The 57339-nt window shown below is 69.3% G+C and carries 47 protein-coding genes (2 of these 47 cut by a window edge); 30 read left to right on the forward strand and 17 right to left on the reverse strand.

What is annotated here, in order from left to right:
- Window positions 1-1536: the 5' portion of a GMC family oxidoreductase gene (locus AC07OH_RS02130; RefSeq protein WP_495299404.1), read on the reverse strand. The gene continues 126 nt to the left of window position 1, outside the view; only the first 1536 of its 1662 coding nucleotides appear in the window; it begins with the start codon at window positions 1534-1536; its stop codon lies beyond the left edge, outside the window.
- Window positions 1537-1765: 229 nt separating this feature from the next.
- Here AC07OH_RS02130 and AC07OH_RS02135 point away from each other — a divergent pair, with 229 nt between their 5' ends.
- Both AC07OH_RS02135 and AC07OH_RS02140 read left to right on the forward strand, forming a co-directional pair.
- Window positions 1766-2266, forward strand: coding sequence for a hypothetical protein (locus AC07OH_RS02135; protein ID WP_495299405.1), 501 nt, complete (start codon window positions 1766-1768; stop codon window positions 2264-2266).
- A gap of 78 nt (window positions 2267-2344) precedes the next feature.
- Window positions 2345-2992, forward strand: coding sequence for a response regulator (locus AC07OH_RS02140; protein ID WP_495299406.1), 648 nt, complete (start codon window positions 2345-2347; stop codon window positions 2990-2992).
- A 10-nt stretch (window positions 2993-3002) separates the two neighbouring features.
- On the opposite strand, the gene AC07OH_RS02145 is transcribed toward AC07OH_RS02140, so the two are convergent.
- The 3 genes from AC07OH_RS02145 to AC07OH_RS02155 form a co-directional block, all read right to left on the reverse strand.
- A complete protein-coding gene (locus AC07OH_RS02145) occupies window positions 3003-4100 on the reverse strand; it encodes an agmatine deiminase family protein (RefSeq protein WP_495299407.1) in 1098 nt (365 codons plus the stop codon).
- 34 nt (window positions 4101-4134) lie between these two features.
- Window positions 4135-5181 (reverse strand): agmatine deiminase family protein, encoded by a 1047-nt coding sequence (locus AC07OH_RS02150; RefSeq protein WP_495299408.1) that lies wholly within the window; start codon window positions 5179-5181, stop codon window positions 4135-4137.
- 182 nt (window positions 5182-5363) lie between these two features.
- Window positions 5364-6275 (reverse strand): LysR family transcriptional regulator, encoded by a 912-nt coding sequence (locus AC07OH_RS02155; protein WP_495299409.1) that lies wholly within the window; start codon window positions 6273-6275, stop codon window positions 5364-5366.
- Window positions 6276-6373: 98 nt separating this feature from the next.
- Between AC07OH_RS02155 and AC07OH_RS02160 the strand changes: the two genes are divergently transcribed.
- A complete protein-coding gene (locus AC07OH_RS02160) occupies window positions 6374-7441 on the forward strand; it encodes an agmatine deiminase family protein (protein WP_495299410.1) in 1068 nt (355 codons plus the stop codon).
- On the opposite strand, the gene AC07OH_RS02165 is transcribed toward AC07OH_RS02160, so the two are convergent.
- Window positions 7438-9183 (reverse strand): ATP-binding response regulator, encoded by a 1746-nt coding sequence (locus AC07OH_RS02165; protein ID WP_495299411.1) that lies wholly within the window; start codon window positions 9181-9183, stop codon window positions 7438-7440. The genes AC07OH_RS02160 and AC07OH_RS02165 overlap by 4 nt on opposite strands.
- A gap of 160 nt (window positions 9184-9343) precedes the next feature.
- On the opposite strand from AC07OH_RS02165, the gene AC07OH_RS02170 reads away from it, so the two are divergent.
- On the forward strand, window positions 9344-10180 hold the full coding sequence (locus tag AC07OH_RS02170) for a MurR/RpiR family transcriptional regulator (RefSeq protein WP_062480494.1): 837 nt from the start codon (window positions 9344-9346) through the stop codon (window positions 10178-10180).
- A 27-nt stretch (window positions 10181-10207) separates the two neighbouring features.
- Here the strand turns inward: AC07OH_RS02170 and AC07OH_RS02175 are convergent, their stop codons facing one another.
- Together AC07OH_RS02175 and AC07OH_RS02180 are read right to left on the reverse strand one after the other, a co-directional pair.
- Entirely contained in the window at window positions 10208-11473 is a 1266-nt protein-coding gene (locus AC07OH_RS02175; protein WP_495299412.1) for an OmpA family protein, read from the reverse strand.
- An 11-nt stretch (window positions 11474-11484) separates the two neighbouring features.
- Window positions 11485-12249: an IclR family transcriptional regulator gene (locus AC07OH_RS02180; RefSeq protein WP_070059492.1), complete on the reverse strand. Its 765-nt coding sequence runs from the start codon at window positions 12247-12249 to the stop codon at window positions 11485-11487.
- Window positions 12250-12339: 90 nt separating this feature from the next.
- Here AC07OH_RS02180 and AC07OH_RS02185 point away from each other — a divergent pair, with 90 nt between their 5' ends.
- The 10 genes from AC07OH_RS02185 (at window position 12340) to AC07OH_RS02230 (ending at window position 24883) form a co-directional block, all read left to right on the forward strand.
- The gene (locus AC07OH_RS02185) at window positions 12340-13137 is read left to right on the forward strand and encodes an enoyl-CoA hydratase (RefSeq protein ID WP_070059491.1); all 798 of its coding nucleotides are present in this window, start codon (window positions 12340-12342) and stop codon (window positions 13135-13137) included.
- A 3-nt stretch (window positions 13138-13140) separates the two neighbouring features.
- Entirely contained in the window at window positions 13141-15228 is a 2088-nt protein-coding gene (locus tag AC07OH_RS02190) for an acetate--CoA ligase family protein (RefSeq protein ID WP_495299413.1), read from the forward strand.
- A 39-nt stretch (window positions 15229-15267) separates the two neighbouring features.
- Window positions 15268-16236, forward strand: a complete 969-nt coding sequence (locus AC07OH_RS02195) for a tripartite tricarboxylate transporter substrate binding protein (RefSeq protein WP_495299414.1) — start codon at window positions 15268-15270, stop codon at window positions 16234-16236.
- A gap of 40 nt (window positions 16237-16276) precedes the next feature.
- A complete protein-coding gene (locus AC07OH_RS02200) occupies window positions 16277-17467 on the forward strand; it encodes an acyl-CoA dehydrogenase family protein (RefSeq protein WP_495299415.1) in 1191 nt (396 codons plus the stop codon).
- Between the two features lie 19 nt (window positions 17468-17486).
- Window positions 17487-18518, forward strand: a complete 1032-nt coding sequence (locus AC07OH_RS02205) for an acyl-CoA dehydrogenase family protein (protein ID WP_495299416.1) — start codon at window positions 17487-17489, stop codon at window positions 18516-18518.
- 268 nt (window positions 18519-18786) lie between these two features.
- The gene (locus AC07OH_RS02210; RefSeq protein ID WP_495299417.1) at window positions 18787-20241 is read left to right on the forward strand and encodes an MFS transporter; all 1455 of its coding nucleotides are present in this window, start codon (window positions 18787-18789) and stop codon (window positions 20239-20241) included.
- Between the two features lie 40 nt (window positions 20242-20281).
- Window positions 20282-20941, forward strand: coding sequence for an aspartate/glutamate racemase family protein (locus AC07OH_RS02215; RefSeq protein WP_495299418.1), 660 nt, complete (start codon window positions 20282-20284; stop codon window positions 20939-20941).
- Window positions 20942-21210: 269 nt separating this feature from the next.
- Window positions 21211-21963 (forward strand): hypothetical protein, encoded by a 753-nt coding sequence (locus AC07OH_RS02220; RefSeq protein WP_495299419.1) that lies wholly within the window; start codon window positions 21211-21213, stop codon window positions 21961-21963.
- Window positions 21960-22964: a hypothetical protein gene (locus tag AC07OH_RS02225; RefSeq protein WP_495299420.1), complete on the forward strand. Its 1005-nt coding sequence runs from the start codon at window positions 21960-21962 to the stop codon at window positions 22962-22964. Before AC07OH_RS02220 ends, AC07OH_RS02225 begins: the two co-directional genes overlap by 4 nt.
- 164 nt (window positions 22965-23128) lie before the next feature.
- Window positions 23129-24883: a carboxylesterase/lipase family protein gene (locus tag AC07OH_RS02230; protein WP_495299421.1), complete on the forward strand. Its 1755-nt coding sequence runs from the start codon at window positions 23129-23131 to the stop codon at window positions 24881-24883.
- A gap of 17 nt (window positions 24884-24900) precedes the next feature.
- Here the strand turns inward: AC07OH_RS02230 and AC07OH_RS02235 are convergent, their stop codons facing one another.
- Together AC07OH_RS02235 and AC07OH_RS02240 are read right to left on the reverse strand one after the other, a co-directional pair.
- Window positions 24901-25533, reverse strand: a complete 633-nt coding sequence (locus AC07OH_RS02235; protein ID WP_495299422.1) for a response regulator — start codon at window positions 25531-25533, stop codon at window positions 24901-24903.
- Window positions 25530-26591: a PAS domain-containing sensor histidine kinase gene (locus AC07OH_RS02240; RefSeq protein ID WP_495299423.1), complete on the reverse strand. Its 1062-nt coding sequence runs from the start codon at window positions 26589-26591 to the stop codon at window positions 25530-25532. The genes AC07OH_RS02235 and AC07OH_RS02240 overlap by 4 nt, the downstream gene beginning before the upstream one ends.
- Window positions 26592-26791: 200 nt before the next feature.
- Here AC07OH_RS02240 and AC07OH_RS02245 point away from each other — a divergent pair, with 200 nt between their 5' ends.
- Entirely contained in the window at window positions 26792-27910 is a 1119-nt protein-coding gene (locus AC07OH_RS02245; RefSeq protein ID WP_495299424.1) for an ABC transporter substrate-binding protein, read from the forward strand.
- Between the two features lie 22 nt (window positions 27911-27932).
- Here the strand turns inward: AC07OH_RS02245 and AC07OH_RS02250 are convergent, their stop codons facing one another.
- From AC07OH_RS02250 to AC07OH_RS02265, 4 genes are read right to left on the reverse strand one after another with little or no spacing between them, the layout of a single operon-like run.
- Window positions 27933-28391: a RidA family protein gene (locus AC07OH_RS02250; RefSeq protein ID WP_062476784.1), complete on the reverse strand. Its 459-nt coding sequence runs from the start codon at window positions 28389-28391 to the stop codon at window positions 27933-27935.
- Window positions 28388-29380, reverse strand: coding sequence for a transglutaminase family protein (locus AC07OH_RS02255; RefSeq protein ID WP_492678066.1), 993 nt, complete (start codon window positions 29378-29380; stop codon window positions 28388-28390). Before AC07OH_RS02255 ends, AC07OH_RS02250 begins: the two co-directional genes overlap by 4 nt.
- A 15-nt stretch (window positions 29381-29395) precedes the next feature.
- Complete coding sequence (locus AC07OH_RS02260; RefSeq protein WP_495299425.1) at window positions 29396-30217, reverse strand: basic amino acid ABC transporter substrate-binding protein; 822 nt, start codon at window positions 30215-30217, stop codon at window positions 29396-29398.
- A gap of 42 nt (window positions 30218-30259) precedes the next feature.
- Window positions 30260-33004, reverse strand: a complete 2745-nt coding sequence (locus tag AC07OH_RS02265) for a circularly permuted type 2 ATP-grasp protein (RefSeq protein ID WP_495299426.1) — start codon at window positions 33002-33004, stop codon at window positions 30260-30262.
- Between the two features lie 130 nt (window positions 33005-33134).
- Between AC07OH_RS02265 and AC07OH_RS02270 the strand changes: the two genes are divergently transcribed.
- Entirely contained in the window at window positions 33135-33734 is a 600-nt protein-coding gene (locus AC07OH_RS02270) for an ORF6N domain-containing protein (protein ID WP_495299427.1), read from the forward strand.
- Window positions 33735-33766: 32 nt separating this feature from the next.
- On the opposite strand, the gene AC07OH_RS02275 is transcribed toward AC07OH_RS02270, so the two are convergent.
- On the reverse strand, window positions 33767-37264 hold the full coding sequence (locus tag AC07OH_RS02275) for a transglutaminase family protein (RefSeq protein ID WP_495299428.1): 3498 nt from the start codon (window positions 37262-37264) through the stop codon (window positions 33767-33769).
- A gap of 121 nt (window positions 37265-37385) precedes the next feature.
- Between AC07OH_RS02275 and AC07OH_RS02280 the strand changes: the two genes are divergently transcribed.
- The 4 genes from AC07OH_RS02280 to AC07OH_RS02295 all read left to right on the forward strand — a co-directional run bounded on the left by AC07OH_RS02280 (window position 37386) and on the right by AC07OH_RS02295 (window position 43131).
- Window positions 37386-39854 (forward strand): DNA internalization-related competence protein ComEC/Rec2, encoded by a 2469-nt coding sequence (locus tag AC07OH_RS02280; protein ID WP_495299429.1) that lies wholly within the window; start codon window positions 37386-37388, stop codon window positions 39852-39854.
- Between the two features lie 98 nt (window positions 39855-39952).
- A complete protein-coding gene (locus AC07OH_RS02285; RefSeq protein ID WP_489057311.1) occupies window positions 39953-41449 on the forward strand; it encodes a circularly permuted type 2 ATP-grasp protein in 1497 nt (498 codons plus the stop codon).
- 11 nt (window positions 41450-41460) lie between these two features.
- Window positions 41461-42417 carry an alpha-E domain-containing protein gene (locus AC07OH_RS02290; RefSeq protein ID WP_369632271.1) on the forward strand — a complete coding sequence of 319 codons (957 nt, stop codon included), beginning with the start codon at window positions 41461-41463 and terminating at the stop codon, window positions 42415-42417.
- Between the two features lie 105 nt (window positions 42418-42522).
- Complete coding sequence (locus AC07OH_RS02295) at window positions 42523-43131, forward strand: Lcl C-terminal domain-containing protein (protein ID WP_495299430.1); 609 nt, start codon at window positions 42523-42525, stop codon at window positions 43129-43131.
- A 7-nt stretch (window positions 43132-43138) separates the two neighbouring features.
- Here the strand turns inward: AC07OH_RS02295 and AC07OH_RS02300 are convergent, their stop codons facing one another.
- Entirely contained in the window at window positions 43139-44800 is a 1662-nt protein-coding gene (locus AC07OH_RS02300; RefSeq protein WP_495299431.1) for a phosphoethanolamine transferase, read from the reverse strand.
- A gap of 202 nt (window positions 44801-45002) precedes the next feature.
- Here AC07OH_RS02300 and AC07OH_RS02305 point away from each other — a divergent pair, with 202 nt between their 5' ends.
- Window positions 45003-45467 carry an SH3 domain-containing protein gene (locus AC07OH_RS02305; protein WP_495299432.1) on the forward strand — a complete coding sequence of 155 codons (465 nt, stop codon included), beginning with the start codon at window positions 45003-45005 and terminating at the stop codon, window positions 45465-45467.
- 13 nt (window positions 45468-45480) lie between these two features.
- Here the strand turns inward: AC07OH_RS02305 and glpK are convergent, their stop codons facing one another.
- Both glpK and AC07OH_RS02315 read right to left on the reverse strand, forming a co-directional pair.
- Window positions 45481-46977, reverse strand: a complete 1497-nt coding sequence (glpK, locus tag AC07OH_RS02310; protein ID WP_487849156.1) for a glycerol kinase GlpK — start codon at window positions 46975-46977, stop codon at window positions 45481-45483.
- Window positions 46978-46996: 19 nt separating this feature from the next.
- Complete coding sequence (locus AC07OH_RS02315; protein WP_062476748.1) at window positions 46997-47767, reverse strand: DeoR/GlpR family DNA-binding transcription regulator; 771 nt, start codon at window positions 47765-47767, stop codon at window positions 46997-46999.
- 122 nt (window positions 47768-47889) lie between these two features.
- Between AC07OH_RS02315 and glpD the strand changes: the two genes are divergently transcribed.
- From glpD to AC07OH_RS02360, 9 genes are all read left to right on the forward strand, one after another.
- Complete coding sequence (gene glpD, locus AC07OH_RS02320) at window positions 47890-49566, forward strand: glycerol-3-phosphate dehydrogenase (protein WP_495299433.1); 1677 nt, start codon at window positions 47890-47892, stop codon at window positions 49564-49566.
- Complete coding sequence (locus tag AC07OH_RS02325; RefSeq protein WP_495299434.1) at window positions 49566-50639, forward strand: ABC transporter ATP-binding protein; 1074 nt, start codon at window positions 49566-49568, stop codon at window positions 50637-50639. The genes glpD and AC07OH_RS02325 overlap by 1 nt, the downstream gene beginning before the upstream one ends.
- Before the next feature lies 1 nt (window position 50640).
- Window positions 50641-51711, forward strand: a complete 1071-nt coding sequence (locus AC07OH_RS02330; protein WP_489057303.1) for an ABC transporter ATP-binding protein — start codon at window positions 50641-50643, stop codon at window positions 51709-51711.
- The gene (locus tag AC07OH_RS02335; protein ID WP_062476737.1) at window positions 51708-52598 is read left to right on the forward strand and encodes a carbohydrate ABC transporter permease; all 891 of its coding nucleotides are present in this window, start codon (window positions 51708-51710) and stop codon (window positions 52596-52598) included. The genes AC07OH_RS02330 and AC07OH_RS02335 overlap by 4 nt, the downstream gene beginning before the upstream one ends.
- Window positions 52595-53407: a carbohydrate ABC transporter permease gene (locus AC07OH_RS02340; RefSeq protein WP_062476734.1), complete on the forward strand. Its 813-nt coding sequence runs from the start codon at window positions 52595-52597 to the stop codon at window positions 53405-53407. The genes AC07OH_RS02335 and AC07OH_RS02340 overlap by 4 nt, the downstream gene beginning before the upstream one ends.
- A gap of 12 nt (window positions 53408-53419) precedes the next feature.
- Entirely contained in the window at window positions 53420-53728 is a 309-nt protein-coding gene (locus AC07OH_RS02345; RefSeq protein ID WP_495299435.1) for a DUF2160 domain-containing protein, read from the forward strand.
- 88 nt (window positions 53729-53816) lie between these two features.
- Window positions 53817-55547 carry an ABC transporter substrate-binding protein gene (locus tag AC07OH_RS02350; RefSeq protein ID WP_062476729.1) on the forward strand — a complete coding sequence of 577 codons (1731 nt, stop codon included), beginning with the start codon at window positions 53817-53819 and terminating at the stop codon, window positions 55545-55547.
- A 168-nt stretch (window positions 55548-55715) separates the two neighbouring features.
- Entirely contained in the window at window positions 55716-56720 is a 1005-nt protein-coding gene (locus AC07OH_RS02355; RefSeq protein WP_495299436.1) for a dialkylresorcinol condensing enzyme, read from the forward strand.
- Window positions 56710-57339, forward strand: partial view of a beta-ketoacyl-ACP synthase III gene (locus AC07OH_RS02360; RefSeq protein ID WP_495299437.1) — the 5' portion only. Its footprint extends 507 nt past the window's final position; only the first 630 of its 1137 coding nucleotides appear in the window; the start codon lies at window positions 56710-56712; its stop codon lies off the right edge, out of view. The genes AC07OH_RS02355 and AC07OH_RS02360 overlap by 11 nt, the downstream gene beginning before the upstream one ends.

Consider the following 57339-nt stretch of genomic DNA (forward strand, 5'->3'; position numbering starts at 1 on the left):
CGTCGGCATCACCGAGGCATCGACCACGCGCAGGCCCGCGATGCCGTGCACGCGCAATTGCGGGTCGACCACCGCCATCGCATCCACGCCCATCTTGCAGGTGCCCACGGGGTGGTAGATGGTGTCGGCGCGCGCGCGGATGTGCTCTTCGAGCTGCGCGTCGGTGTGGGCGTCGGCGGTGTAGACCTCGCGGTGGCGGTATTTTTCGAGCGCGGGCGCGCGCATGATCTCGCGCGTCTTCTTCACGCCCTGCAGCAGCAGCGCCATGTCTTCCGGGTCGGCCAGGAAGCGCGGGTCGAGGCGCGGCGCCGAGTCGGGGCTGGCGTCGTTCAGCCGCACGTCGCCCCGGCCCTTGGGGCGCAGCACGCACACATGGCACGAGAAGCCGAAGCCCGCGTGCAGCTTGCGCGCATGGTCGTCGGTGATCGCGATCACGAAGTGCAGCTGCAGGTCGGGCCGGCGCAATTCGGGCGACGACTTGATGAAGGCGCCGCCTTCCGCGAACGGCGTGGCGACCAGGCCCGTGCCGTCGCGGCGCCACTGGTTGATGGCCTTCAGCAGGTGCAGCACGCCGACCGGGCCGATGCCGAACATGTCGGTCTGCTTGGACTTGTAGGCGACGATGAAGTCGCAGTGGTCCTGCAGGTTCTGCCCCACGCCACGCAGCGCGTGCCGCACTTCGATGCCGTGGCGCGCGAGTTCGTCGGGGTCGCCGATGCCCGAGAGCATCAGCAGCTGTGGCGAGTTGAAGGCGCCGCCGCACAGCGCCACCTCGCGGCGCGCGCGAATGGTTTCGACGTTGCCGCCGCGCCGCACCTCGACGCCGACCGCGCGCCGGTCTTCGAGCACCACGCGCAGGGCCTGCGTGCCGGTCATCACGGAGAGGTTGGGGCGCTGGTCCATCACCGGGTGCAGGTAGGCCGCGGCGGCCGAGCAGCGCTCGCCGTTCTTCGCGCCGCCGTGGAACTGCGTCACCTGGTAGAGCCCCGCGCCTTCCTGCTCGGGACCGTTGAAGTCGTCGTTGCGCGCAATGCCGCACTCGGCGGCGGCGCGCACGAAGGCCTCGCTGATGGCGCGCGGGCTTTGCTGCTCCGACACCTGCAGCGGGCCGTCGGCGCCGTGCAGCGCGCTGGCGCCGCGCTGGTTGCCTTCGGCGCGCAGGAAGTGGGGCAGCACCTCGTCGAAACTCCAGCCAGCGCAACCTGAACGTGCCCAGTCGTCGTAGTCCTCGCGGTGGCCGCGCACGTAGAGCATGGCGTTGATCGCGCTGGAGCCGCCCAGGCAGCGCCCGCGCGGCTGGTAGCCGCGCCGCCCGTTGAGGCCGGGCTGCGGCACGGTCTGGTAGGCGTAGTTGTTGATGCGCGGACGGCCCGGCAGCATCGCCACCACGGCGGCCGGCGCCCGCACGAGGATGCCGCGTCCGTCGCCGCCGGCCTCGATGAGGCAGACCGTCACCGACGGGTCCTCGCTCAGGCGCGAGGCCAGTGTGGCGCCGCCCGAGCCGCCGCCCACGATCACGTAGTCGAATTCCGCCATGGCATCTGGTCCTTCTTGTCGTTGGATGTTGGGGGGCGCGGAAGCGCCGATGCGCGCACCGGCATTGTGGCCAGCGTCCCCGGGGTCGGGCCCAGCGGGTTTCCCCTGCCGTGAGCGCACCCCGGGGCTTTACTGCGGCTTCACCCAGCGGACAAATTGCAACGCGCCGCCCGTGGCCCAATGCGCCTTCGGAGCGGCCGACCCGCCGCCCGCCCTCAACGCTCTGCCCATGCATCTGCTTTCAGACGCGACGATATTCACCGAGGTCCGCTTCTGGGCGCTGGTGCTGTGCTCGCTGGTGCTGCCCGCCGCGATCTTCGTCACGCTGTTCGTGCGGCGCGAGTTCTCCAAGACCACCGTGCTGGCCTTCGGCCTGCTGCTGATCGCGCTGGCGGGCGCGGACATCTTCCTGCTGCGCGCACTGGCGCGGCTGGCGCAGGCCACGCCCTCGCTGGCGGACGACGTCGTCTTCTCGTCGGAGCTGTCGATCGCGCTGTACATCTTTCCGGCGGCGTTCGGCACCATCGGGCTCAACATGGTGTCGCACGTGCTCATGCACTACCTGAAGCAGAAGGAAGCGCGCTTCGAGGCCCACCGGCAGACACCGCCGTCGGCACTGCAAGGGCGCCGAGGGTCGCGCGTGCTGCGCCACCGTCGCGCGGCATCGCGCATGTCGCCCCGGCCGGGCTCGCGCACGGCGGCGGCGCGCCGTCCGCCTGCCGACCGCTGAGGGCGATACCCGGCGGGTTTTCTCCGGCACCCACGGGGAACCATGGGGTTCGACGTCGGTTGCCGCCAGAATCGAAGGATGCCCGCCACCATCCTGTTGATCGACGACCACGCGATGTTTCGCGAAGGCCTGTTCCTCGCGCTGCGCGAAGCCGAGCCGACGATGACCGTCGCCACGGCCCGCAACGGCGCCGAAGCGCTCGAGGCGCTCGCCACCTTGCCCCGGCTCGACGCGGTGATGACCGACTACTACCTGCCCGACCTCGGCGGCGCGGCGCTGCTGGCCGAGCTGCACCGGCGGCGCGGCGGCCTGCGCATCCTGGTGCTGTCGGCCTCCGAAGACCCGCAGGACATCGACACCGCGCTCGACGCCGGCGCGCAGGGCTTCGTGCACAAGTCCGCCGACAGCCAGCAGCTCATGGACGCGCTGCGCCGCGTCATGGCGGGCGAGCAGAACGTGGTGCAGGCCTCGCCGGCGGGCGGTGCGTCGCTGCCCGTGCTGTCGACGCCCACCGACGTGCTGAGCACGCTCACGGCGCGGCAGGCCGAGGTGCTGCAGCTGCTGTGCGAAGGGCTGCGCAACGCCGAGATCGCGCTGCGCCTGACCACCAGCGAGAAGACGATCAAGGCGCACATCTCGGCGATCTTCGGCGCGCTCGGCGTGACCAGCCGCACGCAAGCCGTGATCGCGGCGCGGCGCGCGGGGATGCTCGGTCGCCCGCGCTAGGGCCAACGCATCAGCGCGGCTGCTGCTGCGTCGTGCAGTGGATGCCGCCGCCGCCCGCGGCAATCGCGTCGATGTCGAGCTGCACCACCTCCCGCCTGGGGAACAGCTCGCGCAGCAGCGCACGGGCGTTGCCGTCGGCGCGCGCATCGCCGAACTGCGGCGCAATGACGGCGCCGTTGCAGACGTAGAAGTTGATGTAGCCCGCCGCGAACTCGTCCGACTCGTAGGTGCTGCGCACCGTCTCCGGGCCGCGCAGCACTTCCACGCGCAGGCGCTGCCCGCGTGCATCGGTGGCCTGGCGCAGGATCTCCAGGTGGCGCCGGGTCACGGCGTGGTCGTAGGAATCGGGGTCGTCGTCCAGGCCCGCGACCACCACGCCCGGCGCGGCAAAGCGCGCATAGAAATCGGTGTGGCCGTCGGTGATGTCGCGGCCCGCGATGCCGGGCAGCCAGATGATCTTGCGCAGGCCCAGCAGGCGCTTCAACTCGGCTTCGCAGGCCTCCTTGCGCAGGCCCGGGTTGCGGTTGGCGTTGAGCACGCAGCTCTCGGTGATGATGGCCGTGCCCGCGCCGTCGACCTCGATGCCGCCGCCTTCGAGCACGAGCCGCGTGCGCAGGCGCTGCACTTCGGCGGCGTCGGTCACGTACTCGGCCACCTCGGCATCGCGCGCATGCGATTGCTTGTTGCCCCAGCCGTTGAAGTTGAAATCGACGCCGGCCCATTCGCCCGCGCCGTTGCGCACGAACACGGGGCCGGTGTCGCGCATCCAGAGGTCGTCCACCGGCTGCACCTCGAGCGTCACGCGGTTGCCGCACAGGCGCGCCGCCAGCTCGTGCTCCTGTTCGCGCACCAGCAGGTGCACGGGCTCGAAGGCGGCGATGGTGCGGGCGATCTGCGCCAGGTGTTCGCGCGCCGGCTTCAGCAGGCGCCGCCCCCAGACGCGTTCGCTAGGGCCGAAGGACATCCAGGTGGCGCGGTGGGCATCGCCCTCGTCGGGCATGTGCCAGGTGTCGGGCGCCGCGGCGGTGGCGAGGGACGACGTGGCCCAGGCCAGCGGGGCCAGGCCCATGCCGTGCAGCAGGCGGCGGCGGGTCAGGGGAAGGTGCATGTCGGTCTCCGGAATCAGGGGAGGGGGCGCGGCATCACGCCGGTTCCTGTTGTGTCGTGCAGTGGATGCCGCCGCCGCCCGCGGCGATGGCGTCGATGTCCAGCTGCACGATCTGGTGGCTGGGCAGGTGCGCGGCCAGCGCCGCGCGGGCCGCGCTGTCGGCCACGGCGTCGCCGAACTCGGGCATGAACACCGCCTTGTCGGTGAGGAAGAAGTTGACGTAGCCGGCCGCGAATTCCTTGCGCGCAAAGGTGGGGCGCACCTGGCTGGGCGTCTTCAGCGTGACGATCTGCAGGGGGCGCCCGCGCGCGTCGGTGGCGCCGGTCAGCAGTTCCAGGTGGCGGTGTGTCACGGCGTGGTCGTACGATTTCGGGTCGGTGTCCAGCGCCGCCACGACCACGCCGGGCTTGAGAAAGCGCGCATAGAAATCGGTGTGGCCGTCGGTGATGTCGCGGCCCGCGATGCCCGGCAGCCAGATGATCTTGTCCAGCCCCAGCATGCGCTTGAGTTCGGCCTCCGCGTCGGCCTTGCTGACGCCCGGGTTGCGGTTCTTGTTGAGCACGCAGCTCTCCGTGATGATCGCCGTGCCCTGGCCGTCGACCTCGATGCCGCCGCCTTCCATCACGAGGCTGCTGCGCAGCAGCGGCACGCCCGTGAGTTCGGCCATGCGCGCGGCCACCGTGGCGTCGCGTGCATGGGCCTGCTGGTTGCCCCAGCCGTTGAAGTTGAAGCTCACGGCGGCGCGCTCGCCACGGGCGTTGCGCACGAAGACGCAGCCGGTGTCGCGCATCCAGAGGTCGTCGATGGCGTGTTCGATCAGGTGCACGTTGGAGCCGCACAGTTGGCGGGCCGTGGAAACATCCGCGGGGTTCACCAGCATCTTGACCGGTTCGTAGACGCTGATGGCATTGGCGATGCGCGCCAGCGCCTGGAACACCGGCTGGCGCATCTCGGCCGTCCAGATGGATTCGCGCGCGGCGAAGGCCATCCACACGGCGCGGTGGGCGTCGCCTTCGTCGGGCATGCGCCAGCCGGACGCGGGCGCCGGGGCGGGTGCGGGAGACGGCGAAGGGGTCGGCATGGGCACGGGGAAGGGCGGCAGCATGCCGCTGCCCCCCCCACCGCCGCCGCCGCCGCAAGCGGTCACGAGTCCACCGAAAAGGCCCAGGCCGCCCAGGCTCAGGAGAGTGCGTCGCGTTGTCATTGGAATCAGGGTTACTACTAAGTTCTAGGAAGCCCCGGATTCTGTCGACGCCTATCTATCTACACAATTGATGTCTTTTCAATGGATTGATCGATCTGGCTCATATCGCCAGCGTCTTCCTGCGCAAACAGCCGCAGGCTGTCGAACACCTCCCGCACCAGCGGCAGGCGTGAGGGGCCTTCGGCGCACGCGATCCAGAGGGTGCCCAGCGGCAGACTCGGGCTGTCCGGCAACCGCCGCAATTGCCCGGTGCGCAAGGCGTCGTCGGCCAGCAGCCGCGACACCAGCGCGATGCCCCGGCCGCGCAGCGCCGCGTCGAGCACCAGGCGCGGGTCGTCGTAGATCGCGGCCTTGCGCAGGCCGCCGAAATGCGCGCGGATGAAGGGGCCGATGCGGTCGCTCGTGAGGTCTTCTTCGAGGCACAGCAGGCCCAGGTTGGCGTCTTCGTTCTGAGCGGGCGGGCCGACGGCCACGAGTTCGTCGGTGAGCAGCGGCACCTCGAACACACCCTCTTGCCGCAGCGGCGCGCGGGTGATGGCGATGTCCACGTCGAGCTCGTCGATGAAGCGCGCGCTCTCGTCGACCGAGATGATCGGGCACAGGTCGGGATGCGCCTGCAGCAGCCGGTCGACCCGCGGCTGCAGCCAGCCGCTGGCCACGGGCGCGGGACACACCAGCGTGACGAGCCGGTCGTCCATGTAGGTCTCGATGCGGGCCAGCCCGTTGCGGATGTGCTCGAGCGACTTGCCCACGCTGTCCAGCAGCAGGCTGCCCGCCACCGTCAACTCCACGCCGCGCCCCTTGCGCCGGAACAGCGGCTGGCCGACCTGCTGCTCCAGCTGCGAGATCTGGTGGCTCACGGCGGACTGCGAGACGAACAGCTCTTCTGCCGCGCGCGAGTAGTTGCCCAGGCGCGCCGCCGCCTCGAAGCCGATGAGGAACTTGAAAGAGGGCAGCCGGGTGTTGGACATATGAATGGGGTCGATGAATTCAGCCAAGAAATGTCGCTTTTTCATCGAAGGAATTCAAGTCAGAGTGAGCGTCCCTGCAATTTCTTCTGAAGGACCCTTTGATTTCCAACGATTTCGACGCTCGCCGCGCCGGCCTGCGCATGCCCGCCGAATGGGAGCCGATGGCCGCCACCTGGCTGGGCTGGCCGGTGCTCGACCACCGCGAAGCCCTGTGGGGCGCGCACTACGACGCGGTCTGCCGCGCGTTCGGCCTGCTGGCGCGCACCATCGCGCGCTACCAGCGCTGCATCGTGGCCGCGCACGCACCGCTGGCCGACGCGGCTCGCGCGGCCTGCGGCCCGCAGGTGCGCGTGGTGCCCATCGCGGCCGAAGACAACTGGCTGCGCGACTGCGGCCCGATCTTCCTCGTCGACGAGCACCACGTGAGCCAGACCGCGGTGGGCTTCCGCTTCAACGCATGGGGCGAGAAGTACCACCCGCATGACGGCTGCCAGCGCGCCGCCGCGGACATCGCCGCGCTGGCCGGCGTGCCGTTGGTGCGTTCGGACATGGTGCTCGAAGGCGGCGCCTTCTACGTGGACGGGCAGGGCACGCTGCTCACCACCGAGAGCTGCCTGCTGCACCCGAACCGCAACCCGGGCCTGCGCAAGCCGCAGATCGAGGCCGAGCTGCGGCGCATGCTGGGCGTGCACAAGATCGTCTGGCTGCCGGGTCATGCGGCCGAGGTGGAGACCGATGGCCACATCGACGGCATCGCGTCGTTCATTGCGCCGGCCCGCATTCTTTTCAATGCGGCCGACCCCGACCAGGGCGACTACTTTCGCGCGATGCAGGAGAACCGCCGCGCGCTCGAACTGGCGACCGATGCGCGGGGCCGTCGCTTCGAGATCCTCGATCTGCCCGTGCCGCGCGACGTGCACACCTACGGCAGCGCGCGCTTCTGCGACCTCTATTCGAACTACATCCTCGTCAACGGCGCGGTGATCTCGACCGCCTTCGGCGTGCCGCGCGATGCGCAGGCGCGCGAGGTGTTCGCGCGTGCGTTCCCGGGCCGCCGCGTCGAGCTGCTGCCCATCGACGCGATCTCGCTGGGCGGCGGCGCCGTGCACTGCTCCACGCAGCAGCAGCCGATGCAGGGGAATCGCCTGGCCGCGCGCGGCTTCTAGGGCGCGATCAGCTGCGACACCGTCGCCTGCAGCTGTGCCGGGTCCACCGGCTTGTGCAGCATCTGCCAGCCGCGCGCCGCCACGTCGCTCAGGCGGCGCGGATCGGTGTCGCCGCTCACGATCAGCGCGGGAATGGTGTCGTCGTTGTATTCCTCGTGCAGGCGGTCGACCACGTCGATGCCGGTCTCGCCCGCGCGCAGGCGGTAGTCGCTGACGATGAGCGCCGGCTTGCCGGGCTGGCGCGCGGCGAGCGCCAGCAGCTCGTCGCCGCCTTCGGCCGCGATCACGCGCAGGCCCCAGCTTTCGAGCAGCAGCTGCAGGCCCAGGCGGCTTTCGCCGTCGTCCTCGGCCACGAGCACGAGGCGGCCGGTGTCGGCCGGCAGCGGCGCGGGCGCCGCCTCGGGCGCGGGCAGCGCCTGGTGCGCCAGCGGCACCGTCACCGAGAACACCGTGCCCCGGCCGACGCGCGAGCGCAGCGCCAGCGGATGGCCCAGCAGCGCGGCCGTGCGGCGCACGATGGCCAGGCCCAGCCCCAGCCCCTTGGTGCGGTCGCGCTCGGGGTTGCCGAGCTGGTGGAACTCCCAGAACACCTGCTCCTGTTCGGTGGGCGGAATGCCGGGGCCGGTGTCCCACACCTCGATGCGCAGCGCGTCGGCGCCCGCGCGGCGGCAGCCGATGAGCACGCCGCCGCGCGCCGTGTAGCGGATCGCGTTCTCCACCAGGTTGCGCAGCACACGGTCGAGCAGCGCGGGGTCGGAGTGCACCACGGCATCGCCCGCGCGCAAGCGCAGCGACAGCGCCTTGCCCGCCGCCTGCGGCGCGAACTCCAGCTGGATCTGGTCGAGCAGGTGCGCCAGCGCGAACGGCCGCGCCTTCACGCGCACCACGCCCGCGTCGAGCCGCGAGACATTGAGCAGGCCTTCGAACAGCAGCCCCATCGCCGCGGCGGCGCGGCCGATGCTGTCGACCAGGTGCCGGCTCGCCGCCGGCAGCGCCTGCCCGCGCAGCACGCCCACGAACAGGCTCAACGCATGCACCGGCTGGCGCAGGTCGTGGCTGGCCGCGGCAAGGAAGCGCGACTTGGCGAGGTCGCTGCGCTCGGCCGCGTCTTTCTCCAGGCGCAGCTGGCGCAGCAGGTAGAGGTTTTCGAAACGCAGCTCGAGCGAATCGACCTGCGTGCGGTACATGCGCTGCGCAAAAGCCAGCGTGACGAACAGGTAGAGCACGCCGGCCGCCGACATCACGCGCAGCAGCACGTCGTCGAGCGTGCCCATCGCGAGGATCGCGGGCGCGAAGTACGTCACCTGGAAACCGTAGAGCAGCCCCAGGTCGATGCAGTAGGCATAGATCGCGCCCGTGCCCATGGTGAGCATCGCCACCACGATGAACATCTGCTGCGGCAGCGACACCTGCAGCATCCACCCCGCCAGCGGCAGCCCCCACAGCAAGCCGCCGAGCACCGCGCCGACCATCGCGCCGCGCCGCCAGCGCCGCAGCGCGCCCGGGTCGTGCTCGGCCTGCCGGTAGCGCGCCACCTGCCAGGCGCGCGCCGCCGTCAGCACCGCGTTGGCGGCTACCCAGGCCAGCAACTGCTCGTGCGGCACCGCGCCCCACAGCGCCGCGACCACCAGCCCCGCCGTGAGCATCACGCCGAGCAGCGAGAACGGAAAGTTGCGTCGCAAGGCGGCCATGCGCGCGGCAAAGACGGGGTCGGCGGGCGTCGTGGGTGGGGTGGCGCTCATCGGTGTGTGGACGGTGGGGGAGGTGGGATCGCCGAAGGTGGCGATTCCAAGGTAACGCGTGGCGTGGGGGGCGTCATGGGACTTTAGTCCAATGCCTGCGCTTGCCCGAGGCCGCGCAGGCGGCATGGCATCATCGTGCGCCGCCTCCCTCCGCCCACCCATGTCCGCCGATTCCTTCGTCCGCCGCGTTCGCAGCCAGCTTGACCAGTTGTCCGCGACCGAGCGCCAGCTTGCCGATTTCGTCCTGGAGTTTCCCGGCGAGCTGGCCAGCTATGCGGGCAACGAACTCGCGGAGCTGGCGGGCGTGTCGCCCTCCACGGTGAGCCGCTTCATCCGGCGCATCGGCTACGAGAACTACGAAGAGGCGCGGCGGCAGGTGCGCGAAGAAAAGCAGACCGGCTCGCCGCTGTTCCAGAACGCGACCGAGGCCTCCAAGCGCGGGCATCTCGTGGCCACGCACTTCCAGCAGTCGCAGGCCAACCTGGCGAGCACCTTCGAGCGCCTGAGCGACAAGCAGATGGCCGAGATCGTGAAGGCGATCATCGGCGCGGGGCAGGTGCTGATCTTCGGCACGCGCAGCAGCCACGCGTTCGCGCTGTACCTGCGCTGGCAGATCATCCAGGTGGTGCCGCGCGTCACCGCCATTCCGGGCCCCGGCGAGACGCTGGCCGAGCACCTGGCGGGGCTGGGCGAGCGCGACTGCGTGATCGTGTTCGGCACGCGCCGCCAGACGCGCCAGCTCGACACGCTGTTGGCGGGCGCGCAGCGCGTCGGCGCGAAGATCGTCTACATCAGCGACCGCGCCTCGCCCGATTTCGCGGGCGCCACCTGGTCGCTGCAATGCGACTGCCGCGGCCCGGGGCTGCTCGACAACCACGCGGCCGTGATGGGCGTGTGCGACCTGATCGCCACGATGGTGATCGAGGCCGCGGGCTCGGCCGGGCGCAAGCGGCTGGCGGCGATCGAGCTGGGGCACGAGGAAAACGGCGAGCTCTGAGGGGGCGCCTTCGCGCGCCTGCGTGCGCTACTTCGGCTCGAGGATGGGGAGCGTGCCCTGCTTGTCCGCGATCGAGGTGCTTGCGCCCGAGGCAAGCAGTGCGTCCCAGAGCGCGCGTTTCGTTTCCAAGGTCGTGAAGGTCATGGGGCCGAGGCTTGCTGAAGGCACCAGATGCAGCGGCGTCTTCCCATCGGCGTCCGCTGGGTTCGGGTTGGCCCCCGCGGCCAGCAGCGCCCGCACCGCGCTCGGATCGGACCAGAGAACCGCCGCATGCAGCGCCGTTCGGCCGTGGCGGCCCGGGGCATCGAGTGCCAGGCGGTGCGACATCAGGAACCGCAGGTCCTCCGCCGACACCTCCGGCCTGCCGCGCCGGGCAGCGCACACGACCCACTCTTGCTGGGCTGCGGGTGACAGGTCGGCGAGCATCTGCGAAATCCGGATGCGCTGCATGGCGGCCCGATCGATGAGCGGCTTCCATTCAAAAGGGGCACCGCACCACAAGGTGCGCACGAAATCGCGCGACGCGGGCGTGCGGACATCGACGCGCGGCAGTGCCGCAGCCAGCGAGGCCTGCGCGTAGGGTGTACCGAGGGCTGCGGCCATGAGTGCGGGGGACAGCACGTCGGGCATCGCGTCCGGTGAGGCCAGGGCCTGCAGTTGCCTGAGCAGGCCGTCGTCCTGCCGGTAGATGGCGAGCAACTGGTACTTCTGCAGGAACCGCGCGCGCAGGGCGCCGTCCTTGATGAGCGGCAGGAATTGCAGCGGCGTCATTGCGTCCCATGCGTCCTGCGCCTGCGTGTCTCGCAGCGCGGCGCGCGAAGCGCTGTCCAGCCAGGTGTCGAGCAGGCGAAAGCCGCGGGTGCCCGGGGTCCGGTCGTAGACGCCGCGGTATTCGACCTCCGCGCGGCGGTGCAGTGCCGCAGCCTCTCCCGTGAGCGGTCGGGTGGCCCCTTTGGCTTCCGTGTAGATCAGCCGGGGCGCAACCCCGAGCTGGATCATGTGGAAGCGCGCCGCCGTCGCGCGGCGCTCGCTCAGCGCGACCGGATCGGGCTCCGAGGCTTCTGCATGGCCCACCACGACCATGACCTCGATCTGGCCCTGTTGATCGGCCTCTTCTGCCAGCTGCAGGAGCTTCTCTTGGCTGGCGGGCGTGATCGCGGCACTGCCCGGCTCGAACAGGGCATCGGCCCCTCCGACGATCGTGTTGCTCCAGCCCAGGGCCTGACCGCCACCCATGCAGGCGACGGCAACGAGAGCGCACTTCAAGATGGACAGGAGGTCGGGCTTTTTCATCAGGGCGCAGCCTACCGGGCGTTTGTGTCACCCGAAGGCAACTGCGCCTTCAACAACAACGCCATCTCCTTCTTGCGCGCCGGCGGCAGCCGCGGCGTGATGGCGCCGAAGCTGATCGCCGCCAACGTCGTGGCCGATGCCGCAAACGTGCGCCCCACGCCCGACACCCCTTCGGTGAGCGTGTCCACGATGTCCGCATGGCCCGCCGCGCGCGTGCGCTTCACGGCCTGCTTCATGCGCTCGCGGGTGAAGCCGGCCTGCGCGTACTCGGCGGTGTGGCGCTCGAGGATGCGGTCGATCTCGGCATCGGTGAGCGCGGCCATCAGCGCCAGCCCGCCCGCGCCCAGGCCCAGCAGGCGGCGCCCGCCGACGTCGGTGGTGAACACCTTCACCGGAAAGTGCCCCTCTTCGCGGTGCAGGCACACGCAGTAGTCGCCCTGGCGGATCACGAGGAACACGGTGTCGCCCGACATGCGCGCGAGCTTTTGCATGAGCGCGCGGCACGAGTCCACCAGCGGCACGCGGCGCATCGAGGCAAAGCCCAGCTGCATGGCGTCGATGCCCAGGCGGTAGGCCTTGCCGTCGGGGTCGCGTTCGGCGAACTGCTCCTCGGCCAGGCACGACAGCAGGCGGTGCACGGTGGAGCGCTCCAGCCCCGAGGCGGCGATCACCTCGGTGAGCTTGATGCCTTCCTCGTGGTGCTCGGCCAGCAGGCGCAGCAGCTGCAAGGCGCGCCGCAGGCTCTGGGCGCCGGCGGTCTCTCTGGGTTCGTCCATATAGTGGGAAAAATTGGAATTAGTGTTTGGGATGCAGGAATTTCGAAGTCTAAACTGACCCCGCCCCAGACACCGACCCGGAGACACACGATGGCCTACGACACCCTCGAAATCGAACACCACGGCGCCGTGCGCCGCATCCTGCTGGCCCGCGACGCCCAGCGCAACGCCCAGAGCCAGCAGATGCTGGACGAGCTCATGGCCGCCTTCGACGACGCCGCGCGCGACGACACGGTGAACGCCGTGGTGCTCGGCGGCAAGGGCGCGCACTTCTCGGCCGGCCATGACCTCAAGCAGGCGCAGGCCGAGCGTGCGAACTTCACCGTGGAAGAGCGCTGGGCCTACGAAGAGCTGCGCTACTTCGACTACTCGATGCGCATCTGGGACTTTCCCAAGCCCACCATCGCGCAGGTGCAGGGCGCCTGCGTGGCGGGCGGCTTCATGATCGCCAACATGTGCGACCTGGTGGTCGCGGGCGAGTCGGCCTTCTTCAGCGACCCCGTGGGCCACACGCTGGGCGCGGCGGCCACCGAGGTGCTGATCCACCCCTGGGTGATGGGCGCGCGCAAGGCCAAGGAAATGCTCTACACCGGCGGCAAGCTGTCGGCGCAGGAGGCGCATGCCATCGGCATGGTGAACCGCGTCGTGCCCGATGCCGAACTGGCCGACGCCGCACTGGCGCTCGCGCAGCAGATCGCCAAGGCGCCGCCGTTCGGGCTGCGGCTGATCAAGCGCTCGATCAACCGCACGCTCGACGCGCAGGGCCTGCGCACCGCATTGGCCGCGCACTTCGACACGCACCAGCTCTCGCACCTGAGCGAGGGCTTTCTCACGGCCCGCGACCGTGGCCTGGCCTCGGCCATCCAGAAGAACCCCGCCTCCGCCTGAACGATGACCTTGCACCGCCTCGAACCCCTGCTGAACCCGGCCTCCATCGCCGTGGTCGGCGCCAGCGGCAATGCCGCGCGCATCGGCGGCATGCCGCTCGCACACCTCACGAAATTCGGCTACACCGGTGCGATCTACCCGATCAACCCGAAGTACGAAGAAGTCTTCGGCCTGCGCTGCTGGCCCGACCTCGAAGCGCTGCCCGCCGCGCCCGACCTGGTGGTGCTCGCACTGGCCGCGACCGAGGTCACGCCGATGCTCAAACGCTGCCAGGCGCGCGGCGTGCGCGCCGTCATCGTCTATGCCGCGGGCTTCGCCGAAGCCGGTGACGCGGGCGCCGCGCTGCAGGCCGAGCTGGAGGCCTTCGTGGCCACCACCGACATGGTGGTCGCGGGCCCGAACGCCATGGGCTTCGCCAACCTCAACACGCAGGCGCACACCAACTTCGCGTCGGTGTTCAACACCGCGCCGATGCAGCAGGGCCCGGGCCGCGTGAGCCTGCTCACGCAAAGCGGCAACGTCTGCGCCGCGGTGTACGCCATTGCGCGGCGGCTGGGCGTGGACTTCAGCCACTTCATCAACACCGGCAACGAAGCCTGCGTGGACTTCGCGCAGTACCTCGAGTACCTGGCGCAGGACGACGCGACCGAAGTGGGCATCGGCTACATCGAGGAGCTGCGCGACGGCCCGCGCTTCATGGAGGCCGCGGCCGAGTTCGTGCGGCGCGACAAGCTGCTCATCCTCTACAAGGCCGGCGAGACCGAGAAGGGCTCCGAGGCCGTGCGCTCGCACACCTCGGCGCTGGCGGGCGACCAGCAGATCTACCAGGCGGCGTTTCGCCAGCTCAACATCATCCAGAGCCACGACTTCGCGCAGATGGCGCAGCTCGCGCACCTGGCGGGCTACCGGCATCGCAGCGCGGGCAAGCGCGTGGCGATCATCACGATCTCGGGCGCGCTGGGCGCGATCCTGGCCGACAAGTTCATCGGGCAGGGGCTCGACGTGCCCACGCTGCCGCAGCCGCTGCAGGACCAGCTGCGCGCCGGCATTCCCGACTACGGCATGGTCTCCAACCCGGTCGACGTGACGGGCAACGTGGTGAACGACCCCGGTTTCGTGCGCACGGCGATGGACGCGCTGGCCGTGTCCGACGCCATCGACGCCATCGTGGTCTACGCGCCGGGCTACATGCTCGACCGCATGGCCGACGACCTGTGCGCCGTGGCCGAAAAACACCCGCGCCTGATCGTCGCCATCGACACCGGTGCGGCCAAGACGCGCGACCAACTGCGCGCGGGCGGCGTGCCGGTGTTCGAGGACATCGGCGTGGCCGTGTCGGCGCTGTCGCCCTTCCTGCTGTGGCAGGAGCGGCGCAAGCACAACCCGTGGCTGCAGGTGCGCAGCCAGCCCGCGCCCGCGCGCGCCGCGCTGGCGGGCCGGGCCGACGAGCACACCACCAAGCGCTACCTCGCCGAGTTCGGCGTGCAGCCGGTCGACGAGGCCGTGGCGCGCACGGCCGACGAAGCCGCAGCGGTGGCCGAACGACTGGGCTTCCCGGTCGTGCTGAAGGTGCTCAGCGCCGACATCGCGCACAAGACCGAGGCCGGCGGCGTGCGCCTGCGCCTGGGCAATGCGCAGGAGGTGCGCAAGGCCTTCGACGAGGTGATGGCCTCGGCGCGCGCCTACGCGCCCACGGCGCAGATCGACGGCGCGCTGCTGCAGAAGATGGAATCAGGGCAGGCCGAACTCATCCTCGGCGCCACGCGCGATCCGGTGTTCGGCATGACGCTCACCGTGGGCCTGGGCGGCGTGCTCACCGAGCTGTACAAGGACGTGAGTCACCGCGTGCTGCCGGTCGACGAGGCCATGGCGCGCGACATGCTGGGCGAGCTGAAGGCCTTTCCGCTGCTCACGGGGTATCGCGGCCGGCCGCTGGGCGACGTCGAGGCCGCGTGCCGCGCCATCGCCGGATTTTCACGCGCCGTGCTGGCGCTGCAGGAACAGGCAGACGAGGTCGAGGTCAACCCGCTGCTCGTGAAGGAACCGGGCCAGGGCGTGCGCGCGCTCGACGCGCTGGTCCTGGCTTCGTAAGACACAACCACAACCATCGACAGAGACAGGAGACATCCGATGTTCAAGAAAGCACTGGCCTGCGTGGCCCTGGCCGCCGCCGCTCTGGCGGGCGGCCCCGCCGTGGCGCAGACCTACCCGACCAAGCCGGTCACGCTCGTCGTGCCGTTCTCGCCCGGCGGCGCGGCCGACATCATGTCGCGCCTGCTGGCCGAGCGGCTGCACAAGCGCCTGGGCCAGCCCGTGCTGGTGGAGAACAAGCCCGGCGCCGGCACCATGATCGCGTCGGAGTACGTGGCCAAGGCCGCGCCCGACGGCCACACGCTGCTGCTCGCGGCTTCGTCGCTGGGCATCGCGCCCAGCCTGTACAGCAAGGTCAACTACGACCCGGTGAAAGACTTCGCGCCGGTCTCGCAGGTGGCCTCGGTGGTGCACGTGCTGGTGGTGCATCCGAGCATTCCGGCGAAGAACGTGGGCGAGCTGGTGAGCTGGCTCAAGGCGAACCCCAACAAGGCCAACTACGGTTCGGTGGGCGCGGGCACGTCCACGCACCTGGAGGCAGAACTCTTCAACAGCGTGGCCGGCGTGAAGATGCAGCACATCCCCTACAAGGGCAGCGCGCCCGCGCTCACCGACATGATCGGCGGCCAGCTGCAGGTGATGTTCGACGCGTATGCGTCTTCGGGCCCCTTCATCAAGGACGGCAAGGTGCGCCTGCTGGCCGTGACCACGGCGCAGCGTTCGCAGTCGCTGCCCGACACGCCCACCGTCGCCGAGTCGGGCCTGCCCGGCTACGAAGCCATGCCGTGGCTGGGCGTGGTCGCACCGGCGAAGACGCCCGCAGCGGTCGTGAACAAGCTGCACGATGAACTGCAGGAAGTGCTCAAGGACCCCGAGGTGAAGGACAAGTTCCGCAGCCTGGGCCTGGACATCATCGGCAACAAGCCCGAGGAGTTCGCTGCGTTCCTGCGCAAGGACATCGTGAAGTGGGCCAAGGTCATCAAAGACTCCGGCGCAAAGGCCGACTGACACCCGCGATCCATCAGCAAGAACGAGAAAGCAGACAAGCATGCAAGTGGGTTACTCGGCGCAAGACGAAGCCTTCCGCCTCACGTTGCGCGACTGGTTCGAGGCGCACTATCCGCGCTTCGTCGCGGCCTGGCCCGGGGGCACGCCCGACGCCAACGAGCTGACCTGGCGCCGCGCCTGGGAAGACCACGTGTGCCAGGCCGGCTGGTCGGGCCTGGGCTGGCCCGAGGCCCACGGGGGCAAGGCCTGGCCGCTCACGCGGCAGGCCATCTTCCACGAGGAGCAGGCCCGCATCGGCGCGCCGCTGGGCGTGAACATCATCGGCCACGGCATCCTGGCGCCCACGCTGATCCACTTCGCGAGCGAGGCGCAGAAGGCCCGCTACCTGCCCGGCATCTTGAGCAACCGCGAGATCTGGTGCCAGGGCTATTCCGAGCCCGGCGCGGGCTCCGACCTCGCGGCGCTGTCCACGCGGGCCGAGCGGCGCGGCGACCACTACGTGCTCAACGGCCACAAGGTGTGGACCTCGTTCGCACACATTGCCGACCACTGCTTCGTGCTCGCACGCACCGACGCCGCGGCTGCGCGCCACAAGGGCATCAGCTTCCTGCTGGTCGACATGAAGAGCCCCGGCGTGCGCGTGGAATCCATCCGCCAGATCACGGGCGAGTCGGACTTCAACGAGGTCTTCTTCGAGGACGTGAAGGTGCCGCTCGATGCGCTGGTGGGCGAGGAGAACGGCGGCTGGCGCCTGGCGATGGCCGCCGCGAGCTTCGAGCGCGGCACCTACTTCATTCCGCGCCAGGTGCGCTTCACGCAGGAGCTGGGCGCGCTCACGCGGCTGGCGGCCAGCGTGCAGAGGGGCGGACGCCCCGCGCTCGATTGCCCGCACCTGCGGCGCGACCTCGCGCGGCTGGCGGTCGACAGCCATGTGCTCAAGCTCAAGTCGTACCGCGCGCTCACGCATGCGATGCGCGGCGGTCCGCCGGGGCCTGAGGGCTCGTCGACCAAGCTGCACTGGAGCGAGTCGCACCAGAAGCTGCTCGCCACCGCCATGGAAGTGCTGGGCGAGCGCGCGCTGGCCGGCCCCGAGCCCACGGGCGCCGACCCGCAGGCCGCGGCCTGGGTGCGCGACTACCTGTGGACGCGCGCCGAAACCATCCTGGCGGGCACCTCCGAAGTGCAGCGCAACATCCTGGCCGAGCAGATGCTGGGCCTGCCCAAGAACTGACCGACGACGACACGACCCCATGGATTTCGCATTGAACGACGAGCAGCAGATGCTGCATGCGTCGGCCCACCGCTTCTTCGCCGACCACCACCCGCTCGCGCGCGCACGGCGCGCCTTGCCCTGGACCGATGCCACGCAGCAGTCGCTGTGGGCCGACATGGCCGGCATGGGTTGGATGGCGTTGCTGGTGCCCGAGGCGCACGACGGCCTGGGGCTCGGCATGAGCGAGGCCTGCATCGTGGCCGAGGCCGCAGGCCAGCAGCTGTTGAACCTGCCGCTGGCCGGCAGCGCCGTGCTGTTGCCGCTGTGGCTGCAGGCGTGTGGCGACACACCGCCCGATGCGTTGCGCGAGGGGGTGCGCGCGGCGATGGCGGGCGAGCGTTCCTTCCATTGCATCGCGGACGGCGATGGCTGGATCGACCACGCGGGGCAGGCGTCGGACCTCGTGGTGGTGCAGGGCTGGCATGACGACACCGTGCCGTTGCGCGTGGCGCTGCGGCAGATGCCCGAGGGCGCAGCATCCGATGCGCTCGATCCCACGTTGCGACAAGCGCCGACGACTCCCGCGCCGTCACTCGCGTGGGAGACGCTGCCCATCGCCCCCGAAGCACGTTCCCGCGTGCGCGCCGCGCATCGCGTCGCGCTGTCGGCGGAACTCGTCGGCGTCGCGCAGGCCGCACTCGGCCTTGCCAGCGCCTACGCCCGCGAGCGCGTGCAGTTCGGCAAGCCCATCGGCAGCTACCAGGCCATCAAGCACCAGCTCGCCAACGCCTGGATGGGCGTGGACAACGCGCGGCTGGCCGTGCGCTACGCCGCCGCCGCACTCGACGGCGGCCTGCCCGACTGGCGCTTCGCCTGCGCTGCAGCCGAGTTCACGGCCATCGAAGGCGCGCAGCAGGCCACGCGCACGGCCATCCAGGTGCATGGCGGCATGGGCTTCACCTGGGAGCACGACGCCCACCTGTACCTGAAGCGCGCGCAGCACCTGGCGACGCGCCTGGGCGGCGCGTCGCGCGCGCTGGACCAGGTCGAGGCACTCGCCTTGTCCTGAGCCGCCCCGCGCCGGTGCGCGAACGCCCGCGGCAGGTGCGCCTGCCGCGGGCGTTCGTGCGTTGGCGCCCGACATCCGGCCTTCAAGAGGGGAAAACACCCGGCATGCCGTTTGCTTGAGGTTGCTTCTGAATGAAATTTGAATTTCAACTATTTGAAGTAGGTGAAATCCATATGCCATTCAGGCGCGATGCCGCCTACGATGCGATCCGCGACACCGGGCTGCACCGCGCAAGCAAGCACTTCATTCCTTCTCAAGGGGTTTTTCCATGGCTGGACCTGCACTCTCCTCCGGGCCCGACTCGCCCCGCGTCGCGGAGCTCGATCGCGCGCTCGACACCATCGGCGTCACGCGCTCGCACCACACGATCATTTTTCTGATCCTCATCGGCTGCCTGTTCGATGCCTTCGAGCAGAACGCGGTCGGCATCGTCGGTCCGATGCTGCGCGAGCAGTGGGGGCTGAGCGCCTCCGACATCGGCTTCCTGAACACCGTCACCTTCGCCTGCGCGGCCATCGGGCGGATCATTTCGGGCTTCATCGCCGACCGCTACGGCCGCCGCGTGATGCTGTCGATCGACCTGCTGCTGTTCACGCTCGGCGCAGGCATCTGCGCGATGGCACCCAACTTCACGGTGATGGCGCTGGGCCGCGCCGTGGTGGGCTTCGGGCTGGGCGGCGAGATCGCCATTGCGGTCACGATGCTGGCCGAGTTCTGCTCGACCAAGTTCCGCGGCACGGCGGTGGGGATGGTGAACGTGGGCGCGGGCGGGCTGGGCAACTTCCTCGCGCCGGGCTTCGGCCTGCTGGTGTTCTGGATGTTCCCCGGCGACAACGCCTGGCGCTGGCTGTTCGCCTGCCTCATGGTGCCGGCGCTGCTGGGCGCCTTCTATCGCCGCTACATCCCCGAGACGCCGCGCTTCCTGCTGTCGCAGGGCCGCGTGAAGGAAACGAATGCGGTGCTGTCGCGCCTCGCCTCGGGGCGACTGTCGGGCAAGCCGGCGGCGCCGCACCCCTACATCACCGACGACGGCACGCTCGCGCAGGCCGCGCAGCCGAAGGTGCGCGTGACCGAAATTTTCCGCGGCGCACTCGCGCGGCGCACCGTGCCGCTGTGCATCACGATCTGGATGACCTACGGCGCGCAGATCTCGGTGCTCACGCTGATGCCGACCATCCTCGTGACGCTGGGCTACAGCATGTCCAAGAGCCTGCTGTTCACGATGGTGATGCAGGGCGGCAGCCTGCTGGGCGCCATCGCGGCCTCGCTGCTGGGCTTTCACTTTCCACGCAAGCGCGTGCTGACGGCCGGCGCCGTGTGCGCCTGCCTCGCGGCGCTGACCATCGGCTTCGTGGCCAAGAGCATCGTCGTGATCCTCATTGCAGGCGCGGTGTTCCAGTTCTTCGTGCTGCTGCTCAACACCACCATCTGGATCTTTGCGCCCGAGCTGTACCCGACGCGCGTGCGCGCCTTCGGTACCGCCTTCATCCTGGCCACGGGCACGGCGGCCGGCGCGCTGATGCCGCTGGTGGCGGGCCGCCTGTTCGACAGCTTCGGGCTGGTCGGCGTGTTCGGCCTGGCCGCCGCGATGTACGCGGTGTTCGTGGCCAGCGTGCAGTGCGTGCCCGAGACCTACGGCCAGTCGCCCGATGCGCTGCCGCTGCCCGGCGAGGCCGAGGCCGAAGACCGCGCACCGGGCGCGACGCTGGCCCGCTCGAACTGAACCGCGCACCGAACGATCTCCAAAGAAAACGCTTTTCCGCATGCCCGACATCCTGCTCATCAACCCCAACGCCTCCGTCGCCACCACCGACATGATGGTCGGCATCGCGTCCGCCGAAGCGCCTGCCGGTTGCCGCGTGACCGGCCGCACGGCGGTGCAGGGCCCGCCGATGATCGTCAACGAAGACGAGCTGAACGCGGCCGCGCTCGAGGTGCTGAAGGTGTGGCGCGCGGCGGCGGGCGAGGGCTGGGACGGCGTGATCGTCAGCGCCTTCGGCGACCCCGGCGTGGCGCTGCTGCGGCGCGAGGCCGGCGTGCCCGTGGTCGGCATCGCCGAAGCCTCGATGCTCGCGGCGGGCGAGGGTGGGCGGCGCTTCGGCATCGCCACCGTCACGCCCGATCTCGTGGTGCCCATCGAGGCGCGCGCCACCGCGCTCGGGCTGCGCGCGCAGTTCAGCGGCATCCGCCTCACGCAGGGCGATCCGCGTGTGCTCGCGGCCGATGCGAAGGCGCTCGAAGAGGCGCTGGCGCAGGCCGTGCAGCGCTGCATCGACGACGACGGCGCGCAGGCCGTGATCATCGGCGGCGGTCCGCTCGGACAGGCGGCGCTCGCGCTCGCGCCGCGCTTCGAGGTGCCGGTGATCGCGCCGATCGGTGCGGCGATGCGGCTGCTGTGTTCGAAGCTCGCGGTCACACCGTGAGACGATGGTCGCGGCGATGAGAGGCGAGGCGTTTGGGCAATGAACGCCTTCTAGAATCAAACGACACACTTGTCCGCAAACATCGGGCAAGCCGCATCGTTCGTTTTCTTTCTTGCATGCCTCACCTTCGACCGCGTTCCGCTTTCCTCGCTTTTCTTCTCCTCTCTTCCCTCGGCGCCGTCGCGCAAACCGCGACACCCCAGCTGGTCCTCGTGCCGCATCACGAGCGCGCGCCGGAAACATCCCAGGCCCCCGCACTCGACCTTGCCGTGACGCGCTTCGCCGGCATGGCCTCGGGCTCCTACTACTGGCCTGAAGGCCTGCTGGCCGAGCAACTGATCTCGGGCCTGGCCTCGCGCTCCGACCGCAAGCAGCAGGCGCTGCCTGACGGCCAACGACTGCTTTCGTCGTACCGCCGGCCCTACGGCGGTAGCGAGCGCGCGGCGGTGCTGGTCGACGATCGCAGCGGCGACGTGCTGGCCGCCGCGCTGGTGCATCGCAGCTGCGGCAAGGACTCGTCGTCCACCGGTTGCCTCGACGACCAGCACGCTGTGCTCTCGGTCTTTTTGCGCCCCGGCGTCGATCGCGCCAAGGCGCAGCCGCTGGTCGCATGGAGCCAGCAGGTGCCCGAGAGCCTGCAGGGCGGCGAGGGCGTGGGCGAGAAGATCGCCACGACCGAGTACGTCACGATGGACGCCGCGCGCACCACGGCGCGCCCCATCGTGCGGCCCAACAAGGCCTTCTCCGCGCAAGTGCCGCTGTACCCCAAGGCGTTGATCTACGGCACCGCGCAAGACGCGCTGAGCGACGCCAAGGCCAGGCGCGTGCTGCGCCTGCAGACCGTCGACACGCCGCACCAGGTGCTGGCGTTCTACAAGCAGCTGTCGCCGCCGCTGAAGGACATCGAGTCCGGCAACGGCTTCATCGTCGGCAGCCGCAACGGCCTGCGCTTCTCCGTCGAAACGACGGTCCCGCGCGACATGCCCGCGATCACGAACATCGAACTGGAAATTTCCGAATGAAGAAGACCTTGATTCAGTCGGCGCTCGCGTCGCTGGTGTTCGCCTGTGCGCTCACCGCCCACGCACAAGACACTGCAGCGCCTGTCACGACGGAACTGCCCCCGCCCGCGCTGCGCCTGAGCGAGCAGACGCGCATCCGCAGCGCCGTGATCGGCCTGGTCGGCTACGCTCGCGGCAGCTACACCGAGCCCGACACGCTGATCGCGCAGCAACTGCTCGAAGGCATGCGCTCGAAGTTCGACGTGACGCGCACCGTGTGGCCCGACGGCCGCCAGGTCATCGCGTCGGTCAGCGGCGGCGGCCACGGCGAAGAGCGCGCGGCGATGCTGATCGACGCCGATGGCCGCGTGCAGGCGGTGGGGCTGGTCAACGGCCATTGCCGTGCGGCTGAGAAGCGCGACGACCCCAAGGTGTGCAACCCCTTGCCGCAGACCGTGCTGTCGGTCTTCCAGCATGCCGGTGCCAGCCAGGCCGACGCCGCGCCGCTGGTGGCCTGGAGCAAGCAGCTGCCGTCGTTCCTCGCGGCCATGGCCGAGAGCGATGATCCGGCGGACGTGGCCGCCGCGCAGAAGATCGCGCGCGTCGAATACATCACCGGCCAGCCGGGCGTTCCGGGCTGGCGCGTCGCGCAGCTGCCGCCGGGCTTCCCGGCGTCGCTGCATCCGCTGCTGGTGCAGACGGCCGAGGTGAACAGCTCGGCCAGCGCCGGGAAGATCGTGTTGCCCAAGGGCCTGGCCGGCCTGCCGATGCGCACGGCCTACCAGAGCGCCCAGCGCCCCGAGGCGCGGCTGCCCGATGCCGAGGTCACGCTGCGCAGCTACGAGCCGATCGCCAAGCTGGTCGACACCTACCGCGAACTCGCCAAGGGCGCGACGCTGGACGAAGAGGGCCGCGAGGTCGTCTTCAACGGCACCGACGGCGCCGGCCGCTACAGCGTGCGCCTGCGCGACGCGAAGGAAACCGGCGTGTTCATCACCGTGGCGAGCTGGAAGCGCAAGTAGCCGCACCCGCGTTGCATGGCCCTTTGCGGGGCGGATGTCAATCGGAGGATTCTTGCCGCCCCCCTGCGATGACACCGAGGCGGGCGGGGCAGGGTGCTCACGAGAATCGATGCATGACCCTGGCCGTCAGAGCCCGCCGCATCCACCTCGAGGAGACAACCACCATGCACCGCTCCCGTTCTCTTGCAGGCCTCGTTCGCCTGCTGCTTCGCACCACGGTCCTGTGGGCGCTCGCGATGCTCGCGGCGCCCGCGTTGGCCGCCTACAACCAGAGCCTCACGCGCACGCTGGACGCCGGCCAGATCTACGGCAAGGTCGCAGCCAACAACACGCACGCCTTCCTGGGCATTCCCTTCGCGCAGCCGCCCGTCGGCAACCTGCGCTGGCGCGCCCCGCAGCCGCCGCAACCCTGGAGCGGCGCGCGTGCCGCGACCACGCTGGCCGGCATGTGCGCGCAGGTCGGCAACCCCTTCGGCGAGCCCGACCCGGCCACCTTCGGCCAGCCCGTGGGCACCGAAGACTGCCTGTACCTGAACGTGTGGCGGCCGAACTCCAGCACCGAGAACCTGCCGGTGTTCTTCTGGATCCACGGCGGCAGCAACACCAAGGGCTCGGCGCGCGAACCGGCCTACGACGGCGCCTACCTGGCGCAGAAGGCCAACATGGTGGTGGTCACCGTGCAGTACCGCATGGGCATGCTGGGCTGGCTGAACCACCCGGCCATGAAGACCGGCAACGCGCTGGACGACTCGGGCAACTTCACCACGCTGGACCTCGTGCGCGCGCTCGACTGGGTGAAGGCCAACGCGCGCGCCTTCGGCGGCAACCCGGGGCAGGTGACGGTGGCGGGCCAGTCGGCCGGCTGCATCAACACCTGGGGCCTGCTGCAGTCGCCGCTGGCCGACGGCAAGTTCCACCGCGCGCTGTGCATGTCGGGCGTGCCCAATGCCTACCCGCCGGTGGTGGGCACGCTGGCGGCCGACTCGCTCATCGACAGCCTGCTGGTCGACACCGGCCGTGCCTCGACCACGCTGCAGGCCGCGGCGCAGCGCCTGACCATGAGCGCCGCCGACATCGCCGCCCTGCTGCGCGGCGCGAGCGCGGCGCAGATCATGAAGTTCACGCCCAGCCCCGTGGTGCCGGGCCACTTCACCGACGGCACCGTGATCCGCGCGAGCGGGCTGCCCGGCCTGCTGGCGGGCAACTACAACAAGATGCCGCTGATGATCGGCTCCACGCACGACGAGGGCTCGTACTTCGCCTTCCTGTTCGGCATGGGCCAACCCTCGCAGCAGGAGCTGTGGAACCTGACCAACTACGCGGCGCCCGGCAGCGTCACCTTCAACCAGCTGATCAAGCCCGAGTTCCGCCCGATCTACACGCAGACGCATGAAGTGATCAGCTACGCGCTGGACAACGTGATCGACAACGTGATCCGCGTGCTGCGCCTGCAGAACGGCGACATCTACCGCTACAACTACAACTGGGACGACACGCCGCAGCCCTGGAAGGACACCTTCGGTGCGTTCCACGGCATCGACGTGGCGGCGCTCTTCGGCAACTTCGTGACCGACGAGCCGAACTTCATGCGCTTTGCCTGGAGCCCCGCGAACGCCAGCAGCCGCAAGGCGCTGTCGGACAAGTTCATCGGCCACGCGGCGAGCTTTGCCCGCTACGGCGCACCGAGCCGCATGTTCGACGGCCAGACGACCTGGAACAACTGGACCAACTTCGTGTGCCTGCTGTGCAGCAAGCGCATGGTCTTCGACAACCAGCCGCGCATGTCGGCCGACGACTACCTGTTCTTCTGGCCGCGCTATTCGCTGCTGTCGCCGCAGCAGCGGGAGTTCCTGTTCCAGCAGATCGACTTCAACGCGCTGCCCGAGTCCGTCGACCCACTGCGCAACGGCACCCGCTGAGTTCCTGAAAAATCCAGCTACTGGATGATCCCGTGCCGCACGGCATAGAGCACCAGCTCCGCCGTGCTGGCCACGCCCAGCTTGTCCAGGATGTTGCTGCGGTGCGTGCTCACGGTCTTCACGCTGATGAGCATCTCGTCGCCGATGGCCGTGAGCGACAGGCCCTTGAGCATCATCCCCATGATCTGGTGCTCGCGCACCGTGAGCCGCTGGTGCGCGGGGCGGTCGTCGCGGCCGTCGAGCTGGCCGCTGACCTGCGAGGCGGCGCGCGCGCTCAGGTACTGGCCGCCCGCCGCCACGCAGCGGATCGCGCGCACCAGCTCGGCGGGCTCCGCGTCTTTCGCGATGTAGCCGCGCGCGCCGGCCTGGATGGCGACCAGCGCGTACTGTTCCTCGGCGTACATCGACAGCATGAGCACCGGCAGCGCGGGCTGCAGCGCGCGGATCGAGGCCAGCACCTCCAGGCCGTTGCGGCCTTCCATGTTGATGTCCAGCAGCACCACGTCGAAGCGGCGCTGGCGCACCAGCTCGAGCGCCTCGGCACCGTTGCCGGCCTCGGCCGTGGTGCGCAGGTCGGTCTCGTCGAGCAGCAGCCGCTGCAGGCCCGAGCGGAAGATCGTGTGGTCGTCGACCATCAGGATGTCGATCATGCGGGGCCGTTCTCCTGGTGCAGCGGCACGCTCAATGCGAGCCGCGTGCCCGCACCGGGTGCCGAGCGGATGTGCAGCTCGCCGCCGATCTCGCGCGCGCGTTCGCGCATGCTCAACAGGCCCAGCGCGCTGCCCTCGGGGGCATCGGCGTCGAAGCCGATGCCGTCGTCGTGCAGCGCGAGCTGCAGGCGCTCGCGGTCCACGCGCAGCCGCACGTCGACGCGCTGCGCCTTCGAGTGGCGCGAGATGTTGGTCAGGCCTTCCTGGAAGATGCGGTAGACCGCCGTGGCGTGCTTGGGTGCGAGGCGCAGTGCGGGTGCGTCGGTGTCCAGCGCATGGGGCACGCCGGAGCGGCGCGTGAAAGCCTGCAGCTCGTTCGCGAGCGCCACCGACAGGTCGAGATGGTCGAGTGCGCTGGGGCGCAGTGCTTCGGACATCTGCTTGACCGTGTCGATGGTCTGCTGCGTGAGCGCGATCAGGTCCTGCGTGAGTGCCTGCACCTCGGGGTTGTCGGCGCGGCGCTGGATGCGCGTGACGTCCATCTTGATCGAGGTCAGCATGCCGCCGAGCACGTCGTGCACATCGCGCGAGAGTGCCAGCCGTTGCTCTTCGAGCTTGTTGGCGGTGTAGGCGGCCAGGGCCTGCAGCTGTTCGCGCGAGCGCTGGCGTTCTTCTTCGTTGCGCAGGCGGTCGGTCACGTCGACGCCCACGCCCATCACGGCCGGTTGTCCCCGGTAAGTGATGCGCGAGCCATGGACCTCGATGAAGCGCACGCAGCCGTCGCGGTGCAGGCCGCGCGTGATGAAGTGCATGCTCGGTGGCTGCCCCGCCAGCCGGGCGCGCACGCGCGAGCGCACCACCTCCAGGAAGTCGGGCGGCACGAGGCGGTCGAGCGACATGCCGATCGCTTCTTCCACGGTGTAGCCCACGATGCCGGCCCAGGTCGCGTTGCAGTACACGAAGCGGTCGTCCTGGATCACGTAGATGCCCGCGACCATCTGTTCGACGATGGCGTCGAAGGGAATGTCCGGCTGGCGCTCGGGTGCGGAATCGGTCATGGGGTGGGCGGTGGCGCGCTGCATGATAGGTCGCGGGCCGCGCCACGCAGCCCGCGCCCGAGGGTTTGCGAGCAGCAGGGTTCCCCGTAGCGCCGGCCGGAAATGTCCGATGGCCGCCGCGCATGGTGCGCCGCCAAGATCGGGGCCCGCCTGCTTCAGGCTGCCCCACGGCCGGCGACGCCGGCAAGGACGACACGACGATGGTCTACCGTTGGCTTGCGCCTCTGCTCCTCCTGTGCCTGGGCCTGCCGGGCCGTGCCGACGAGATCGTGGTGGGGCAGTCGCTGCCGCTGAGCGGGCCGCTCGGCGAGGCCGGGCGCAACGTGAAGGACGGCATCGACGCCTACCTGGCGCGCGTGCAGCGCGAGGGCCTGCTCGGGCGCCACAAGCTGGTGTGGCGCGCGCTGGACGACGGCTACTCGGTGGAGCGCCACACGCAGAACATCCGGCAGCTCGTGGTGCAGGACAAGGTCGATGCGCTGGGCCTGTCGGCCGGCACCTCGCACATCGACGCGGCCTATCCGACGATGCGCGAGGCGGGCACGCCGCTGATCGGCGCGATGACCGGCGCCTCGGCGCTGCACGGCGCGCAGCGCGCGCTCATCTACCACCTGCGCGCCAGCTACGCCGACGAGGTGCGCCAGCTGGTCGCGCAGGCGGTGTCGGTGCGGCAGCGGCGCGTGTTCGCGGTCTGGCAGGACGACGGGCTGGGACGCGACGCCTTTGCGGCGCTCGAGATCGCGCTGCGCGGCGCGGGCATCGAACTCGTGGGGCAGCAAGGCGTGGCGTTGGCGCAGATGGACGGCGCCGCGCTGGCCGCGAGCGTGCGCGCGGCGAAGCCCGATGCGCTGTTCGCGCTGTGCGTGACGCCGTGCGGGGTGAAGCTGCTGTCGGGGCTGGCGGCGGAGAGTGGCATCGCACGGCCGACGCCGTACATGCTCTCGATCGTCAACGGCGAGGTGCTCGCCAAGAGCGTGGGGCCGGCGGCGCGCGGTACCGTGATCTCGCAGGTCATGCCGAACCCGCGCCTGGCAACGTCGCCGCTGGTGCAGCGCTACCAGCAGGACATGCGCAGCCACATGGGCCGCGACGAGTTCAGCTACTTTTCGCTGGAAGGGTACGTGGTGGCGATGGTGACGGTGGAGGCGGCGCGCACAGCGCTGGCCGCTTCACCACGCCGCTCGATGCAGGACGCCATGAAGCTGATGCTGCGGCGTGAGATCGAGGGGATTCCGGTGTCGAGTGGCGACGACCCTGGGGTGCGCCCGCATCCGGTGACGTTGTCGATGATCGGCAACGGAGGGCGGCTCATCCATTGAGGCTGAGCCGCCCTGAAGAAGATCAGCCGATCTCTGCGATCAGCTCGATCTCGACGCAAGCGCCCATCGGGATCTGCGCCACGCCGAAGGCGCTGCGTGCATGCGCGCCCTTTTCGGGGCCGAACACTTCGGCGAAGAACTCGCTGGCGCCGTTGGTCACCAGGTGCTGTTCGGTGAAGGTGCCGACCGAGTTCACGAGGCTCATCACCTTGACGATGCGCTTGACCTTGTTCAGGTCGCCCACGGCCGCGTGCAGCGTGCCGAGCAGGTCGATGGCGATGGCGCGCGCGGCCTGCTTGCCTTCGTCGGTGCCGATGTTGGCGCCGAGCTGGCCGACCCAGACCTTGCCGTCCTTCTTGGCGATGTGGCCCGACAGGAACACGAGGTTGCCGGTCTGCACGAAGGGCACGTAGGCCGCGGCGGGGGCGGACACCGGGGGCAGGGAAATGCCGAGGCTGGAAAGCTTGTCGTAAACGCTCATGGAGACTCCTGATCTGGGGATGATGATGACGATGACGGGGGTGATTGTGTCTGTGTTTGCGCCGCCGACGCCGGCAGCTGCACCACTTCCCCCACGGGTTGCACGGTCACGCCGACATGCAGCGTGTGGCGCGCGCCGCCATGCAGCACGCCGCGCATCGGCGAGACGTCGGAGTAGTCGCGCCCGATGGCGAGCGTGACGTAGTCCTCGCCGGGCTGGCGGCCGTTGGTGGGGTCGAAGTCGGCCCAGTCACCGACGCTCTCGGGGCCTTCGCCCTCGCCGGGCAGATACACCGACACCCACGCATGCGAGGCGTCGGCGCCCACCAGGCGCGGCTGGCCCGGTGGCGGCTGCGTGAGCAGGTAGCCGCTCACGTAGCGCGCCGGCAGGCCCATGGCGCGAAAGCATGCGATGAGGATGTGAGCGAAGTCCTGGCACACGCCCTTGCGCTGCGCCAGGGCCTCGACGGCCGGGGTGTTGATCTCGGTGCTGTCGGCGTCGTAGGCGAAGTCGCGGTACATGCGCTCGGTGAGGTCCATCGCCACGTCGAAGGTGGGGCGCTCGGGCACGAAGCTGGCGCGCGCGTAGGCAACGAAGTCGTCGTGGCGCGGCACGTACGGCGAGGGAAAGACGAACTCCGAGGCGGGGTCGAAGGGCGCGTCCTTGCGAAAGCGGAAGCGCTCGCGCACGGTCTCCCAGGGCAGCTCGCGCGCCACGGCGGGCGAGAGCACGGGCTCCGACGTTTTCACGACGCTTTCGGCCGTGACGATGAGGTGGTCGTGCGTGCTTTCGAGCGCGAAGAAGGCGCGCGTGTTGCCGTACAGGTCGGGCACCTCGTTGCGCTGCGCGGGCGCGGGATCGATCGTGAGCTGGTGGCTCACGAGCTCCTGCGAGGCGGTGGCCAGCGGGCGCAGGTGCGCCAGGTGCTGCGCCGTCTCGACCGCCGGCGCGTACGCGTAGCGCGTTTCGTGGGTGACGTGCAGCAGCATCGCGCGGCTCGCTGTTTACTTGGACTCGGCGCCGAAGTGCGAGGCGTAGATCTTGGCGTAGGTGCCGTCGGCCTTGATGTCGGCCAGGCCCTTGTCGATCTTCGCCAGCAGCTCGGCGTTGCCCTTCTTCACGGCGATGCCGTACTGCTCGGTCGAGAAACCGGCGTCGCTCACGGTCTTGAAGCCGCCGCCCGGGTTGTTGGCCAGGTAGTGCGCCACCACGCCGTTGTCGGCCACCACGGCCTGCACGCCGCCGGCTTCGAGCTCCTTGAGCGCCAGCGGTGTCGATTCGAAGCGCTTGATGTCGGTGCTCGACTTGCCCAGCAGCTTGCCCACCACCTCGTCGCCGGTGGTGCCGTTCTGCACGCCGACCTTGAGTTTCTTGATGTCGTCGAACTTCGCGACCGTCGAGTCGCTCTTCACGGCGATGAGCTGGCGGGCCTCGAAGTAGGGCTGCGAGAAGTCCATCGTCTGGCGGCGCTCGGGCGTGATGGTGATGGCCGACACCAGCAGGTCGCGGTCGCCCAGCTCGAGCGTGTTGAAGATGCCTTCCCACGGCGTGTTGACGAACTTCACCTCGATGCCGGCCTTCTGCGCGACGGCCTTCACCACGTCGATGTCGAAGCCCACGACCTCGCCCTTTTCATTCTGCGATTCGAAGGGCGTGTAGGCCGCGTCGGTGCCCACGACCAGCACGCGCGGCACGGCGGCGGGCGGCGGTGCCGAAGCGGCCGCGGGCGCGGCGGGTTCCTGCTTGCCGCAACCGGCGAGCGCGAGGCCGACCAGGAGGCTGGCGGCGGTCAGTGTGAGACGGCGGTTGAGGGCGATGCCGGACATGGAAGTGCCTCCTTCGAAATATCGTTGTGTGTGTCTGTGGAATCAGGCGCCCACTGAGCGCAGCGATTCGGACGTGAGCGTGAAGTAGCGCGTGCCGATGGCGTCCGACACGTGGTACGCGGCCGTCTCGCAGGTGGCGAGCAGCTCGACCAGCGCGGGGTAGTCGGCGCCGGGGCCGGCCGCGCACAGGTGTTCGAGCGTCCAGGTGGCGGGGTCGGGCAGCTCGTACGACAGGGCCGTGAGCTTGCCCGGCGCGCTGCCTGCGAGCCGCGCGATGCGCCCGCGCAGCGTCTGCGTGACCCAGGCCAGCGAGCGCGGGTTCTCGGCGTCGAGCACCAGCAGGTCGACCAGCGTGGCGACGTCGCGGCGCTGCTGGTAGCGCGCATGGAAGGTGATGGTGCTGTCGAACAGCGCCACCATCGCCTCGAAGCCGCTCACCTCGTGCACTGCGCCGTTGGCAAAGCCGGCCTCGAGCGCGCTCGACAAGAAGCCCAGCCGCTCGATGTGGCGGCCGATCGACAGCAGCCGCCAGGCGTCATCGCGCGTCATGCGGTCGGTCTGCGCGCCGGTCATGGCGGCCAGCGCGGTGCTGGCGGATTCGAGTGCGCGCAGTGCGGCGCTGGCCGCAAAGCTGCCTTCGCCGGCCTGCTCGGCCGCGCGCCGCAGGAAGTCGCTTTCGGCGCGCACGATCTGGTTCCAGTTGTCCTGCGACAGCCGTTCGCGCACGGCCGCCGCGGCCTGCCGGATGCTGCGCAGGCTGTAGCCGACGCTGCCACCGTGGTCGACGTCGCCCAACTCGGCGATCAGTGCGCGCTCGAACACGCGGCGTGACTGCGGCGCGCTCGGCGCTTCGGCCGGCACGAGCGCATTGCGCACCGCCATGCGGTGCAGCCATTCGAGCAGCGGGCGCGAGGACTGGTCTTCGCTGCCCAGCAGATTGAGCGTGAGGCGCGCCAGGCGCACCGCGTTCTCGGCGCGCTCCGTGTAGCGGCCGAGCCAGAACATGTTCTCGGCCGCGCGGCTGGTGACCGGCGCGCGGTGCCGCGCGAGCGAGGCCGGCGTGGCGTGCGGCTGCAGCAGCGTGGTGCGGTCGACCTCGCCGTGCGTCTGCACCCAGACGTCGGCGCTGCTGCCGCCGCGCTGCATGGAGGCGATCTGTGCGTCGGGGCCCGCCAGGCGCGCCAGCCCGCCGGGCAGCACGCGCCACGACTGCGGGCCGTCGCTCACCGCGAACACGCGCAGCATCAGCGCGCGCGGCGCGATGTGGCCGGGGCCGAGGTCGCTGGCCCAGGTCGGCATCTGCGACAGCGGCAGGTAGCCCTGCACCGTGTGGACGTCGCCCTCGCGCACGATGCGGCCGGCCCATTCGTCGATTTCACGGCGGCCGAGCTGGCTGCCGAACACGGCGTCGAAGCTGGAGCGGCCCTGGAAGCCGGGGTAGGTCGGCTTGATGGCGCTCTCGCCCAGCTGCGGCAGCACGGCCTCGAGCGAGGCGCGTTCGCCGCACCACCAGGTCGGCAGTGCCGGCAGCTTGAGCTTCTCGCCGATGAGCCGCAGCGCCAGCCCCGGCAAAAAGCCCAGCAGCGCCGGCGATTCGAGGAACGCCGAGCCCGGCATGTTGGCCACCAGCAGGTTGCCCGCGCGGATGGCCTGCAGCAGGCCGGGCACGCCGAGCGTGGAGTCGGGGCGCAGCTCCAGCGGGTCGAGGAACTGGTCGTCGAGCCGCTTGATGAGGCCGTGCACCGGGCGCAGGCCCTGCAGCGTCTTGAGGTACAGGCGCTGGTCGCGCACCGTGAGGTCGCTGCCCTCGACCAGCGTCAGGCCCAGGTAGCGCGCCAGGTAGGCGTGCTCGAAGTAGGTTTCGTTGTACGGGCCCGGCGTGAGCAGCGCGATGTGCGGCGGCGAGCCCGAGGGGCACATGCGCTGCAGGCCTTCCATCATGGCGCTGTAGGTGGCGGCCAGCCGCTGCACCTGCAGCGCCTCGAAGGCCTGCGGAAACTGCCGCGTGATCGCCAGGCGGTTCTCCAGCAGGTAGCCCAGGCCCGAAGGCGCCTGCGTGCGCTGCGAGACCACCCACCAGTTGCCGTCGGGGCCGCGCGCGAGGTCGAAGGCGGCGATGTGCAGCCAGGTGTCGCCCGCCGGCTTCACGCCGTGCAGCGCGCGCAGGTAGCCGGGGTGGCCGCGCACCAGCGCCGGCGGCAGCAGGCCTTCGGCCAGCAGCTGCTGCGGGCCGTAGGCGTCGGCCATCACGCGGTCGAGCACGCGCACGCGCTGCTGCACGCCGGCCTCGATCTGGGCCCAGCTCTCGGGCGAGACGATCAGCGGGAACAGGTCGAGCGACCACGGCCGCTGCGGGCCGTTGGCATCGGCGTACACGTTGTAGGTGACGCCGTTGTCGCGGATCTGCCGCTCGAGGCTGACTGCGCGCCGCGGCAGGTCGTTGAAGCCGCCGGGGCCGAGCTGTTCGAAGAAGGCGTTCCAGGCGGGGGTGAGCGGGGGCGGGTCGCTGGACGGGGAGGGTTCCTGTGCCTGTGATTGCGAGGACGACTGTGACTGGGACTGCGATTGCGACTGGGTCGGTCGCTCCTCGGCGGCGTCATACAGCAGCGGGGCCGCGGCGGGCGCCGGGGCCGCGCCCGACACCGGCCGCGAGGGCGCCGCGGGCGTCGCCTGACCCCGCAATTCGTCGAAATGCCCAGGCAGGGCCGCCGGCGCGAGCGAGGACGCCAGCGCCGCCGGATGCTCCGGGGCCTGGGCGTCGAACAGGGATTCGTTCAGGGGTTCCACAGGGGGGAGATTGTCACATCACCGTCACCGGGGCTTCCGCGCGCCGTCTGGCGAGGCGAAATGAAGGCGTTGAGGGTCCGAACATGAATAGCGGTAGCCATAATCAAAAAAAACCAATCCATCTCTTCACATGAGCGCGGCATCCCCCAACTCACCGCTGCAACCACATATCGAGAGTCGCATCCTGTCATTGCGAGAGCAGCGCGTGATGCTGGATTCCGATCTGGCGGTGCTCTACGACGTGCAGACCAAGGTGCTGGTGCAGGCGGTCAAGCGCAATGCCGAGCGCTTCCCGGTCGATTTCATGTTCCAACTCTCGCCCGAGGAGTGGGCGGCTTTGAGGTCACAAACTGTGACCTCAAACACCGGCCGTGGCGGCCGACGCACGGCACCCTACGTGTTCACCGAGCAGGGCGTGGCGATGCTGTCCTCGGTGCTCGGCAGCCCGCGCGCCATTGCGGTCAACATCGAGATCATGCGCACCTTCGTGCGGGTACGGGCGCTGGTCACCACGCACCAGGACCTGGCCAGGCGTTTGAGCGAGCTGGAAGAAAAGACCGAGCTGATCGACATGCGGCAGGAATCGTTCAGCAGCAACACGCGCAACCAACTGCGCCAGGTCTTCGATGCCATCAAGGCGCTGACGATGCCACCCGATCCACCCAGGCGGCCCATCGGCTTCGTGACGCCAGAAGAGAAGAAGGCCCCGAAGGCGCGCGGCAAGCAATAAGCGCCCCGCACGAACAGAGCCCACCTCGATCCTCAGCGCCGCAGGTCCAGCGTGAACGGAAACTCCCGGCTGCCCGGCAGCTCGATGGTGGCCGGCGGCGTGCGCAGCAGGCCCGGGGTGTGGCCGGTGCGCGTGAAGCGCGAGTGGCGGCGGCTCTCGGCCTCGTAGGCGTTGACCGGGAAGGTGTCGTAGTTGCGACCGCCCGGGTGGGCGACGAAGTACTGGCAGCCGCCCAGCGAACGCTTCATCCAGGTGTCGACGAGGTCGAAGGTCAGCGGTGCGTGGGCCGGGATGCTGGGGTGCAGCGCCGAAGGCGGGTTCCAGGCCTTGTAGCGCACGCCGGCCACGAATTCGCCGGTGACGCCGGTGGGCTGCAGCGGCAGCACCTTGCCGTTGACGGTGACGACGTGGCGGCTTTCGTTCAGGCCGGTCACGCGCACCTCGATGCGCTCCAGCGACGAATCGACATAGCGCACCGTGCCGCCGGCCGAGCCTTCCTCGCCCATCACGTGCCAGGGTTCGAGCGCGTTGCGCAGCGACAGCTCCACGCCCATCGACTGCATCTGGCCCACGAGCGGGAAGCGGAACTCGAAGTGCGGAGCGAACCAGTCGGCATCGAACGCAAAGCCGGCCTGGCGCATCTCGCTGATGACGTCGTCGAAGTCCATCTTGACGAAGGTCGGCAGCAGGAAGCGGTCGTGCAGCTCGGTGCCCCAGCGGGTGACGGGCGCCTGGTAGGGCGCGTCCCAGAAGCGAGCGACCAGCGCGCGGATCAGCAGCTGCTGCGCGATGCTCATGCGTGCATGCGGCGGCATCTCGAAGGCGCGCAGTTCCAGCAGGCCGAGGCGGCCGGTGCTGGAGTCGGGCGAGTAGAGCTTGTCGATGCAGAACTCGCTGCGGTGCGTGTTGCCCGACACGTCGATCAGGATGTTGCGCAGCGTGCGGTCGACCAGCCACGCGGGCATGTTCTGGCCGTAGATCTCGCGGTTCTTGGCGATCTCTTTCAGCGCGATCTCGAGTTCGTAGACCTGGTCGTTGCGCGCCTCGTCCACGCGCGGCGCCTGGCTGGTCGGGCCGATGAACATGCCCGAGAACAGGTAGCTCAGCGAGGGGTGGTTGTGCCAGTACAGCAGCAGGCTGGCCAGCAGCTCGGGCCGGCGCAGGAAGGGGCTGTCGGCGGGCGTGGCGCCGCCCATCACGAAGTGGTTGCCGCCGCCGGTGCCGGTGTGGCGGCCGTCGGTCATGAACTTCTCGGCCGACAGGCGTGTCTCGAACGCGGCGTTGTAGAGGAACTCGGTGTGGTCGACGAGTTCCTTCCAGTTGTGGGCCGGGTGGATGTTGACTTCGATCACGCCCGGGTCGGGCGTCACGGCCAGCATCTTCAGGCGCGGATCGCGCGGCGGCGGATAGCCTTCCATCACGATGCGCACGCCCAGCTGCTGCGCGGTGGCTTCGACGGCGGCGACGAGGTCGAGGTAGTCCTCCAGGCGCGCCAGCGGCGGCATGAAGACGTAGAGCACGCCCGAGGCGCTGCCCTTTTTCTCGGCCGCCGGGCCGTTGGCGCGGCGCGGGTCGCGCACCTCGACGCACAGCGCGGTGCGCGTGACCCAGTGGGCGGATTCGCCGCGCAGCGGCTGGCGCGTGGCGGACGTGGCAGAAGCGGCATCAGCCGCATCGCCCTTCGCCGCATCGCCGGGACTCTGCATGCGCAGCGACGCGGCCACCACGGGCGGCGCGCCGAAGGTGTAGGGCACCTCGCCCAGGTCGGCGCCGGCCACCGGGGTGGCGGTGGCATAGCGCGCGCGGTAGTCGGACGCGCTGGGCAACGCGGCGCGCGGCGCGGTCGGGTCGCGCTCGATGAGGTAGGGGTAGTCGCCCTTGCTGGCCCACGGCTGCGAGTCGAGCGGCAGGCGGTAGCCCATGGGCGAATCGCCCGGGATCAGGAACAGGCGGTCGTCGCGCAGGAACCACGGGCCGGTCTTCCAGCCGGGGCCGGCGAGCGCAGGCGCGTCGCTGTTGGCGTTGCCGGGCTCGATGGGCAGCATGTAGCCGATCACCGCGTCGAGCTTCTGCGTGAACACGCGGCGCAGGCGCACGCGTTCGAGTTCGTCGTCGAGCTTGGAGTCGAAGGGGTCGACGTTCACCGGCAGGCGGCGTTCGCGCCACAGGTAGTAGTAGGTGTCCTCGTAGCCGGGCTGGATGTAGCGCTCGGTGAGGCCCAGCTTGTGCGCCAGCACGGTGGTGAAGCGGCGCGCGTCTTCGCTTGTGTAGTGCGTGGGAAAGCGTTCGTCGGCGAACAGCTCGGGGTCGTGCCACAGCGTCTGGCCGTCGGCGCGCCAGAAGATCGACAGCGCCCAGCGCGGCAGCTGCTCGCCCGGGTACCACTTGCCCTGGCCGAAATGCAGGAAGCCGCCCTGGCCGTACTCGGCGCGCAGCTTGTGCACGAGCTCGGTGGCGTAGCCGCGCTTGGTGGGGCCGAGTGCGTCGGTGTTCCATTCGGGCGCGTCGCGGTCGCCGGTGGCCACGTAGGTCGGCTCGCCGCCCATCGTGAGGCGCACGTCGCCGGCCGTCAGGCGCGCATCGACGGCGTCGCCGAGCGCGAGCACCTCGGCCCATTGTTCTTCGGTGTAGGGTTTGGTGACGCGCGGCGATTCGTAGATGCGCGTGACCGTCATCTCGTGGCTGAACTCGACCTCGGATTCGTCGACCCCGCCTTCGATGGGCGCGGCGCTCGACGGCGTGGGCGTGCAGGCCAGTGGAATGTGGCCTTCGCCGGCCATGAGGCCCGAGGTGGCGTCCAGGCCGATCCAGCCGGCGCCCGGCAGGAACACCTCGCACCACGCGTGCAGGTCGGTGAAGTCGACCGTGGTGCCACTCGGGCCGTCGAGGGCCTTCACGTCGGGCGTGAGCTGGATCAGGTAGCCCGAGACGAAGCGCGCGGCCAGGCCCATGTGGCGCAGCAGCTGCACCAGCAGCCAGCCCGAGTCGCGGCACGAGCCGCTGCCGTTGGTGAGCGTTTCTTCCGGCGTCTGCACGCCGGGCTCCATGCGGATGAGGTAGTTGACGTCCTGCTGCACCTGCTGGTTCAGGCCGACCAGGAAGTCGATGGTGCGCTGCTCCTTGCGGTCGACCTTGTCGAGGTAGGCCTCCAAGAGCGGCGTGACCGGGTCGGCCACGAGGTAGGGCGCCAGCTCTTCGGCCTGCGAGGCCGTGTACTTGAACGGGAAGTTCTCGGCCTGCGGCTCGAGAAAGAAGTCGAAGGGGTTGTAGACCGCCATCTCGACCACGAGGTCGACCGTGACCTTGAACTCGCGCGTCTTCTCGGGGAACACGAGCCGCGCCTGGTAGTTGGCGAACGGGTCCTGCATCCAGTTGACGAAGTGCTCGGCCGGTTCGACCCGCAGCGAGTACGAGATCACATTGCTGCGGCAATGGGGCGCGGGGCGCAGTCGCACGACTTGCGGGCCCAACTGCACCAGGCGGTCGTATGTGTAGTGGGTGACGTGGTGGAGTGCGGCGTGGATGGACATGCGTAGGGGCGTGCAGTGCAGCGAGGTTGCATCGAAAAGATGTCTCTGGTGAGACGCATACTAGCCCAGTTGCCAAGCAATTAACGCGCCATCGAGCGTGGGTTGGGGGAGGGTTTGCATCATGGATTCCGGGGTGTGGGGAGGGCAGTCGCGGCGTGCGTCCGAGGCGGTCGCGGGTGGGGCGGGGGCCTTCGTTGCGCTGGGCGGCACGCTGCTCGGCGCGGCGGTGCAACTGCGTCAGCCGCTGCTGTGGGAGGCCGGTGTTTACGTCGCGTTGCTGCTGGCGGGGCTAGGCGGCGGATGGCTGCTGTGGCGGTGGCGTGGGCCTCGGCTGCTCGTGCTGATGCTGTCGCTGGCCTGCGGCGCGATGGCCGGCGCGGGGCTCGCTGGATGGCGCGCGACGGCCTATGCAAACGGGGCGCTGGACCCGCAACTGGAAGGGCGTGACCTGCGGCTCACGGGCGTGGTCTCGCAGATGCCACAACCCGGCGAGATCGGAACGCGCTTCCGTTTCGATGTGGAGACGGCGCAATGGGCCGAGGCCCTGCCTGAGGCTGCGCCGCCGAACGTGCCTTCGCGCATCGCACTCTCCTGGTACGGCGAGTACGGCGGGATGTGGGAGCAGCCCGCCGAGCGGCGTGCGTCCGTCGCACGCATCGTGGGCGAGGTGCACGCGGGCCAGCGCTGGCAACTGACCGTGCGCCTGCGCGCGCCGCACGGCAACCTCAATCCGCATGGCTTCGACAGCGAGCTGTGGGCGTGGGAGCAGGGCGTGCATGCGCAGGGCCATGTGCGGGCCGGGGCGCGCGACCCCGCGCCGCGCCTGCTGGGTACGACGTGGCGGCACCCGATCGAGCGGGCGCGCGAAGCCGTGCGCGATGCGGTCTTCGCCCGCGTGGACGACCGGCGCCAGGCCGGGGTGATCGCCGCGCTCGTCACTGGCGACCAGGGCGCCATCGACCGTGCCGACTGGGACGTGTTCCGCGCCACCGGCGTAGCGCACCTGATGTCGATCTCGGGCCTGCACATCACCTTGTTCGCATGGTTCGCGGCGCATGTCGTGGGCGCGCTCTGGCGGCGCAGCAGCCGGCTCATGCTGCGGCTGCCCGCACAACAGGCCGCACTCGCGGGTGGCGTGCTGCTGGCCGCGCTCTATGCGCTCTTCAGCGGCTGGGGCGTGCCCTCGCAGCGCACGGTCTGGATGCTCGCGGCCGTGGCACTGCTGCGCCTGACCGGCCGGCGTTGGCCGTGGCCGCACGTCTGGCTGCTGACGGCGGCGGTCGTGGTGGCCGCCGATCCGTGGGCGCTGCTGCAGGCCGGCTTCTGGCTCAGCTTCGTGGCGGTGGCGGTGCTGTTTGCCTCTGAGACCGCCGTGCCCGGCGAGGGCAGGGTGGGCGCGCTCACGCGCCTGGGCCGCTTCTTTCGCGAGCAATGGACCATCACGCTGGCGCTCGCGCCGCTGAGCCTGCTGCTGTTCCAGCAGGTGTCGGCCGTCGGGCTCGTGGCCAATGCGATCGCGATCCCGTGGGTGACGCTGGTGATCACGCCGCTGGCGATGCTCGGCGTGGCGGTGCCGCCGCTGTGGGACGTGGCGGCCGGTGCGGTGAAGCTGTTCGCCTCGCTGCTGCAGGCGCTCGCCGGCCTGCCGTTTGCCACGCTGTCGATGGCTGCGCCACCGCCATGGCTGGCCGCGGGCGGCGTGGTGGGCGGTGTGCTGCTGGCGATGCGCCTGCCGTGGTCGATGCGCGCGCTCGGCCTGCCGCTGCTGTTGCCGGTGCTGCTGTGGTCGCCGGCGCGGCCCGCCGTGGGCGAGTTCGACCTGCTCGCCGCCGACATCGGGCAGGGCAACGCGGTCCTCGTGCGCACCGCCACGCACAGCCTGCTGTACGACGCCGGCCCGCGTTACGGGCTCGACAGCGACGCGGGCCACCGCGTGCTCGTGCCGCTGCTGCGCGCGCGGGGCGAGCGGCTCGACCTGCTGCTGCTGAGCCACCGCGACATCGACCACACCGGCGGCGCCCCCGCCGTGCTCGCCATGCAGCCGCAGGCGGCGCTGCTGAGCTCCATCGAGGCCGGGCATCCGCTGCAGGCGCTGCGCCCCGCGCGCCGCTGCGAGGCCGGGCAGCGGTGGCGCTGGGACGGCGTCGACTTCGAGGTGCTGCTTCCCTATGACAGCGACTACCGCAGCTTCACGCGGCCCAATGCCGTGTCGTGCGTGCTGCGTATCGGCAACGGCCGCGCCAGGGTTCTATTGGCGGGCGACATCGAGCGGCTGCAGGAGGCCGCGTTGGTGTCGCGAACGCCCGGGCTGCAGGCTGACGTGCTGCTGGTTCCGCACCATGGCAGCAAGACTTCGTCGAGCGAGGCGTTGCTCGACGCTGTGCGCCCGCGCATCGCGCTGGTCCAGGCCGGCTACCGCAGCCGCTTCGGCCACCCGGCGCCCGAGGTGGTGGCGCGTTACGTCGAGCGTGGCGTGCAGGTGGTCGACAGCCCGCGCTGCGGTGCCGCCCATTGGGCAAGCCAGCTGCCCGCCGAGCTGAAGTGTGAACGCGCGCACGATCTGCGCTACTGGCGCCACCGCATGCCCTGAAGGTCCGAAACGCCAAATGCCCTCGCATTGCGCCCAAACCTAGGGCTTCTACTGGCCTTGAACTTGCTAAGCTATGGCTCAAGGAGATTGGTCGTTCCATGCACAAATTCGACGAGATGTATGAGCAGCTCCCCTATGCGGGCGCTGCAATCCGACAGCACTACAAGCGCTACGACCAATGGCTTGCGAAGCAACCCGGTGAGGTGATGCGATCGCGGCGTGAAGAGGCGGAAATGATTTTCCGCCGGGTCGGCATCACCTTCGCGGTGTATGGCGCCAAGGACGAGGACGGCTCCGGCACCGAGCGGCTGATCCCGTTCGACCTGCTGCCCCGGATCATTCCCTCCCACGAGTGGGAGAGCATGGAAAAGGGGCTGGTGCAGCGTGTCACGGCGCTCAACCGCTTCCTGTACGACGTGTACCACGACCAGGACATCATCAAGGCCGGCATCATCCCGGCCGAGCAGATCCTGAACAACGCCCAGTTCCGCCCCGAGATGATGGGCGTGAACGTGCCGCACAACGTCTACTCGAACATCTCGGGCATCGACATCGTGCGCGCCCCCGATGCCCAGGGCAACGGCGAGTACTACGTGCTCGAAGACAACCTGCGCGTGCCCAGCGGCGTGAGCTACATGCTCGAAAACCGCAAGATGATGATGCGGCTCTTCCCGGAGCTGTTCAACCAGAACCGCATCGCGCCGGTCGCCCACTACCCCGACCTGCTGCTCGAAACCCTGCGCGCCAGCGCGCCGCCGGCCACGGCCGAGCCCACCGTGGTGGTGCTCACGCCCGGCATGTACAACAGCGCCTACTTCGAGCACGCCTTCCTGGCCCAGCAGATGGGCGTGGAGCTGGTCGAAGGGCAAGACCTGTTCGTCAAGGACGACTTCGTCTACATGCGCACCACGCGCGGACCGGTGCGGGTCGACGTGATCTACCGCCGTGTCGACGACGACTTCCTCGACCCCGACGTGTTCCGCCCGACCTCCACCCTCGGCTGCGCGGGCCTCATGCGCGCCTACCGCGCGGGCAACGTCGTGATCTGCAATGCCGTGGGCACCGGCGTGGCCGACGACAAGTCGATCTACCCGTACGTGCCGAAGATGATCGAGTTCTACCTCGGCGAGAAGCCGATCCTGAAGAACGTGCCCACCTACATGTGCCGCAACAAGGACGAGCTGCAGTACACGCTCGACAACATGAAGGACCTGGTCGTCAAGGAGGTGCACGGCGCCGGCGGCTACGGCATGCTCATCGGCCCGGCCGCCACGCAGGCCGAGATCGAAGACTTCAAGAAGGCCGTCATCGCCAAGCCCGACGGCTACATCGCCCAGCCCACGCTGAGCCTGTCGACCTCGCCGACCTTTGTCGACGCCGGTATCGCGCCGCGCCACATCGACCTGCGTCCCTTCGTGCTCTCGGGCAGCGAGGTGCAGATGGTGCCCGGCGGCCTCACGCGCGTGGCGCTCAAGGAAGGGTCGCTGGTGGTCAACTCGTCGCAGGGCGGCGGCACCAAGGACACCTGGATTCTCGAAGCGGACCGCACGGCCAAGCCGAAGGCGGCCACGCAGTCGCAAAGCCAATCGCAGTAGGAGCACCCACGATGCTGTCCCGCACCGCAGACCACCTCTACTGGATGTCGCGCTACACCGAGCGTGCCGAGAACACGGCGCGCATGCTCGACGTCAACTACCAGACCTCGCTGCTGCCGCAGTCGGCCGAGGTTGCCAAGTACGGCTGGCAGGGCGTGCTCTCGATCAGCGAATTGCTGCCCTGGTACAGCAAGAAGTACGACCAGATCACGCCCAACGAAGTCATGGAGTTCATGGTCAAGGACGAGAGCAATCCGTCGTCGATCGTCTCCTGCCTGAAGGCCGCGCGCGAGAACGCGCGTGCCGTGCGCGGCGCGCTCACCACCGAAGCCTGGGAAACGCAGAACACCACCTGGCTCGAAGTGAACCGCATGCTGCGCGCCGGCGACTTCGAGCGCGACCCGGGCCAGTTCTTCGAGTGGGTCAAGTTCCGCTCGCACCTGTCGCGCGGCGTCACGCTGGGCACGATGCTCCAAGATGAGGCGTTCTACTTCTCGCGCCTGGGCACCTTTTTGGAGCGTGCCGACAACACGGCGCGCCTGGTCGACGTGAAGTTCCACGCGCTCAACAGCGAGTTCTTCGGTGCTGCCACCGAGGAAGACCAAGAGTACGACTTCTATCACTGGAGCGCGATCCTGCGCAGCGTCTCGGCCTTCGAGGTGTACCGCAAGGTGTACCGCGACGTGATCAAGCCCGAGCGCGTGGCCGAGCTGCTGATTCTTCGCGCCGACATGCCGCGTTCGCTGCACGCGAGCCTGGCCGAGGTGGTCGCCAACCTGGCGAAGGTGCAGAACGAGCAGAGCGCCGAAACGCAGCGCCGCGCCGGCAAGCTGCTGGCCGACCTGCAGTACGCGCGGGTCGACGAGATCCTGGCGACGGGGTTGCATGCTTACCTCACGCAGTTCCTCGATCGCGTGAACGAGTTGGGCGGGCGCATCAGCCAGGACTTCCTGGTGCCGGCGCACTGACAAGGCGCCGAGTCCTGCGGGCCTATCAAGGCCCCAGGACCTCGCATGGCGGGCGGTAGCATTCGAGTTCGATCTCGATCCAGTTGCCGACCGCAGGGAGTTCCCATGAAGAAGAAGTCAACGCTTGCCCGCAATGGCAAGTGCATGGCCGCCGCCTTGGCTGCCGCAGTGCTGCTCGCCGGCTGCGACCAATCCGCATCACCGAAAGAACAAGCCTCCTCGCCCCAGGCATCGACGGCCGTCGTCGTCGATGCCGCCACGGGATTGCGCTGGCTGCGCTGCGCGTTGGGGCAGACCTGGCAGGGCGGCCGTTGTGTCGGCGAGGCCGAAACCCTGAGCCTGATGGACGCGCAGGAACGCGTGCAGGCGCTCAACGTGAAGGGCCATGAAGGCATCTCGCAATGGCGGCTGCCGACCATCGTGGAGCTGGCGGCGCTGCGGCGTTGCGACCACGGCCTGGTCGACGAGCAGTTCACGCTCGAGCTGAGCCCCGAAAAGGAGCCCGTCACCGTGCCGCGATGGTGCGCCCGCGAAACTTCCGTTCCCACCATCGACAGCGCACGCTTTCCCGACACGCCGCTGCGCAAGTTCTGGTCGGGCTCGGGCAGCGAGGCCGCGCAGCACTTCTATGCCGTGGACTTCAGCAATGCGTGGATCGGCCAGAACGAGGCGGCCGAGGCCACCCATGCCGTGCGGCCGGTGGCCGACCGCTGATCTCTCGCTACTTCGAGAACGACTCGACGGTCACCGGAATCTCCGGCGCCTGCCACTCATAGCTGTCGCCCAGCACATTGCGCTGCGCCTTCTGCCCGCTCCAGCGGATGCCCAGCAGGTCCATGAGGCTCCAGCCCGCCCAGTCCGCGCGAAAGGGCTGCTGCGTGGCGGCGCCGGTGGGCAGCGGCTCGCGGTTGCGCCAGACGATGGCCGGGATGCGGTAGCCCGAGGCGGTCGCGGGGCTGTGGCCTGCGCGGTCGCTGCCGTGGCCGACTTCCTGGCCGTGGTCCGACAGGTACATCCAGGCGCGGTAGTCCTCGGGGCGGCCCGTGCTGAGGGTCTGCTGCAGCAACTCCGACACCACGAAGTCGTGGTACAGCAGCGCGGCGTCGTACTGCTGGCGGAAGTGCCGCACCCAGGCCGAGCGACCGTCCTTCACGAGGCCGGTCTCGATGGCATCGACGTTGTCGTCGAAGGGGTTGGCGTTCTCGGGAAAGCGCAGGCTGTAGTGCGGGTGCGCGCCCATCAGGTGGACCACGATGAGCTTGCGCTCGCTGCTCGTGTCGGCAAAGGCTTCCTGCACGCAGTCGAGGATCTCGCCGTCGAGCGAGGCGCTGGCGCGGCCCGGCGTGCGGTTCACCATGTCGACCACGTCGGCATAGCGTGCGTGCTCCTGCTCGATGGCCAGGTCGTCGTGGTTGCTGATCCACCAGACCTTGTAGCCGGCGGCGCGCGCCAGGGCGAGCAGGTGGGGCGGGCTGTCGCCATTCCCGTTATTTCCGTCGTTTCCATTCGCCGGCTGCCCGAAATGGAACATGTTGCGCAGCGCGGGCAGGGTGCTTGCGTCGACCGACCACGCGTTGCGCAGCACGGCCATGCGGTCGCCTTCCTGCGCCTTGTGCGCCTGCAGGCGTGGCGTGGTCGGGCGGCCGTAGCCGTACAGGCCCATGTTGTCGCGGTTGATGCTGTCGGTGATGACGAGCACCACCGTCGACGGCCCTTCGCGCGAGAACACCGGTGCGATCTGCCGCGCCTGGGCCATTTGTGCATCGCGGGTTTTTTCCTGGCCGGCCCAGGCGGCGCGCTGGTCCTGCAGCGACTGCGACCACTGGGTCCAGAAGACGACCGGGTGCAGCCGGCGCCAGGGCTTGCTCACGTAGGCCACGCAGGCCGCGAGCAGGATCAGCAGCAGCAGCGAGCGCACCCAGAACGGCCGCCGCGCATGCGGCGCCACGGCACCGCGCCGCGCGAACAGGCCCGCCACCACGCCCGCCGCCGCGAGTGCGGCCGACCAGACGACCGCAGAGCGCCAGTGCATGCGGAGGTACTCGGCGCTTTCTCGTGCGTTGGTGTTGGCCGCCGCGCCCAGCACCATGGCGCTGTCGGGCGCGGCCTGGTAGGTGTCGAGCAGATAAGCGCGGACCACGGCGTCCAGGCCGAAGCCCATGACCCAGAGCCACACCAGCGCCGTGCGCCAGCGCCGCAGGCGCGCGCTGTGCAGCGGCCACAGCAGCCAGAGCACGGGCGGCGCGGCGAGCACCGCGAGCTGGGCGATGCGGCGGCCGTCGTGGCCCAGGGCGATCAGCGCCAGCAGCGTGGCGCCGACCACGCCGCAAGCCAGCAGGGCGCTGGCGGTGGGACGCGGGGCGTCGATGTGAGGGTGTGTCAAACGCGGCGTGGGGGAGTCGAAAGGCGGGCGAATTCTGCCCCGCACCCTGCGGCAACGCGTTCAGTGTCCCGACCCTGGCGGGGTCTTTGGGGCACGCCTCAGGGATATCCCGGCGGAACTTATCGGCGCTCAGCGTCCCAGAGGGGGCTTCGACCGGCATTTGCCGGACCTCCCGTGTCTTCTCGAAAGGAACCCTCGCCCCATGGCCCGATTCAGCCGCCGACTGCCCGCGCTCCTGCTCGCATTCTTCTTCTCGTGGATGGTGTTGCCGTCCGCCTTTGCCGCGCAGCCGCAGATGGTCAGTGTCGCGGTCAAGACGCTGAACATGCGCACCGCCCCCAGCCAGCGCGCCGAGGCGCACTGGACCGTGAGTCGGGGCTATCCGCTGCGCGTGATCGGCCGCAAGGGCGACTGGCTGCGGGTCACCGATTTCGAGAACGACAAGGCCTGGGTCTTCCGCTCGATGACGAGCAAGACGCCGCACCACGTCGTGAAGGCGAAGACCGCGCAGCTGCGCCGCGCGCCCGGCGCCCGCAGCCCGGTCGTGAAGCGGGCCGTGTACGGCGACGTGCTGCGCACCCTCGAGCGCCGCGGCGACTGGGTGAAGGTGCGCCACGAAGGCGGCGCCACCGGCTGGGTGCTGAAGCGCTCCCTCTGGGGCTGGTGAAGCCGGGGGGCGCTCAGGTCGCGGTGGCCTGGCGCACCGCGCGCTCCCAGCGCGCCATCGATTCCTCGGCCTGCGCGCGGCCCATGGTCGGCATGAAGCGGCGCTCCACCTTCCACAGCTTCGAGAGCTGGCGCGCGTCGGTGTAGACGCCGGTCGACAGCCCCGCCAGGTAGGCCGCGCCCAGCGCGGTGGTCTCGACCACCTCGGGCCGCACCACGGGAATGCCCAGCAGGTCGGCCTGGAACTGCATCAGCAGGTCGTTCACGCTCGCACCGCCGTCCACGCGCAACTCGGCCACGGGCTTGCCGCCCGCGGCGACCGCGTCGCGGCTCATGGCCTGCAGCAGCGCGGCACTTTGGTACGCGATGCTTTCCAGCGCGGCGCGCGCGATGTGAGCGACCGTGGTCCCGCGCGTGAGGCCGGTGATCGTGCCGCGCGCGTCCGCGTCCCAGTAGGGCGCGCCCAGGCCGGTGAAGGCCGGCACCATCATCACGCCGCCCGCGTCGGGCACGCTCTCGGCCAGCGACTGCACCTCGGCGCTGCCCTTGATGGCCTTGAGGCCGTCGCGCAGCCACTGCACCACCGCGCCGCCGACGAACACGCTGCCTTCCATCGCGTACTGCGGGGTCGCGTCGACCTGCGCGGCGCTGGTCACCAGCAGGCCGTTGTGCGAGGGCTGGAACGCGCCGCCCGTGTGCATCAGCAGGAAGCAGCCGGTGCCGTAGGTGTTCTTGGCCATGCCGGCTTCGAAGCAGGCCTGGCCGAAGAGGGCGCTCTGCTGGTCGCCGGCCACGCCGCCGATGGGCAGCGCATGGCCCAGCAGCGCGGCGTCGGTGTCCGCGAAGTGCGAGCTCGAGGGCTGCACCTTCGGCATCAGCGCGGCGGGGATGTCCAGCGCCTTCAGCAGGTCGGCGTCCCATTCGTTCGTGTGCACGTTGAAGAGCATGGTGCGCGAGGCGTTGCTCACGTCGGTCACGTGCACCTTGCCGCCGGTGAGCTGCCACATGAGCCAGCTGTCGACCGTGCCGAAGGCGAGTTCGCCGCGTTCGGCCTGGGCGCGCGCGCCGGGCACGTTGTCCAGCAGCCAGCGCAGCTTGGTGCCCGAGAAGTAGGCGTCGATGACGAGCCCGGTCTTCTCGCGGATGGTGTCGCTCAGGCCCTGTTCGCGCAGCTGCGCGCACAGCGGCTCGGCGCGGCGGTCCTGCCAGACGATGGCGTGGTGCACCGGCTGGCCGGTGGTGCGGTTCCACAGCACGGTGGTCTCGCGCTGGTTGGTGATGCCGATGGCGTGGATGTCGGCGGGCTGCAGCTTTGCCTTGGCCAGCACTTCGCGCGCGGTGGCCAGCTGGCTGCGCCAGATTTCCATCGGGTCGTGCTCGACCCAGCCCGGCTGCGGGTAGATCTGCGTGAGTTCCTTCTGCGCGATGGCGACGATGCGGCCTTCGCGGTCGAACACGATGCTGCGCGAGCTGGAGGTGCCCTGGTCGAGGGCAAGCAGGTAGGTGGTCATTCGATGGATGGGATGGGGTTCAGTTGTCGCGCGCGATCTCGAGGCGCACTTGCGCGGCATGCAGCAGGTCGGGGAAGGGCGGCGGCGGCGCTGCGTCGGTGAACAGGCGGTCGATCTGCGAGAGCGTGCCCAGCTGGATCATGGCCGGCCGGTTGAACTTGCTCGCGTCGGCCGCCAGCCACACCTCGCGCGCCTGGGCAATGATGGTCTGCGCGACCTTCACCTCGCGCAGGTCGAAGTCGCGCAGCGAGCCGTCGGCCTCGATGCTCGACACGCCGATGAGCGCGATGTCGACCTTGAACTGGCGGATGAAGTCGATGGTGGCCTCGCCCACCACGGCGCGGTCGCGCGGGCGCACCGAGCCGCCGGCCACGATCACCTCGCAGGCCGTGTTGCCGCTCAGGATGGTCGCCACGTTCAGGTTGTTGGTGATCACGCGCAGGCCCGTGTGGCGCATCAGCGCCTTGGCGATGGCCTCGGTGGTGGTGCCGATGTTCAGGATGAGCGAACAGTCGTTGGGCACCAGCTCGGCCACGCGGCGCGCAATGCGCGCTTTGCCGTCGGCGTTGAGTGTTTCGCGCTGCTGGTAGCCGATGTTCTCGGTGGTCGAGCTGGGCACGCGCACGCCGCCGTGGAAACGCGTCAGCAACCCCGCATCGGCCAGCCGCTGCACGTCGCGCCGCACGGTCTGCAGCGTGACGCCCAGCATGTCGGCGAGCTGTTCGACGGTGACCGAACCGCGCGCGCGCACGGTGTCGAGGAGGTTGATCTGGCGCGGGTTGGAGTTCACAGAGGCGTCGTGGAAAGCGGAAAGACTGGGGTCGAGGGTACAGGGCGCGTCACTTTAAAACGAAAGAAAACGAAGACGAGTAAGGGAAAACTCGGAGGAAAATCGCGCCAAAAGGAATCCAAATGAAAAAACTCGAAAATACAATCTCGGCCTTTGCTGACAAAAGTCACGAACCTACGGACCCCCATCCTGTGAGCGATTTCTCCTCTCCAGCGGCCGCGCCGGCCACCGAATGCGATGTGCTGATCGTCGGCGGCGGCATCAACGGGTGCGGCATTGCGCGCGACCTGGCCGGCCGGGGCTGGCGCGTGGTCCTGTGCGAGAAGGACGACCTGGCCTCGCACACGTCGTCGTCGTCCACCAAGCTGATCCACGGCGGGCTGCGCTACCTCGAGTACTACGAGTTCTCGCTGGTGCGCAAGGCGCTGCAGGAGCGCGAAGTGCTGCTCAAGAGCGCGCCGCACATCATGTGGCCGCTGCGCTTCGTGATGCCGCACGACCCGTCGATGCGCCCGGCCTGGATGATCCGCATCGGCCTGTTCATGTACGACCACCTCGCCAAACGCGAGGTGCTGCCGCCGTCGCGCGGCATCGACCTGCGCCAGCACCCGGCCGGCGCGCCGCTCAAGGCGCAGTACAAGCGCGGCTTCGTGTACTCCGACGGCTGGGTCGACGACGCGCGGCTGGTGGTGCTCAACGCCATCGACGCGCGTTCGAAGGGCGCCGAGGTGCTCACGCGCACGCGCTGCATCCATGCGCAGCGCGGCGCCGACGGCTGGGTCGCCACGCTCGAAGGCCCCGACGGCGCGCACCGCACCGTGCGTGCGCGCGCCGTGGTGAACGCGGCCGGCCCGTGGGCCGAATCCTTCCTGCGCGGCGTGGCCCAGTCGGCGCGCGGCGAAGCGCTGGCCACCAAGAGCCTGCGGCTCGTGAAGGGCAGCCACATCATCGTGCCGCGCCTGTTCGACCACGACCACGCCTACATCTTCCAGAACCCCGACAAGCGGATCATCTTCGCCATTCCCTACCAGGGCGCGTTCACGCTGATCGGCACCACCGACATCGAGATCAGCGGCGACGACCCCGGCGCCGCGCGCATCGCGCAGGAAGAGATCGACTACCTGTGCACCCAGGCCAGCCGCTACTTCGACAAGGCCATCGTGCCGGCCGACGTGGTCTGGACCTACTCGGGCGTGCGCCCGCTGCTGGACGATGCCTCGGGCGACCCCTCGGCCGTCACGCGCGACTACCTGCTCGAGTCGAACACCACCGCCGCGCCGCTGCTGTCGGTGTGGGGCGGCAAGATCACCACCTTCCGCAAGCTGGCCGAGGACGCGGCCGACGAGGTCGGCAAGATGCTCGGCCAGTCGAATGCCCAGCGCCCGGCCTGGACCGACGGCGCCTTCCTGGCCGGCGGCGACCTGTCGGCCTGGATCGGCGCGCCCAGGCGCCCCGACGACGACTTCGCCCGCTTCGTGGCGGCCGTGCAGGCCAAGTACCCCTGGCTCGACGCCCAGGTCGCGCTGCGGCTGGCGCGCGGCTACGGCGCGCGCGTGGCCGAACTGGTCGGCGAGGCGCAGTCGCTGGCCGACATGGGCGCCGAGGTGGCGCCCGGCCTGTACGAGCGCGAGCTGCGCTTCTTGCAGGCGCGCGAATGGGCCGTGAGCTCGGACGACGTGCTCTGGCGCCGCACCAAGCTCGGCCTGCACTACACGCCCGCCGAGCGCGAGCAGGTGGCGATCTGGCTGCAGGCCAACGCAAAGAACAACAACGACACCGTGGAAGTGGAGGTGAGCTGATGCAGCTGACTCTGGAGCGCGTCACCAAGAAGGTCGGCGCGCAAACCTGGCTCTACGAGCAGAGCATTGCGCCGAAAAGCGGCGCGGTGACCGTGCTGCTCGGCGCCACGCAGGCCGGCAAGACCAGCCTGATGCGCCTCATGGCCGGGCTCGACACGCCCAGCACCGGGCGTGTGCTGGTGGACGGCAAGGACGTCACCGGCACGCCGGTGCGCGAGCGCAATGTCGCGATGGTCTACCAGCAGTTCATCAACTACCCCTCGCTCAAGGTGGCCGACAACATCGCCTCGCCGCTGAAGCTGCGCGGCGAGTCGAACATCGACGCGCGGGTGAAGGCGCTGGCCGACAAGCTGCACATCGGCATGTTCCTCGACCGCTACCCGCAGGAGCTGTCGGGCGGCCAGCAGCAGCGCGTGGCGCTGGCGCGCGCGCTCGCCAAGAACGCACCGCTGATGTTGCTCGACGAGCCGCTGGTCAACCTCGACTACAAGCTGCGCGAAGGCCTGCGCGAAGAACTCACGCAGCTCTTCGCCACCGGCGACTCGACCGTCATCTACGCCACCACCGAGCCCGGCGAAGCGCTGCTGCTGGGCGGCTACACGGCCGTGATGGACGCCGGCGAGCTGCTGCAGTACGGCCCGACCGCCGAGGTGTTCCATGCGCCGCAGTCGTTGCGCGTGGCACGCGCCTTCAGCGATCCGCCGATGAACCTGCTGGCGGGCACGGCGGCAGCCGGCCGCGTGCAACTGGCGGGCGGCCCGGCGCTGGCGCTGGCCCTGCCCGAGAGCACCTCGGGCGCGGTCACGGTCGGCCTGCGCGCGAGCGCTTTGAATGTCGACGCGGGGGAGGGCGACATCGCCTTGCCCGGCAAGGTGGAGCTGGCCGAGATTTCGGGCTCCGACACCTTCGTGCACGTCGAGACCGCGGTGGGCGAACTGGTGGCGCAGCTCACCGGCGTGCACCGCTTCGAGCTGGGCGCTTCGATCACGCTGTACTTCAGCGCATCGCAGGCCTATGTGTTCGATGCCAGCGAAAAGCTGGCGCTCGCGCCGGCATGGCGCAAAGGAGCTTGAGATGGCACGCATTGATCTCGACCTGGCCCACGCCTACCGCCCCAACCCGACGCAGGACAGCGACTATGCGTTGCTCCCGCTGAAGATGAGCTTCCGCGACGGCGGTGCGTACGCCTTGCTCGGCCCCTCGGGCTGCGGCAAGACGACCATGCTCAACATCATCTCGGGCCTGCTCGTGCCGTCGCAGGGCAGCGTGAGCTTCGACGGCCGCGACATGACGCGCGCCACGCCGCAGGAACGCAACATCGCGCAGGTGTTCCAGTTCCCGGTGATCTACGACACCATGACCGTGGCCGAGAACCTCGCGTTCCCGCTGCGCAACCGCAAGGTGCCCGAAGACCAGATCAAGAAGCGCGTCGGCGAGATCGCCGAAATGCTCGACATGAGCGGCCAGCTCAACCAGCGCGCCGCGGGCCTGGCGGCCGACGCCAAGCAGAAGATTTCGCTGGGCCGCGGCCTGGTGCGCAGCGACGTGTCGGCGGTGCTGTTCGACGAACCGCTCACCGTGATCGATCCGCACCTGAAGTGGCAGCTGCGCCGCAAGCTCAAGCAGATCCACCGCGAGCTCAAGCTCACGCTGATCTACGTGACGCACGACCAGGTCGAGGCGCTCACCTTCGCCGAAGAGGTGGTGGTCATGACGCGCGGCAAGGCCGTGCAGGTGGGCAGCGCCGAAGCGCTGTTCGAGCGGCCGGCCCACACCTTCGTCGGCCACTTCATCGGCTCGCCGGGCATGAACTTCCTGTCGGCCCACAGCGCCAACGGTGCGCTCGAAGTGGCGGGCACGCCGCTGGTGCCCACGCGCGAGCTGCCGCCCGGCGCGCTCAAGATCGGCATCCGGCCCGAGTACCTGCGCCTGTCGAACGCAGGGGCGGCGGGTGCCGTGCCGGCGGTGGTGAAGCAGGTGCAGGACGTCGGCACGCACGCGATGCTCAGCGCCGAGGTCGACGGCGGCGTGGTCAAGGTGCGCATGCATTCGGACGAACAGCCGCCCTCGGTGGGCGACACGGTGTGGCTGCGGGTGCTCGACACCCACACCTGCTACTACAAGGACGAGGAACTGGTCGCATGAACCCCACCAACAAGCCGATCAACCAGAAGGCGTGGTGGCTGGTGCTGCCGGTGCTGATCTGCGTGGCCTTCTCGGCCATCGTGCCGCTGATGACGGTGGTCAACTATTCGGTGCAGGACATCATCTCGCCCGACCGGCGCGTGTTCGTCGGCACCGAATGGTTCGCCGCCGTGATGCGCGACGACGAGCTGCACCAGGCGCTGTGGCGCCAGCTGGGCTTCTCGCTGTCGGTGCTGCTTGTCGAGATCCCGCTGGGCATCGCGCTCGCGCTGTCGATGCCGGCCACGGGCTGGAAGTCGTCGGCGGTGCTGGTGGTGGTGGCGTTGTCGCTGCTCATTCCATGGAACGTGGTGGGCACGATCTGGCAGATCTACGGCCGCGCCGACATCGGCCTCCTGGGCCACGCGCTGCAGGTCATGGGCATCGAATACAACTACACCGGCAGCGCGACCGACGCGTGGCTCACGGTGCTGGTGATGGACGTGTGGCACTGGACGCCGCTGGTGGCCTTGCTCTGCTACGCCGGCCTGCGCTCCATTCCCGACGCCTACTACCAGGCCGCGCGCATCGACGGCGCCAGCAAGTTCGCGGTGTTCCGCTACATCCAGCTGCCCAAGATGCGCGGCGTGCTGATGATCGCGGTGCTGCTGCGCTTCATGGACAGCTTCATGATCTACACCGAGCCCTTCGTGCTGACGGGCGGCGGACCGGGCAACGCGACCACCTTCCTGAGCCAGTACCTCACGCAGAAGGCCGTGGGGCAGTTCGACCTCGGGCCGGCGGCGGCGTTCTCGCTGATCTATTTCCTGATCATCCTGTTGTTCTGCTTCGTGCTCTACAACTGGATGCAGCGTGTGGGCACGCAAGAGGTGGAGAAAGAACAATGAACGAGAAACGCTTCCACAAGCGCAGCATCTTTTTGCTGCTGTACATCCTGTTCGCGCTGTTGCCCATCTACTGGATGGTCAACATGAGCTTCAAGACGAACGAGGAGATCCTGTCGAGCTTCTCGTTCTTCCCGCAGCAGCTCACCTGGGCCAACTACGCGCGCATCTTCACCGACGAGTCGTGGTACTCGGGCTACATCAACAGCCTGATCTACGTGGCGATCAACACGGTGATCTCGCTCACCGTGGCGCTGCCGGCGGCCTATGCGTTCTCGCGCTATTCGTTCCTGGGCGACAAGCACGTGTTCTTCTGGCTGCTGACCAACCGCATGACGCCGCCCGCAGTGTTCCTGCTGCCGTTCTTCCAGCTGTACAGCACCGTCGGCCTCATGGACACGCACCTGGGCGTGGCGCTGGCGCACCTGCTGTTCAACGTGCCGCTGGCGGTGTGGATTCTCGAAGGCTTCATGAGCGGCATTCCGCGTGAGATCGACGAGACGGCGTACATCGACGGCTACTCGTTCCCCCGCTTCTTCCTCACCATCTTCCTGCCGCTCATCAAGGCCGGCGTGGGCGTGGCGGCGTTCTTCTGCTTCATGTTCAGCTGGGTCGAGCTGCTGCTGGCGCGCACGCTCACGAGCGTGAACGCCAAGCCCATCGTGGCGACGATGACGCGCACGGTGAGCGCCTCGGGCATGGACTGGGCGACGCTGGCCGCGGCCGGCGTGCTCACCATCGTGCCGGGCGCGATCGTGATCTGGTTTGTCCGCCACTACATCGCAAAAGGCTTTGCGATGGGCCGCGTCTAAGGAGACCGAGAGATGTTCGACTGGATGGTCTGGACCACCCCGGTGGCCGTTTTCTTCAGCTGCATCGCGCTCATGCTGGTCGGCATGACGGTGTGGGAGTTCAAGTCGCCCACCACGATGCGCCGTGGCTGGCTGCCCATTGCCACCACGCGCGGCGACCGGCTGTTCATCGGCCTGCTGTCCGCTGCGTATGTGAACCTGGTCTTCGTCGGCCTGGCCGGCAAGGTGCAGGAGTGGATGAGCCTGGAGGCCGAGCCCTCGATCTGGATCGGCTTCGTGCTGTCGATGTTCGTGCTCGCGCTCGTGATGCGCAAAGGCTAGCCCACCGATTTCGTCAACGCGTCCGGCTCTCCGCCTCCCCGGAGCCGCGATGAAAAAACCGGGGAAGCACAACCGAGGAGACACATTCATGAAGATGCGCTACACGGCATTGGCAATGGCGGCGGCGATGGTCGCCGCGCACGGCGCATGGGCCGCAGAGCCCGAAGCCAAGAAATGGATCGACAGCGAGTTCCAGCCGTCGACCCTGAGCAAGGACCAGCAGGCGGCCGAGATGAAGTGGTTCATCGACGCGGCCAAGAAGCTGCAGGCCAAGGGCGTCAAGGAAATCTCGGTGGTGTCGGAGACCATCACCACGCATGAATACGAGTCGAAGACGCTGGCCAAGGCCTTCGAGGAAATCACCGGCATCAAGGTCAAGCACGACCTGATCCAGGAAGGCGACGTGGTCGAGAAGCTGCAGACCTCGATGCAGTCGGGCAAGTCGATCTACGACGGCTGGATTTCCGACTCCGACCTGATCGGTACGCACTACCGCTACGGCAAGATGATGAACCTCACCGACTACATGGCCGGTGCGGGCAAGGAGTACACCAACCCCGGGCTCGACATCAAGGACTTCATCGGCACCAAGTTCACCACCGCGCCCGACGGCAAGCTCTACCAGCTGCCCGACCAGCAGTTCGCCAACCTGTACTGGTTCCGCGCCGACCTGTTCGATCGCAAGGACCTGAAGGACAAGTTCAAGGCCAAGTACGGCTACGACCTGGGCGTGCCGCTGAACTGGAGCGCCTACGAGGACATCGCCGAGTTCTTCAGCGTCGACGTGAAGACCATCGACGGCAAGCCGATCTACGGCCACATGGACTACGGCAAGAAGGACCCGTCGCTGGGCTGGCGCTTCACCGATGCGTGGCTCTCGATGGCCGGCACCGCCGACATCGGCACCCCCAACGGCATGCCGATCGACGAATGGGGCATCCGCGTGGCCGACGACAAGTGCACTCCCGTGGGCGCGGCCGTGTCGCGCGGCGGCGCGACCAACTCGCCGGCCGCCGTGTACGCGCTCACCAAGTACATCGACTGGATGAAGAAGTACGCGCCCAAGGAAGCCATGGGCATGACCTTCGGCGAAGCCGGCCCGGTGCCCGCGCAGGGCCAGATCGCCCAGCAGATCTTCTGGTACACGGCCTTCACGGCCGACATGACCAAGAAGGGCCTGCCCGTGGTGAACGAGGATGGCACGCCCAAGTGGCGCATGGCGCCCGGCCCGAACGGCCCGTACTGGAAGCAGGGCATGCAGAACGGCTACCAGGACGTGGGTTCGTGGTCGTTCTTCAACGGCCATGACGCCAACAAGACCGCCGCTGCCTGGCTCTACGCCCAGTTCGTGACCTCCAAGAGCGTCTCGCTCAAGAAGACCATCGTGGGCCTGACCCCGATCCGCGAATCGGACATCCAGAGCAAGGCCATGACCGACATGGCGCCCAAGCTGGGCGGCCTGGTCGAGTTCTACCGCAGCCCGGCCCGCGTGGCATGGACGCCCACCGGCACCAACGTGCCCGACTACCCGAAGCTGGCGCAGCTGTGGTGGAAGAACGTGGCCGAGGCCGTCACGGGCGAGAAGACCCCGCAAAAAGCCATGGACAACCTGGCCGACGAGATGGACAACGTGATGGGCCGCCTGCAACGCGCCGGCATGGCCCACTGCGCGCCCAAGCTCAACGCCAAGGGCGACCCGAACAAGTGGCTCAGCGACCAGCACGCCCCGTGGAAGAAGCTGGCCAACGAGAAGCCCAAGGGCGAGACCATCGACTACAACAAGCTGCTGAGCGCTTGGAAGGCCGGCAAGGTGCGCTGACCGGCGCTTCGCCAGCAGCAATTGCAAACAAGGGCCGCGCCGCGAGGTGCGGCCCTTTTTCGCTTTCTGGCGCCCTGGTTCGTCGGATTCGCGCGACGCCATGACCTATGGCAGATGCACCTTTGAAAAGCTTCGCTTACATTCGACGGCCCCCGCCACGCCCCGCCAGTGAATCCAAGTTCTTCCAGCCCCTCCGCCAGCCCTCCTGCCACCCCGGGCGCGCGTGTCAAACGCGTCCTGCTGATCCAGTACTCGCAGACCGGGCAGCTCGACCGCGTGGCCGGGCAGATCGCCGCGCCGCTGCGCGCCGACCCGGGCATCGAACTGCGCGTGGAAACGTTGCGGCCGTTGCAGCGCTTTCCCTTTCCCTGGCCCTTCCTGACCTTCTTCGACGCGTTCCCCGAGTCGGCCCACCTGAAGCCGGGCCCGCTGGCGCCGCTCGCGCTCACGGGCGACGAAGACTTCGACCTCGTCATCTTGCCGTACCAGGTCTGGTTCCTCGCGCCCGCGCAGCCGGTCGTGGCCTTCCTGCAGCACCCCGTGGCGGCGCGGCTGCTCAAGGGAAAACCCGTGGTCACGGTCATTGCCTGCCGCAACATGTGGCTGCTGGCCCACGAAAAGCTCAAGGGCCTGCTCGCCGCCACCGGCGCGCGCCTGATTGACAACGTGGTGCTCACCGACCCGGGCCCCACGCTCGCCACCTTCTTCACCACGCCGGCCTGGCTCATCTGGGGCCGCAAGCGCGGCTTCTGGGGCATGCCCGACGCGGGCCTGAGCGAGGAACAGATCCGCGGCTGCGGCCGCTTCGGCCGCGCCCTGCGCGATGCGCTGCACGCAGACCGCGAGCAGGGCGACGCGCCCCTGCTGGCCGGGCTGGGCGCGGTGCGCGCCCAGGCGCGCCTGCTCATCAGCGAGAAGGCCGGCACGCGCAGCTTCTACCTCTGGGGCAAGCTGATCATGGCCGCCGGCGGGCCGGGCGCGGCGGTGCGCAAGCCGCTGCTCTTGCTGTACGTGCTGTTCCTGCTGGCACTGATCGTCACCGTCGTGCCGGTGAGCCTGACGCTGCAGGCCCTGCTGCGGCCGTTGTTCCGAGGGTGGCTGACTAAAATGACGGCTCAATTCGAGCGCCCGTCGGGCTCTGCCACGGACCGGCTCCCTCTCTATGACGACTGATGTTTTCCTGACCCGCACCGCCGCCTTCCTGCCTTTTTCTCCGGTCAGCAACGAAGACATCGAAGAAGTGTTGGGCCGCATCGGCGGCAAGGTGTCGCGTGCGCGACGCCTCATCCTGCGCAGCAACGGCATCCAGTCGCGCCACTACGCCATCGACCGCGCCACCGGCCAGTTGGCCATGACCAACGCACAGCTCACCGCCGCGGCCATCCGCGCGCTGGGCGACGACATCGGCCCGGTCGACTGCTTGGCCACCGGCACCTCGCTGCCCGACCAGCTCATGCCCAACCACGCGGTGATGGTGCACGGCGAACTGGGCTGGCCCCGGCTCGAGGTGGTGGCCTGCGCCGGCATCTGCCTGGCCGGCGCGGCGGCGCTCAAGCACGCGTGGCTGTCGGTGCGCGCGGGCGATGCGCGGCGCGCGGTCGCCACGGGCTCCGAGCTGGCCTCGGCCGTGATGCGCGGCATCAACTTCGAGGCCGAGCTCGAGCACAAGCTCGAGGCGCTCGAAGCGCGCCCCGAGATCGCTTTCGAGAAAGACTTCCTGCGCTGGATGCTGTCCGACGGCGCCGGCGCGGTGCTGCTGGAGCGCGAGCCGCGCGGGCCGCTGTCGCTGCGC

This window comes from Variovorax sp. GW821-FHT10C12 (genome assembly GCF_059415405.1).

Excerpts from the sequence above, each read along its gene's own strand:
- AC07OH_RS02180 (WP_070059492.1), bottom strand. The coding sequence starts at position 12,249 with ATGGACGAACCCAGAGAGACCGCCGGCGCCCAGAGCCTGCGGCGCGCC.
- AC07OH_RS02195 (WP_495299414.1), top strand. The coding sequence starts at position 15,268 with ATGTTCAAGAAAGCACTGGCCTGCGTGGCCCTGGCCGCCGCCGCTCTG.
- AC07OH_RS02140 (WP_495299406.1), top strand. The coding sequence starts at position 2,345 with ATGCCCGCCACCATCCTGTTGATCGACGACCACGCGATGTTTCGCGAA.
- AC07OH_RS02335 (WP_062476737.1), top strand. The coding sequence starts at position 51,708 with ATGAACCCCACCAACAAGCCGATCAACCAGAAGGCGTGGTGGCTGGTG.
- AC07OH_RS02325 (WP_495299434.1), top strand. The coding sequence starts at position 49,566 with ATGCAGCTGACTCTGGAGCGCGTCACCAAGAAGGTCGGCGCGCAAACC.
- AC07OH_RS02150 (WP_495299408.1), bottom strand. The coding sequence starts at position 5,181 with ATGCCGACCCCTTCGCCGTCTCCCGCACCCGCCCCGGCGCCCGCGTCC.
- AC07OH_RS02135 (WP_495299405.1), top strand. The coding sequence starts at position 1,766 with ATGCATCTGCTTTCAGACGCGACGATATTCACCGAGGTCCGCTTCTGG.
- AC07OH_RS02255 (WP_492678066.1), bottom strand. The coding sequence starts at position 29,380 with ATGCTGCTGCACGTCACCCACGAAACGCGCTACGCGTACGCGCCGGCG.
- AC07OH_RS02215 (WP_495299418.1), top strand. The coding sequence starts at position 20,282 with ATGCCCGACATCCTGCTCATCAACCCCAACGCCTCCGTCGCCACCACC.
- AC07OH_RS02145 (WP_495299407.1), bottom strand. The coding sequence starts at position 4,100 with ATGCACCTTCCCCTGACCCGCCGCCGCCTGCTGCACGGCATGGGCCTG.
- AC07OH_RS02230 (WP_495299421.1), top strand. The coding sequence starts at position 23,129 with ATGCACCGCTCCCGTTCTCTTGCAGGCCTCGTTCGCCTGCTGCTTCGC.
- AC07OH_RS02285 (WP_489057311.1), top strand. The coding sequence starts at position 39,953 with ATGCACAAATTCGACGAGATGTATGAGCAGCTCCCCTATGCGGGCGCT.
- AC07OH_RS02295 (WP_495299430.1), top strand. The coding sequence starts at position 42,523 with ATGAAGAAGAAGTCAACGCTTGCCCGCAATGGCAAGTGCATGGCCGCC.
- AC07OH_RS02155 (WP_495299409.1), bottom strand. The coding sequence starts at position 6,275 with ATGTCCAACACCCGGCTGCCCTCTTTCAAGTTCCTCATCGGCTTCGAG.
- AC07OH_RS02305 (WP_495299432.1), top strand. The coding sequence starts at position 45,003 with ATGGCCCGATTCAGCCGCCGACTGCCCGCGCTCCTGCTCGCATTCTTC.
- AC07OH_RS02350 (WP_062476729.1), top strand. The coding sequence starts at position 53,817 with ATGAAGATGCGCTACACGGCATTGGCAATGGCGGCGGCGATGGTCGCC.
- glpD (WP_495299433.1), top strand. The coding sequence starts at position 47,890 with ATGAAAAAACTCGAAAATACAATCTCGGCCTTTGCTGACAAAAGTCAC.
- AC07OH_RS02280 (WP_495299429.1), top strand. The coding sequence starts at position 37,386 with ATGGATTCCGGGGTGTGGGGAGGGCAGTCGCGGCGTGCGTCCGAGGCG.
- AC07OH_RS02200 (WP_495299415.1), top strand. The coding sequence starts at position 16,277 with ATGCAAGTGGGTTACTCGGCGCAAGACGAAGCCTTCCGCCTCACGTTG.
- AC07OH_RS02250 (WP_062476784.1), bottom strand. The coding sequence starts at position 28,391 with ATGAGCGTTTACGACAAGCTTTCCAGCCTCGGCATTTCCCTGCCCCCG.
- AC07OH_RS02275 (WP_495299428.1), bottom strand. The coding sequence starts at position 37,264 with ATGTCCATCCACGCCGCACTCCACCACGTCACCCACTACACATACGAC.
- AC07OH_RS02330 (WP_489057303.1), top strand. The coding sequence starts at position 50,641 with ATGGCACGCATTGATCTCGACCTGGCCCACGCCTACCGCCCCAACCCG.
- AC07OH_RS02165 (WP_495299411.1), bottom strand. The coding sequence starts at position 9,183 with ATGAGCGCCACCCCACCCACGACGCCCGCCGACCCCGTCTTTGCCGCG.
- AC07OH_RS02245 (WP_495299424.1), top strand. The coding sequence starts at position 26,792 with ATGGTCTACCGTTGGCTTGCGCCTCTGCTCCTCCTGTGCCTGGGCCTG.
- AC07OH_RS02210 (WP_495299417.1), top strand. The coding sequence starts at position 18,787 with ATGGCTGGACCTGCACTCTCCTCCGGGCCCGACTCGCCCCGCGTCGCG.
- AC07OH_RS02225 (WP_495299420.1), top strand. The coding sequence starts at position 21,960 with ATGAAGAAGACCTTGATTCAGTCGGCGCTCGCGTCGCTGGTGTTCGCC.
- AC07OH_RS02205 (WP_495299416.1), top strand. The coding sequence starts at position 17,487 with ATGGATTTCGCATTGAACGACGAGCAGCAGATGCTGCATGCGTCGGCC.
- AC07OH_RS02290 (WP_369632271.1), top strand. The coding sequence starts at position 41,461 with ATGCTGTCCCGCACCGCAGACCACCTCTACTGGATGTCGCGCTACACC.
- AC07OH_RS02170 (WP_062480494.1), top strand. The coding sequence starts at position 9,344 with ATGTCCGCCGATTCCTTCGTCCGCCGCGTTCGCAGCCAGCTTGACCAG.
- glpK (WP_487849156.1), bottom strand. The coding sequence starts at position 46,977 with ATGACCACCTACCTGCTTGCCCTCGACCAGGGCACCTCCAGCTCGCGC.
- AC07OH_RS02185 (WP_070059491.1), top strand. The coding sequence starts at position 12,340 with ATGGCCTACGACACCCTCGAAATCGAACACCACGGCGCCGTGCGCCGC.
- AC07OH_RS02345 (WP_495299435.1), top strand. The coding sequence starts at position 53,420 with ATGTTCGACTGGATGGTCTGGACCACCCCGGTGGCCGTTTTCTTCAGC.
- AC07OH_RS02240 (WP_495299423.1), bottom strand. The coding sequence starts at position 26,591 with ATGACCGATTCCGCACCCGAGCGCCAGCCGGACATTCCCTTCGACGCC.
- AC07OH_RS02175 (WP_495299412.1), bottom strand. The coding sequence starts at position 11,473 with ATGAAAAAGCCCGACCTCCTGTCCATCTTGAAGTGCGCTCTCGTTGCC.
- AC07OH_RS02190 (WP_495299413.1), top strand. The coding sequence starts at position 13,141 with ATGACCTTGCACCGCCTCGAACCCCTGCTGAACCCGGCCTCCATCGCC.
- AC07OH_RS02235 (WP_495299422.1), bottom strand. The coding sequence starts at position 25,533 with ATGATCGACATCCTGATGGTCGACGACCACACGATCTTCCGCTCGGGC.
- AC07OH_RS02340 (WP_062476734.1), top strand. The coding sequence starts at position 52,595 with ATGAACGAGAAACGCTTCCACAAGCGCAGCATCTTTTTGCTGCTGTAC.
- AC07OH_RS02270 (WP_495299427.1), top strand. The coding sequence starts at position 33,135 with ATGAGCGCGGCATCCCCCAACTCACCGCTGCAACCACATATCGAGAGT.
- AC07OH_RS02260 (WP_495299425.1), bottom strand. The coding sequence starts at position 30,217 with ATGTCCGGCATCGCCCTCAACCGCCGTCTCACACTGACCGCCGCCAGC.